Source organism: Longispora fulva (assembly GCF_015751905.1).
Taxonomy (GTDB): Bacteria; Actinomycetota; Actinomycetes; order Mycobacteriales; family Micromonosporaceae; genus Longispora; species Longispora fulva.
Window position 1 is genome coordinate 1,206,727 of sequence record NZ_JADOUF010000001.1, and the last position, 55,217, is coordinate 1,261,943.

The window sequence follows — 55,217 nt, forward strand, 5'->3', positions numbered from 1 at the left end:
GACGGCGAGGTGTCGCTGTACTCCAACGTCACCGCCCTGGGCATCGGCGAGGAACACCAACTGGCCGCCCCGAACGCCACCTGGACGCACGCGGTGGCCCTCACCTCGGTGCACGCCGCCGGCTACGACCTCGCCGACCTGATGGTCCGCTGGACCGACGGCGAACTGACCATGTACGGCGGGGTGAACACCGGCGGCCTCGGCCAGGAGATCCAGGTCCAGGCGCCCAACTCGCTGTGGCAGCACGCCACGGTCATCGCCGGCGGCGCGTTCACCGCCAACGCACTGCCCAACGACTTCGTCGTCCGGTGGAGCGACGGCGAACTGACCCTCTACCAGGGCGTCAACTCCGCGGGCCTGCACAGCGAGACCCAGTGGGTCAACCCGAACGGCTCGGCGTTCCAGATGAACACGCCGCCCACCCCGGCAGCCCCGGCCCCGCAGACGGCGTGGGACACGTCCACCCCGCCGTCCGACACCGCCGACGTGCTCTGTGCCGACGGGGGCACGGCGTCGCGGATGGAGTACAAGGTCTGCCTGTTCCCGAGCGGCGGCACCATGCGCGCCCGCGGCTTCGTCTACTCGCCCGGCCGGCACACCCACTCCGTCACCGTCACCCTCACCTCCCAGCTGGGCGGCAACAAGACGGTCAGCTGCGGGGAGTTCATCAACACCGGCGGCTACATGTCCTGCAACACCGGGGACGTCACCCGGGCCATGGGGCCGGTCAAGGTCACGGCGGACTTCGTCCTCGACGGGGCCGCGGTGCCGACCCTGCAGCTCAACGACCTGCAGGTGATCGGCAAGAAGCAGGAGTCCGACGCCAACTACTGCGGCCCGGCGAGCATCCAGACCGCCCTGGCCACGATGCGCTACACCCCGCCCAGCCAGGCGGTCCTGGCCGGTCAGGCCGGTACCGGCGGCTGGGGCACCCTGCCGTGGGACATGGCCAGCACGATCAACCGGAACATGACCTCCCCGCCGGCCGGCTTCACCCAGTACGCCTGGGCCGGCTACGACGAGCAGGGCGTCGGCCTGATGAAGGGCATGGAACACGTCCAGCAGCGGATCGCGGCCGGCCAGCCCGCCGTGCTTCTGATCAAGGCGGGGCTGCGGCCCTGGGCGCCGTCGTCGGACGGGGCGACCCGGCACTACATCGTCCTGTACGCCGCCGCGTCCAACCACACGCCCGGCGAGCCGACCGAGTGGTCGACCACCTCGTTCATGGCATGGGACCCGGCGATCGACCCGGCGACGTCCAGCCCGTTCCACAAGATCACGGTGCCGCAGCTGGTGGCGGCCTCGCAGATGGCCGGCACCCCCGACCAGGTCACGGTGATCAGCGCGCAGTGACCCTGGTGCGGTGACGGGTGGGGCGCCGGGCCGGGCGCCCCACCCGTCAGCGTGCGGCGACCGCGCGCGCCTCCCGTCAGCGTGCGGCGACCGCGCGCGCCTCCCGTCAGCGTGCGGCGACCGGCCGCGGGCCCTTCCCACCCAGGGCCTGTGTTTGTCGGTTCACCCCTGAACCCTCTTTCCGAATACGGCGACACCTCACCCGGCATCCGTCGGTCGTTCGCGGCCGGCCGGCACGGGCGTCAGCCACATGTGGCCCAGGAGGGCACTGTCAGGCCGACGCGTAGCCCAGTAGGGCGGCGAGTGCCGGGGCGAGCCGGTCAGGGGTGTCGCCGGCGCGCCAGCCCACGAACCCGTCCGGTCGGACCAGCAGCGCGCCCCGTGCCGGGATCTGCGGCAGGTCGACGGCGTGCGCGGCGACCCCGGCCCGGTCGGCGGCGTCGAGCCACGCGTCGTCGGCGGTCAGGACCGTGAACCGGGACCCGACCAGGTCGAGCGTGGACACCCCGTCGGCGATCCACGCGTGCGGGACGCGCGAGCCGGGCGCGCCGTCCAGGTCGAGTGCGACGTCCTCGGTGGAGGGCAGCGCCGGCCGCGGGTCGATCACGGCGCCGGACGCGTACCGGTATCCGGCGTGCACGACCGGGGCGTTGAGCGCGCCGACCCGGGCTCGGCCGGCGGCCCCGCCGGGACCGCGGTCCCAGTGCAGGGCGGGGTCGGCCAAGCGGAGGACCGCTTGCTCCAGTGTGACCAGCGCGACGGGTCGGCGCTCGGCGTCGTAGCTGTCCAGCAGCGCCGGTGCCGCCTCCCCGCGCAGGACCAGGGCGAGCTTCCACGCGAGGTTGTGCGCGTCGGCCACGCCGGTGTTCATCCCGAAGGCGCCCAGCGGGGGTACGGCGTGCGCCGCGTCCCCTACCAGGAACACCCGCCCGGCCGTGAACCGGTCGGCGACCAGGCCCCGCATCCGCCAGGGCAGGGCGCTGACGATCTCCAGTTCCAGGTCGTCGACGCCGAGCGCGATGCGGATCAGATCGGCCCTGGGCGCGCTGTCCCCGGCGGTGTGCAGGCACCACTCCGTCGCGCCGTCGACCGTGACCAGCATGCCAGTCGCGTCCGGGTGCGTCAGGGTGCACGTGGCGAAGCTGTGGCCGCCGAGCAGCGCCGTGAGATCGGCGCGGAACAGGGTGTTGGTCATCGGCTCGCCGAGCTCGCCGGGGCCGGAGGCTCCGATCCCGAGCGCGGCCCGCACCCCGCTGCGGGCCCCGTCGGCGGCCACCAGGTAGTCGGCCCGCACCGTCCGGCCGTCGGAGAGGACGGCGGTCACCCCGTCGGCGTCCTGCTCGAAGGAGGCCAGCCCCACGCCGTACTCCACGCGTGCGCCCCGGTCGCGGGCGGCGGGGAGTAGGACGGCGTCGAGGCGGCTCTGCGGGCACGTACCCCTCAGGGTCACGGGGGTGTAGGTCATGTCGGCGGTGAGCCGGGCGCGGGTCGGGCCCGGCGGCCGGCCCGGCAGATCCGCCTCGGCCAGGGTCCGGGCGGTGACCTTGCCGAGGTTGCTGCCGGCCATGTCGACGGCCACCGCGTCGACGGCGCCGTCCAGGCCGACCTCGCGGAACAGCTCCATGGTGCGGAAGCCGACCCCCGTGGCCCTGGGGTGCACCTGGGGTCCGGACGCGCACTCCACGAGGTGGACGTCGACCCCGTGGTGGGAGAGGAACACCGCTGCGCTCAGACCGACCGTGCCGCCGCCGACTACCAGAACCGTGCTCATGGTTTCCCCCTCAAATGTGGGAACACTGTTCCCGCGTTTGGGAACACTGTACCCGCACATTACGATGGGCGCCATGGCCGAAGAGGGAACAGTCGTGTGGAACCGCGAACGGCGCGCGCCCCGCCGGCAGTCGCTCGACGTCGACCGGATCGTGGCCGCCTCCGTGGCTCTCGCCGACGCCGAGGGCCTCGACGCCTTGTCGATGCGCCGGGTCGCCGCTGACCTGGGCACGGGCACCACCTCGCTGTACCGGCACGTCGCAGGCCGCGACGAACTCGTCGACCTGATGACCGACGCCGTCCAGGGCGAGGCGCCCCCGGTGGCCCTCACCGGGGACTGGCGTTCCGACCTGCGTGCCGTCGCGCACCGCCAGCGGGCCGCGCTGCTGTGCCACCCCTGGCTCGGCCCGGTCATGGCCACCCGCCCGGCCCTCGGCCCGAACTCCCTGCGCCAGATGGACACGGCACTCGGCGCCGCCGGGGCGCTGACCGACGACATCACACTCGCCTCCGACGTCATGGCGGTCGTCGTCGACTACGTGGTCGGCGCCGTGTCCCGCGAACTCGCCGAACTCCAGGCCCGGCGGCGCACCGGCATCACCGAGCAGGAGTGGCGGGCCAGCGTCGGCCCGTACATCCGGCAGGTGGTCGCCAGCGGTGAGTACCCGAGGTTCGCGCGCCGGGTGGTCGAGGCCGCCGACCACACGGCGGAGGAGCTGTTCGCCTTCGGCCTGTCCTGCGTCCTGGACGGCATCGCCGCCCGCGTCGCTAGCTCCCCTCCGACAGCAGGCCCGTGACCAGCTCGCGGGGCAGGCCGTGGGTGTCGTGCAGGTAGCGGTAGTCCTCCTCGCGCAGCGGCCCGCGTGAGCGCCGCCGGTCCACGATCGGCCGGCCCCGGCGGACCAGGTTCCGGAACCGGCGCTCCTCGTCCCCGAACACCCCGTGCACCTGCTCCACCCCGATGTCCTGCCCGAAGTGGTCGAGGGTGTGCTCGAGCAGCTCGCCGGGCAGGTCGGACAGCGTCCGTGACCCGTCGTGCCGCCACAGCCGGGTGAGGACCCGGCGGACGAGCCGGCGGAGCACGTACCCGGGGCCGGTGTTGGAGGGGCGGACCCCGTCGCCGAGGACGACGATCCCGGAGCGCAGGTGGTCGCAGACGATCCGCAGCGACTCCCCGTCGAGGTCCCACAGCCCCGGGACGTGCCGCAGCCACGGCTCGAACCCGTCGGTGCCGTACACGGAGGAGTGGCCGCCGAGCACGGTCACCATCCGTTCCAGGCCCATGCCCGTGTCGACGTTGCGCTGCTCGAGGGGTTCGAGGCTGCCGTCGGAGTGCCGGCGGTAGCGCATCATCACGTGGTTCCACACCTCCACCCAGCGCGGATCGCCGGTCGGGGTGCCGCTCGGCTCGCCGTCGCCGGTCCACACGAAGATCTCCGAGTCGGGCCCGCACGGCCCCGTCGGCCCGTTGGACCACCAGTTGTCCTCGCGGGTCAGCTCCACGGGCAGGCCCAGCCCGGTCCACGTGTCGAGGGACTCCAGGTCCGGCCCGACCCGCTCGTCGCCGCCGAACACGGTGACGTGCAGCCGGCCGGGATCGACGCCGAAGCCGTCGACGAGCAGGTCGTGGCCCCAGCGCAGGCTCGTCGGGCCGTCGTAGTCGCCGAGGGACCAGGAGCCGAGCATCTCGAAGACCGTCAGGTGGGTGTCGTCGCCGACCTCGTCCAGGTCGGTGGTGCGCAGGCACCGTTGCAGGTTGACGAGCCGTCGGCCGCCGGGATGCCGGCGACCCTCCAGGTACGGCGTCAGCGGATGCATCCCCGACGTCGTGAACAGCACCGGGTCGCCCGGTGGCGGGAGCAGGGAGCTGCCGGTGAGGCGGTGGTGGCCGCGCTCACGGTAGTACGTGATGAAGGTGTCGATGGTTGTCCGGGTGTCCATGGCGGTGGCCTTTCGGGGCATGGCGACCGAAAGGGACCGGCCAGGCGGCCGTGAACAGGTCAGGGGCACACCGGCGAACCGCTTCCGGTCGCCGGGTGGGATGGGTCAGGCAGCGACGACCGAGGAGCTGATAGCTCGCGCGGCTGCGGTGACTGAACTCTTCATCCCCCGACTCTACCCAGCCGCCGGCCCGGCGGCCGAGTGATTTCCGTTCCGCCGGGAGGCCGCCCTCAGCAGGGCCGACCGGGGGCGTCGGGGATTCGCACCGCGCGATGCGCCTGCCGCGGAACGGAATCTGCGCGTGTGTCGTCTCAGGACGGACGACACGCGGAGGAGGCCCGGCGATGCGGCGACGGACAGTGGTGACGGGGGCCTGCGCGGCCCTGACGGTCGGGGGACTCGTCCTCGCCGGCCTGTGGTGGGCCCGACCGGACCCGAGGATCGAGTATCCCGCCGACGCCGCGGACCGCCCGCCCGCCGTCGTGGTCGTCGACACCACGGCGCTGGCCATGCCGGCCTGCCCGTCCACCGGCCCCGCCGCGGCGCCCGCCGCCCCCGGCCGCCCCGGCGTCGACAAGCTCGTGGAGTGGGGCGCCGCGCGCCTCGTCCGCTGCGCCTACGCCCCGGGGGAGCAGGTCCTGGACCGGATCGACCTGGTCGACGACCCGGCGGAGGTCACCGCGGCCGTCCGGGTGCTGCGCCGGATGATCACGGCGGAGCAGTTCGCCGGGTACTTCGACCAGGACACCATGGTGCACAACCTCGCGGCGTTCCCAACATTTCGGTACCTGTTCCAATTTCCCGACGGTCACGTGACCGAGGTGGACGAGCGCGACGGGTACCACCGCGACGGGCTGCTCCGGCTGCGCTGGTCGGTCCGGGGCAGCTCGGTGGAGCCGCTGGCCGTGCCGGGCCGGCGCGGCTGCGGACCCCGCCAGGCCCGGCCGTGCGGGGTGAGCGGCACGTCGGCGACCCTGCCCGACTGACGCCGCCGGGGCCCGCTGGGGCTGCCCGGGCCGCGAGGGCTGTCCGGGCCGAGTCTGTGGGCTGCCCGCGCCGCGCCCGAGGCTGCCCGCGCCGCGCCGCACCGGCAGGGCCGGGGTGCCGGCACGACGACGGCCGGGAGTCGTCGCCGCTCAGGCCGAGGGTGCGACAACTTCCCGGCAGGCGTCGCCGCCCGGACCGGAGGGGTCAGTCCAGGACGTACAGGGTCCAGCGGGTCGGGGACGTGCCGCGCAGCTCGTACTCCGAGCCGGGGCGCAGGGTCACCCGGCCGTGGGGGGCGAGGGGGAGCGCGCCGACGGGCAGCCCGGCGCGGCGCAGCCGGTACGCCCGGCCCGGCGTGAACCACGAGCCACCGGTCACGGCCCAGTCCACCCCGTCGTGGGCGATCCGGTAGGTGTCGCCGGGGGTCATCCAGTACACGAATGCCCCGCCACCATCCAGACGCAGACAACTGATCCGGAACCGATCGGCGGCGCTCAACGTGGCGAGCGTGCCGAGGGCGGTGGCGGTGAGTTGGCCGAGGGACATGGTGAGCCTCCTATGTAATGACTAGGTCAGGGTGCCACTTCCCCTACGTTCTGTGATATCCCGATCGGGTATAACGTTGATCTTATGGAGCTGGATCTTCGGCACCTTCGGGTGTTGTGCCAGGTCGCGGAGTCGGGAAGCGTCTCGCGGGCCGCTGTCGCGCTGGGGGTTTCCCAGCCCGCGCTCACCGCCAAACTGGGCCGGATCGAAACGGCCCTGGGGGGCAGACTCTTCGAGCGCGGGCCACAGGGTGTGGAACCCACAGCACTCGGGCATTTCGTGCTGAGGCGGGCGCGGGGCATCCTGTCGGAGATGGGCGAGCTGGTCGCCGGCGGCCGGACGGAGAACGTCGGCGCGCTGCGGTTCGGGGCCCTGCGCAGTAGCTTCATCGGCGCCCTCCTGGGCCGGCTCCAGCAAGACCTCCCCGCCCGCGACGTCAGCACCCGGGTCGACTCCTCCGGGGTCGTCGTCGCCCAACTGCTCGCCAACGACCTGGTCGACGTCGTGGTGATCGGCGCGCACAAGAGCCACCTGCCGCCGTGCCCGCCCGGCGTCGTCGAGCGGGTGATCGTCGACCCCGAGCCGCTGTACGTGGTCCTGGCCGCCGAGCACCGGATGGCCTGCCTCGACATGATCGACCTGGCCGACCTCGCCAAGGACTGGTGGATCGGGCCGCCCGGCGGGGACGACGGCAGCCTGGCGGTGTTCCGCGAGGCGTGCGAGAGGGCAGGGTTCACCCCCCGGCTGCGGTACACGAACCTGGAGGCCACCGACGCCGAGCAGCTGGTGGCCACGGGGCAGGGCGCGATGATGTGCGTGCCGACGTACCCGGGGCGGCGCGAGGTGGTGGTGCTGCCCCTCGCCGGCCAGCCGATCCTGGGGCACCGGGTGCTCCGCTGGCGGCCGGAGGCGGTGTCGGCCGCCGAGGTGGACGTGATCCACCAGGCGACGATCGACGTGTACGTCGACGCGGTCCGCCGCAACACGGCCACGCTCCCGTGGTGGGACCGGCATCCGGAGACCCACCCGGTGCTGTGGGCCCCGGTCCCGGCCGGCGTGTGACGAACGGGAACGGGGCGGGCACCCGCAGGTGTCCGCCCCGCCCGGGGTTCGACTAGCTGAGCGTGAGCGCGGCGTCGTCGATGACGAAGGACGTCTGGAGGGAGGAGTCCTCCACGCCGGTGAACTTGATGGTCACGGTCTGGCCGGCGAGGGACGACACGTCAAAGGTGCGCAGGACGTATCCGGCGGCGGCGTTGACGTTGCTGTACGTGGCCAGGGTGGTCGAGCCAGCCTGCACGGTGAGCTTGTCGTAGACGGTGCTACCGGTCTCGCCGGTGTCGATGTGCAGGTAGAAGCTCAGGGTGGCGTGACAGCCGGCCTGGATGGCCACGGACTGCGACAGGGTGTCGGTGTGGCTGCTGCCGTACCCGTTGAGCCACGCCTTGTAGGAGCCGGCGTGCGCGGGTTCGCTGGTGCCGTTGTCGATCACGCCGGAGGACGCGGTCCACGACGCGGCACCCGACTCGAAGCCCGGGTTGAGCAGCTTCTGGCCGGTGCACGTGCCGCCGGGCGAGGTGACCGTCCAGGTGAAGGTCGTGGAGCCGGTCGCGTTGGTGGTGTCCTTCGCGGTGACGGTCACGGTGGCGGTCTGGACCGTGGTCGGCGTGCCGGAGATCAGGCCGGTGCTGGCGTTGATCGACAGGCCGGCTGGCAGGCCGGTGGCCGAGTACGTCAGCGTCTGGCCCGGGGCGGAGTCCGACGCGGAGATCTGCACGCTCGCGGCCGTGCCGGTGACGGAGGACTGGTTGCCCGGGTTGGTCACCGTGACGGTGTTGCCCGGGGTGCTGGCGCCGGTGAGCAGGCAGCCGGCGACCGTCAGGTCGAGCATGCGCGAGGAGTTGACGCAGGTGCTGAACCAGTACACCTGCTGGCCGTAGCTCTGGCCCTGGGTCCAGGTCACGTTGCCGGCCGCGTCGACCTCGCACGGGTTGTTCAGCGTGCAGCGCGCGCCGTCGTCGTTACCGGTGTTGTTGACCCCGACGACGGTCCGGCTGGAGTCCAGGATCGGCGAGCCGGAGGTGCCGTGCGTGGTGTTGCAGCCGGTGTTGTAGCGGATGGAGTCCTTCCACGTCCAGGCGTCCTCCTTCAGCTGGTACACGAAGCCGTTGATGTTGCAGGTCCAGGTCTGCTTCCAGTACCCCGACGGGATCGTCATCGCGATCCCGTCGGCCGGGTGGCTGGCGGCGATCGTCATCGGCGAGACGCCGAAGCTGCTCTGGACCTGGGCGATGGTCTGGTTCAACCGGTACAGCGAGACGTCGGTTCCGGTCATCGTCGCGTAGATCAGCAGGTCGGCCCGGACGGTGCCGAGCGAGCCGCCCGAGTCGTTGAGCAGCGTGCCCGAGCGGGTGCTGGCCTTGTTCTGCAGGACGACGCCCGCGCCGGGCATTCCGCCCTCGTAGCAGTGCCCGTTCGTCAGCATCATCGCCCGGTCGGTGCTCGCCGAGGTCGGGAATTTGACCAGGGACGCCGAGCAGTTGTCCAGCGCGATGGTGGCGTTGAGCCCGGTGGCCTGGATGCTCGGGGCGGCGGCCGTCGCCGGGGCGGCGCTCCCGGCGACCACGGCCGCGGCGAGCAGGACCGCACCGAGACCGGTGACGAGTCGTTTGCGCATGGAAACTCCATGTGTTGAGGGGTGACAGTGGACCGCCGCCCGTCGTGCAATAGGCAGCCGTCGATGGCACTGTACTAGTTAATGAGCGTTCAGGGTGCTCGTCTGACACGTCACCCGCCGAGCGCGGCGGCGAGTTCGTCGCGACCGTGGACCCCCGTCTTGCGGTATATGGCCTTCAGATGGTCGTGCACCGTGTACAGCGACAGGTCCAGCCGTCGGGCGATCCCCTTGGCCGGCAACCCGTCGAGCACGTGGCCGAGGACGGCGTTCTCCCTGGCGGTGACGCCGTACCAGGCGACGACGGCCGGCAGCAGCACCCGGCCGGACGCCGGCTGGACCGTGACCGCCACCTCGTCCGGCGCGCCGCCGTCGAGGAGCTGGGCGTGCAGCGCCGTCCAGCCGTGCGCGGCCGGGATCCGGCTGAGCGCGACCCCGGTGCCCCGCCGCGCCGTGTACACGACGTTCCACAGCGTGCCGAACAGGTCCTCGTCGGTCCGCGCGTCGGGCACCAGCGCCCGCAGTGCCGCCCGGGCGGTGGGGGTCGCCCGCACCGTGTCGTCGGCCCCGACGAACACCACGGCCGGCCCGGGCCCGCCGCGACCGGGTGCCAGGGGCCGACCGGCCACGAACCCGCGCAGGGCACGGGCCAGCCCGCCGGCCAGGGCCCCCGCCCGGGTCGCCTCGGCGGCGGAGAACGGCCGGCCGCCCCAGCCGCGCAGCAGCACCAGCTCGCCCCAGGTCACCCCGCCGTGCCGGGCCGCGATCCGCAGCGCGCCACCGAAGCCCTCAGCGGCCATCAGGCGGTGCAGGTCCGCGCTGTACCGGGGCGGCACCCCGGCCCCCAATGCCAGCACCGGAGGGGCGACGCCGGGCTCCTCGATCTCCAGCCACTGGCGCGCCCGGGCGCTGTACGCGCGCTCGTGGGCGACGAAGCAGCCCGCGCCGGTGACGGGGTCGAGCCCGAGGAGCAGGTACCCGTCGTGCGGGATGACCCGGCCCACCCGGTCGGACAGCTCCGCCCCCAGCTCCGCGACGCTCATGGGGCCGAGTGTGCCCCCGCGCCACCCCCGAAGTCTCGGGATTTTCGCCCGGACCCGCCGGACCGAGGATCACCATGGGGAACCGCCCCACGGAGGGAAGGCACCAGTGGAACCGCACGAGTACGCCAGCTACGACGCCCTCGGCCTGCGCGACCTGATCCGGGCCGGCGAGGTGACCGCCGCCGAGGTGGAGGCCGCGGCCCGGGCCGCGCTGGAGACCGTGAACCCGCGGCTCAACGGCCTGGCCCTGCCGCTGTTCGATCCGGCCCTGGCCCACGCCGTGGACGGGCCGCTGGCCGGGGTGCCGTTCCTGGTCAAGGACGGCGGCCCGATGGCGGAGGGCGTGCCGTTCTTCGTCGGCAGCAGGGCGGTGCCCGGCCCGCGCGCGCACCACGACACGGACCTGATGGCCCGGTTCCGCGCGGCGGGGCTGGTCACCCTGGGGCTGACCACGGTCCCGGAGCTGCTGCTCAGCTTCGCCACCGAGTCCGCGCGGTACGGCGTCACCCGCAACCCGTGGGACCCCGCGCGCGGCGCCGGCGGCTCCAGCGGCGGAGCGGCGGCGCTCGTGGCCGCCGGGGCGGTGCCGCTCGCGCACGGCAACGACGGCGCGGGCTCGCTGCGGGTACCGGCCTCGTGCTGCGGGCTCGTCGGGCTCAAACCCAGCCGGGGCCGGGTGCCGTGCGGGCCGGACGCGGGGGAGACGCTGTTCGGGATGTCGGCCGAGTTCGGACTGACCCGGACCGTCCGCGACGCCGCGGCCCTGCTCGACGCGGTTGCCGGCCCTGCCGTCGGCGACCGGTACGCCCTGCCGACCCCGGCCGTCCCGTACGCCGAGGACCTGCGGGCGGACCCGGGGACGCTGCGGGTCGCGGTGACCACGACAGCCTGGTCCGGGGTGGCCGTCGATCCCGAGGTGGCCGCCGTCGCCGAGCGGGTCGGCCGGGTGCTGGAGGGGATGGGACACGTCGTGACCGGTGCCGGCCCCGCCGTGGACTGGGAGGCCGTGATGGCCGCCCACGCCCTGGAAGGCCTCGGCTCCGGAGCGATGATGCTGCTGGCCCCGAGGCGGCCGGATCCGGCCATGATGGAGGCCGTGTCCCGGCGGGTCCTGGCCGACGCGGCCGCGGCGACCGCGCTGGACGTGATGACGGGCCTGGACGCCCAGAACCGGGTGACCCGCGCGGTCGGCATGTTCTTCGCCGGCCAGGACGTCCTCGTCACGCCGACCCTGGGTCAGCCGCCGGCCCCGCACGGCACGCTGCGCTACGACGAGCCCGCCCACACGGTGCGAAGCTGGCTCGACGCGGTGTTCGCGTACGGCCCGTTCACCGGGCTGTTCAACATCACCGGCCAGCCGGCGATCAGCCTGCCGCTCGGGGAGAGCTCCGGCGGACTGCCGATCGGGGTGCAGCTCGTCGCCGGGCCCGGCCGCGAGGACGTCCTGTTCCGGCTCGCGGCCCGACTGGAGGAGGCACTGCCGTGGCGCGACCGGGTGCCGGCCGTCCACGTGGGACGGCGCTGACCGCGCCGAAGCCCGTCGCGGTGTCCCCGCGACGGGCTTCGGAGGGTACTAGAAGCGGAATCCGCTGGTCAGTGCCTTGTCGTGCGCGCGTTGGAACCGGGCCTCGGCGCGCTGGGCCTGGGTGCTGACCGCGTCCGAGCAGCCCTCGCAGAACCGGACCCCGGCGGCGACGGTGGCGGTACGGGCGGCGGACAGGCGGTGGAGAAGCGTGAACATGTGCAAACCCCTTGTTTCGACGTACCTCTAACCTCTGGTGTTGAGACTTCTCTCTAATTAGAGATCCGTCAAGGTATACGTGGCTGCCGTCACAGCACCGGGGCGGGCCGCCGGTCGGCGGGGTGGACGGCGTCTCCCGGCGGGGGCCAGGCGGGGCCGGAGCGGGCGAGACTGCCGGGCGGCGCACGCGGACGTGCGCCGTTCCGCTCATGTCAGGAGGCGGCGACGTGCGACACCTCGCGCTGCTCGCGACCGCGATGCTCACCGGATGGCTCCCGGCCACCCTCCACCAGTCCGGCACCCCCGAACAGGCCGAACACCAGGCCGGTGCCACCGAACAGGCCGAGCGCCGGGCCCCGGGGACCGGTGCCGATCTCGGCGCCGTGGTCGGCGAACACCTTCTCGCCGCCCGGGGCGCACGACACGGCACCCCGCTGGTCGAGATCCGGCGCACGACCGGAGACGCCGGTGGCGCGGAGGCCGGTGCCGGCTGGGCGTTCGGGTCGGCGACCCTGCCGGTACCGGACGGCGTGGACGGCACGCCCGACTCCGCGCTGTTCGTGGCGCACGGCTCCGCTACCCGATGGGAGGTCGGGTTGGAGGGCACCCCGGCCTTCGCCCGCCTCGCCGGCCGGGCGCCCGCGACGGTGCTGCGCCCCGAGGAACGGGCGGTGTTCGCCGCCGGCTCCCCGGCCGGCCCCGTCGACACCGGCCTCGAACTGCCCTGGGCGCGCGGTGACTCCTGGTACATGGGCGGCGGCCCGCACGGTAACGACGGCACCCACCGGCCGTTCAGCTCGGCGGACTTCACCGAGGGCCCCGGCCTCGACGGTCGGGTACTCGCCGCCGGCCCCGGCCTGGTCTACCGCAGCTGCGAGCGCGACGGCGGCGCACTGGTCAAGGTCGTGCACGACAACGGGTACACCACCACCTACTACCACATGCGCGACCTGGGCCCGGCGGCCGACGGGGCGCGGGTCGACGCCGGCGCGTACCTCGGGCACACCGGCACCCAGCTGCCCTGCGGCGGCCAGGCGACCGGGCCGCACGTGCACTTCACCCTGTGGCGGTCGGCGCCCGAGACGGAGCTGCCGCTGGACGGCCGGACGATCGGCGGGTGGACGTTCCACGAGGGACGAAACCCCTACGACGGGTACGCCGAGCGGCGCGGCCTACGGGTCGATCGGACCGGCGGCACCCTGACGAACCACGGCCCGACCCCCGGCACACCTCCCACCACGACGCCGGCCACCCCGCCGGCCACGGTGCCGACGACGCCGCCCACCGTCCCGGGTACCCCGCCCACTGTCCCGGGCACGCCGCCCGCCGTGCCCGGGGTGCCGGCGGAGTCGGGGCTCGTGCGGGTCACGGCCCCCGGGTTCGCGTGGGTGCCGCTGTACCCGTCGGGATTCGTCATGGTCGGGCAGGATGTCCGGGTCGTCTGCGCGACCAGGGGCACCGTCGTCGCCGGGGTCCGGGGCCCCACGGACGTCTGGGTCCGGCTCGACGACACCCGGTGGATCAGCGAGGCGTACCTCGCCGGGACCGCCGTCGACCTCGCCCTGCCGGGGTGCCCGTGATGACGCCGGCCACGTTCGCGCTGGGCCTCGGCACCGGCCTGGCCGCCGGCACCCTGATCGGCGTCGAACGCCAGTGGCGGCAGCGGATGGCGGGGCTGCGCACCCACGCGCTCGTCGCCGCCGGCGCGGCCATGTTCGTCATGCTCTCCGGCGCGTTCGTCGACTCCTCGCCCAGCCGGGTCGCCGCCCAGGTCGTCTCCGGCGTCGGCTTCCTCGGCGCCGGCGTGATCATGCGCGACGGATTCACCGTCACCGGGATCAACACCGCCGCCACCCTGTGGTGCTCGGCGGCCGTCGGCAGCCTGGCCGGCGCCCGCCAGTACGGCTACGCCCTCGCGGCCGGGGCCGCCGTCGTCGCCGTCAACGTGGTGCTCCGCGCCGCCGCCCGCCGGATCGACCGCGAACCCGGCTCCGGGGACGAGGTCGTCACCTCCTGGCGGGTGGAGACCACGCTCGGACCACCCGACGACGGTCACGTCCGCGCCCTGCTGCTCGGCGCGCTGAGAGCCGTCGACGGAGCCCGGCTGCAGGCGGTGGAGACCGTGCGGACGGCCGGCGAGATACGGATCCGCGCCGACCTGACGGGTACGGCGGAGGCCGCCCCGGCGCTCGACGCGGCCCTCGCGGTCCTCGGCGGCGAACCGGCCGTGACGGCGGTGTCCTGGCGCCAGCTCGAGACCCGCCCGTAGCCACCGACGCCCCTGTAGCTCGCCGACCCGTACGTGGCCCGCCGACCCGCACGGCCGGACGGTCAGGCGATGCCGGGCCCGGTGGTGGTGTGCCGATGTGGCGGGTCGGCGGCGTGCCGTCAGAGGACGAGGTTGTCGTCGGAGTCGAAGATCCAGCCGTCCTCGTACAGCACCTCGAACAGGTGGCCGTCCAGGTCGGTGAAGTAGCCGCTGTGCCCCCACGCGTTGGCCCCGGCCGGCCGGGTCACCGTGGCCCCGAGTTCCTCGGTCCTCGCCATGACCCGGTAGACCTCGTCGGCGCTGCGGGCCACGTACGCGAGCGCGAAGCCGGCGAACCCGCCAGCCCCGTGGTCGACGAGCCGGGCGTCGGCGGCGAACGCCTCCCGGGACTGGAACGCGATCGCGACGCCGCCGAGGTCGAACAGCGCGAACTCGTCCGAGCCGGCAGTGGCACGCTTCCAGCCGAGCTCCTGGTAGAACGCCACGGACCGCGCCACGTCGGCCACGCCGAGCAGGATCAGGTTGAGTCGCTGGCGCATGGGTGGTCTCCTGCTCGCGGTACCGGGAGCGTCATCCTGCCACGGTCCGCGAGGGGGAGCACCAGGCGGACGGCGTAGCCACCACCGACGGGTCCCGCCGCAAGCCGGCCGCCGAGCAGGGCCGCCCGCTCCCGCATCCCGAGCAGCCCGTGCCCGCCCCCAGGCAACCTGGGCCCGCCGTCCCCGGGCCGGGGCGGTGGGGTCCCGTTGACCACTTCGGTGCGCAGTTCACCGGCCGTGCGGGACACCGAAACCGTGGTCGCGGTTCCCGGTGCGTGTTTGCGGATGTTGGTCAGGGCCTCCTGCACCGTGCGGTACACGGCGCGTTGCAGTGCCTCGGGCACGGCACCGGTGTCCGGCAGACCCGCGAACACGGCGCCCTCATGTTCGCCGACCAGCGCCGGCAGGTCCGCGAGTCCGGGGTGCCTCCGCCGGTCGGCCACTTCCAGCTCGGGGAACTCCCGGTCACCGGCCAGTTCGAAGGCGTCCCGGCCAGCGCCCACCACCTCGAACCGGGGGACGTTCTCGGGCCGGCTGGTGCCATCCTCGGCTCCATCCTCGGCTCCGGCCTCGGCCCCGGGGGAGGTGGTCGGTGGTCCGGGCGGGCAGGAGCGGAGGATGCCGACCATGTGCCGCAGCTCCTCGAGAGTGAGTGCGGCGCGTCGGCGGATCTCCTCCGCGGCCTGGCGACCGGCGTCGTCGGCGGCCCCGACCCGCCATGCCGCGGCCGTCACCGCGATCAGACTGACCTGGTGCGACACGATGTCGTGCATCTCGCGGGCGAGCCGGGCGCGCTCGGCGGCGAGGACCCGCTGGGTGGTCCACTCCCGCTCGCGGGCCCGGCGTTCGGCGAGTTCCGCGAGGCGGACGACGAGTTCGGCGCGGGTCCGGACGGCCAGGCCGAGGGCTGCGGGTGCGCATGCGGTCAGGACGCCGTAGATCACGGACCGGGCCAGTTCGTCGGGGCGCTGGGTGAGCAGGTCGGCGAGCGGCCAGGGCAGGATCGCGCCGAGGGCGACGACGGCGGTGGCGGCGTACAGCCTCCAGCGCCGGTGTTCGACCGTCGCCACCGCGTACAGGGCGAAGACGGCGGCGAGGACGGCCACGCCGTCGTAAAGGCCGGGGAGTACCAGGAGGAGGGTGGTGCGGGGCCGGCGACGCCGCAGGAGCAGGGCCGCGGCCGACAGCAGCGAGCAGGCGTAGGACGGGTGGCCGGCGGGCGGGGCGGTGAGCTGCACGTCGGCGGCCGCGACCGCGACCAGCGCCACGTCGCCCAGCCTCCGCCGGATCACGGCCCGGACCGGGTCGGAGAACCGGCGCTGCCGGACCCGTCGGGCCGGATCCGCCCACGGGCGGGGGGCCGGGCCCGACGCGGGCCGGGGCGACCAGCGAGGGGTCGGGTCCGGCGATCGGCGACGGATCACGGCCGGTGCCGCACGTCGCGGGTCGGAGCCGGTCGGCGGCCGGGCCTGGCCCGGGTCATGTCGGGCGCTCGGCGGGTCACGCCCCGCCGTGTTCGACGAGCCCCGCCCGGTGTGCGATGCCGGCGGCCTGCACACGGTTGACCGCGCGGAGCTTCACCAGCAGGGCGCTGACGTGGTCCTTGACGGTGCCGGACGCGAGGTACAGCCGGTCGGCGATCTCCGCGTTGGACAGCCCGGTGGCGAGCAGCGCCAGCACGTCGAGCTCCCGGCCGGACAGCTCCGCGACCCGGGCCCGCGCGGTCGGGCACGGCCCTGACCGCAGATACCCGTCGACGACCAGTGTCGCGACCTGCGGGGACAGCACCGTGCCCCCGGCGGCCAGCGCCCGCACGGCGGCGATCAGCTCGGCGGGCTCGGTGTCCTTGAGCAGGAAGCCGGACGCCCCGGACCGCAGCGCCTCGTGCACGTGGGCGTCCATGTCGAACGTCGTCAGCATCGCCACCGCCAGCGGACAGCTCAGGGCGCGCAGCCGGCGGAGCACGGTCAGTCCGTCCACGTCGGGCATCCGGATGTCCACCAGGGCCACCCGGGGCCGGTGCCGCCGGGTCGTCTCCACGGCTTCGGCGCCCGTCGCGGTCAGCACCTCGAAGTCGCCGGCCGACAAGAGGATCGCGCCGAGGCCCGAACGCACCAAAGCCTCGTCGTCGACCACAAGCACTCGCACCACGTGTACCCCCTCAAGACACCCGATCATGCCGAGTCAAGGGGGCCGGGGGCCAGGGTCCGTCATACACAAGAGGTGTGAATCACACCGAACCGGCGGGGCGGCCCCCGCCGCCCAGGGGAAGACACCCATCATTGTGTACACCGGGTAGCCGCGCGGCCACAGATGTCAGGGGAGGCATGAGTGGGTCGCCGCGACGCCTCCCGTCGGCCCCACGGCACCCGGGCGCGGGCCGTGGACCGGAGGCTGACGCCGGTGCCTCGGAGGGGGGACGACCGGAGGAACCCGGGTCGGGCCCCTCCGTAGTCAGATGACGGGTTTGATCTCTAGTCGACGACGAACAGGCGTGCGCCGGTCGTCGTGCTCGACCGGTGCGCCTCGGTGTCGTCTCCCACCTGGTAGCTGCTGCCGGCCTCCAGCGTGACGGTGTCGCCGTTGGCGAGTTCCGTGGTCAGGGTGCCCTCCAGGACGAGCAGGACGTGGCCTTTGTCGCACCAGTGGTCGGCGAGATAGCCGGGGCTGTAGTCGACCATCCGCACCCGCAGGTCGCCGAACCGCCGGGTCCGCCAGGTCGCGGTGCCGGTCGTGCCCGGGTGGTCGGTGGCGGGCACGAGGGCCCAGTCGGTCGTGCCGAACGGCACCGAGTCGATCTTCATGGGGTCACCGTAGCGCGGGGGTAGAGTGCCGGTCGTGGCTCACAAACTCGTCGTCGTCGTGCGCACCGACCTCGCCATGGGCAAGGGCAAGATCGCCGCCCAGGCCGCGCACGCCGCGGTCGGCGCGGTGCTGCGCAATCTCGGCACCCCGGTCCTCGTGGACTGGCTGCGCGACGGCCAGCCGAAGGTCGTGCTGCGGGTGAGCGGCGAGGACCAGTTGGGCGAGGTGTGCGCCGCGGCCGAGGCGGCCGGCCTGCCGGTCGAGGTGATCCACGACGCCGGACGGACCCAGGTGGATCCCGGCACGGCCACGTGCTGCGCCATCGGCCCGGCGCTGATCGCCGACATCGACGCGGTCGCCGGCACCCTGTCGCTGCTCTGACCGCACGCGGCCCCGGGGCCGCCGTGCCGGAGGGCCGTGCCGACCGTGCCGGAGGGCGGCCGGAGGACCGTGCCGGACCGCCCGGGCGTTCCGGCCGTGGGGGCCCTCCCGGGTGCGCCAGGCGGCGCGGCTGGCCCGGTGCGCGCCCACCCGGACTCGGCCGTCCTGGTTCCCAGGCCTCGCGGCGACGGCCTTCCGATCCCCTCGCGTTGTGACACCCCGGGCCCGGTCGGCCTGCCGCGCTCCCGCACGCGTCCACACAGGTTGGTCGGTTGTCCGACCAGTCGGACATCGCTGGTCACGCTCGGTGCCGGCCGGCGCGGAAACGTCGAGAGCGTCGCGACTCTCCGGAGTGGAGGGGCGTCAATGTGTTTCATCAATCTTTACTCAGGTTACAAGCGCTGTTATACATGCCCTCGTGACGCACGTCACGAACCCCTCAGTGAATGGGAGGCTCCGGTGAACAGATCTGTCGCCGCGGTGGGAACCGTGGTCTTGATCGCCGGAATGGCAACAGGGGTCGCATCGCTCGCGAACGCGACGCCCTCGGTACCCAGTCAGAGCACGGCCATCGCGCAGGCCAACGCCGCCCTCGCGGCGCACCGGGACGCGATCCGTGGCGCCGACGGCGACGCGTACGCCGTCAACCGCACGGTCGTCGACAGCAACACGGGCGCGACCCACACCCGCTACACCCGCACCTACAAGGGTCTCGACGTGCTCGGCGGCGACTTCGTCGTGCACAACGCGCCCGGCGGGAGCTTCTCCTCCGCCACGGTCGGGCTGACCGCCCCGCTGCGGATCAGCACCACCGCGGGCATCACGGCGGAGGCGGCCACCAGCGCCGCGGCCACGGTGTTCCAGGGCACCCTCGCCAAGGCCGGGGCCCCGACCCTGGTCGTGGACGCCACCGCCGAGGGCGCGGCCGTCCTCGCGTACGAGGTCACGCTGTCGGGCGTCAAGGCCGACCAGACCCCGAGCGAGCTGCACGTGATCGTCGACGCGAACAGCGGCGCGGTCCGGGGCTCCAGCGACGAGGTCAAGCAGGTCACCGGCACGGGCAAGAGCCTGTACTCGGGCACCGTCTCCATCGACACGACCCCCTCGTACTCGATGGTCGACCCGGTCCGGGGCAACGGCACCACCTGTGACCTGAACAACGGCACCAGCACGTGTACGACGTTCACCGACGCCGACAACACGTGGGGCAGCGGCACCACCGCCGACCGCGCGTCGGCCGGCGTGGACGCCCACTACGGCGCCGCGAAGACGTTCGACTACTTCAAGAACGTGCACGGCCGCAACGGCATCTTCGGCAACGGCACGGGCGTCAAGAGCCGGGTGCACTACGGCAACAACTACGTGAACGCGTTCTGGGACGGCGCCCAGATGACGTACGGCGACGGCAACGGCAAGCCCCTCGTCGCCATCGACGTCGCCGGCCACGAGATGGGCCACGGCATCACGGAGAACATCATCCCGGGCGGCCTGACCTACTCGGGCGAGTCCGGCGGCCTCAACGAGTCGGCGTCAGACATCTGGGGCAACATGGTGGAGTTCTACGCCGCCAGCGCCGCGGACCCGGGTGACTACAACGTCGGCGAGAAGATCGACATCAACGGCAACGGCACCCCGCTGCGCTACATGTACGACCCGAAGAAGGACGGCGCGTCCAAGAACTGCTGGTACAACGGTGTCGGCAACGTGGACGTGCACTACTCCTCGGGCGTCGGCAACCTCGCCTACTTCTTCCTGGCCGAGGGCAGCGGCAACACCGCCTACGGCACCGCCCCGCTGTGCGCGGGCGGCACCACGGTCACCGGTGTCGGCCGGGCCAAGGCCGAGAAGATCTGGTACCGGGCCATGGATGTCTACTTCACCAGCTCCACGAAGTACGTCGCCACCGGCACCAACGACGCGCGTGCCGCGACCCTGTCGGCGGCCACCGACCTGTACGGCCTGTGCTCCGCGGAGTACAAGACCGTCCAGGACGCGTGGAAGGGTGTCGCCGTGACCGGCGAGGACGCCCCGTGCGGCGGTACCCCGACCGCGTCGCCGACCGTCAGCCCGACCGCCGGCACCTGCGGCGCCGTCACCAACGGCACCGACGTCGCGATCCCGGACAACACCACGGTGTCCAGCAGCGTCGTGATCGCCGGCTGCGCCGGCAACGCCTCGGCCACCTCCCAGGTGGAGGTGCACATCGTGCACACCTACATCGGTGACCTGGTCGTCTCCCTGATCGCGCCCGACGGCTCCGCCTACGTCCTGCACAACCGGGCCGGCGGCAGCACGGACAACATCAACCAGACCTACACGGTCAACCTGTCGACCGAGGCCCGCAACGGCACCTGGAAACTCCAGGTCCAGGACGCGGCCGCGCTCGACACCGGCAAGATCGACACCTGGACGCTGACGCTCTAGGTACGCGGACGAGGGGCCGGTCGCCAGTCACCCGGGGCGGCCGGCCCTTCCGTGCGCTCAGGACCGGCCGCGCCGCGTGTCCACAGCCGGGGTCGGGCGGTTCCGGCCCGGATGGTGGGCCGGCCCTTCCGTGTGCGCTCAGGGCCGGGGCCCGTGCGCCCGCCACTCGATGGCCGGGCAGCGGTCCATCACCACGGCGAGACCGGCGGCCCTGGCCCGGGCGGCGGCGGCCTCGTCGATGACGCCCAGCTGCAGCCACACGGCCTTCGCCCCGATCGCGATCGCCTCGTCCACGTGCGCCCCGGCGTCGCTGGAGCGGCGGAAGATGTCGACGACGTCCACCGGCACCGGGATGTCGGCGAGGGTCGGGTAGCCGACCTCGCCGTGCACGGTCGCGCCCGTCGGGTTGACCGGGATCACCTGGCGGCCGTGGTTCATCAGGAAGCGGGCGACGCCGTGGGCCGGCCGGTGCGGGTGGTCGGTCAGGCCGACCACCGCCCATGTCTTCAGCGCGAGAATCTCGGCGATGTCCATCGACCCATTGTGCCCCCGCGCGGGCCGGTGCCCGCCAGGCGTCGGCCCGGTGCCCCGTCGCCCCAGTGCCCCTGCGTCCCCGGAGGCCCGGGCGGCGTGCCCGGGGTCAGACCGGCCACATCACCGCGACGGCGGCGCACACGATCGCCAGCCCCAGCGCGACCAGCAGCGCCCCCTGCGCGCCGAGGACGACGGCGACCACGGGCAGCGTGGCCCACAACAGCAGGAACCCGAGAACCGTGCGGCGCGCCCGCACGCCGGGCGGCCCGAGCCGGCGGGCGAGCACGGGATCGGACCGCTCCAGATCCCGACCGATCTCCCGTAGCCGCCGTTTCTCCTCCCCGGTGAGTCCCACGCTTCGATCAAACCCCTTTTCCGGGTACGCCGGCCACTCCGCCCCCGTCGACCGCGCCCCACCGGACCTCGTCCGCGCGCCTGACAGGGGATGTCAGGGGACCCCGGGCATGCTGGTGCCATGAGCATTCTCGAGATCCGCGTGTACCAGCTGCACCCGGGCGTCCGCCCCGCCTTCGACCAGCTCTTCGCCGACCGGATCCGCCCGCTGTCCGAGGAGTACGGGATCGACGTCGTGCGGGCCGGGCCCTCGCTGGGCGACGACGACTCGTACACCCTGATCCGCTCCTTCGCCTCCCTGGAGGCGCGGACCAAGCAGAAGGACGCCTTCTACGGCGGGCCCGAGTGGCTCGGCGCCCTGGAGGACCGGGTGATGGCGATGATCGTGTCGTTCCAGACGGCCGTGGTCGAGGTGGACTCCGCCGACGACCTGCGCGCCTGACCGCCGGCAGCCCGGGGCCGGCGGGGCCCTGACCTGGGGGTGGTTGAGCGCTCCGCGTCACCTTTGGCCCCGGTGTCTATATTGGCGCCATGCTGACCCTCCCCCTCCTCAGCGCCCCGGACTGGGCTGCCTCCAGCCAGGGCATCGCCGCGGCGGTGTCCACGGTCATCGCACTGGCCTCGCTCGTCCGGCTCCTGTTGCAGCGCAGGGAGGCACGGCTGCTCCGCGAGGAGGGCCGCCGGCTGCGGGACGAGAGCCGCACGTCCGCCCGGCAGCGGGAGGAGGAGCGTGCCCGGACGGCCCGCGAGCAGCTCCAGGCCCAGCAGTCCTTCGAGCTGCGGCTCGAGGAGGAGCGGGCGACGGCCGCGCGGGAGCTGCTCGCGGCCCAGCAGGCGTTCCAGCTCGACATCGAACAGGCCCGCCAGCAGCGCGCCGAGGCCCAGGAGGCCGCCCGGCTGGACCGCGAGCGCGCCGACCGGATCACCCGCGAGGCCGAGGCCCGGCGGGCCAAGCGGCTGGAGCGCGCCCGCCTGGTCGCCGCGAGCTGGGGCAACGACGTGCCCAGCCGCGGCGACGTGACCGACGAGTTCGGCGCGCTGATCCACAACGGCACCGACAGCGTGGTCCGCTACGCGCACGTCACGGTCGAGCACCGCGGGGCCCCGCGCTGGGTCGCCAAGCAGGGCTGGGGGGTGCTCAGCCCGGGCTCGTCCACGAAGTGGGCCGCCCGGAAGGTCTACCGGGTCGCCCACGGTGACCTGCCCGTCGACGAGCCTGGACCGGAGATATGGGAGCGGCCGTCGGCCTACGATGTCGAGGTGACGTTCGTCGACAACGAGGGCTTCTGGCTCAACGGCCGCACCGGGGTCCGCGAGCTGCCGTCGAACCTGGTGCTGTGGTCGGAGGCCACCCGGGCGGCGGCGCTGCGCCGGCACATCGAGGACGGCTTCAGCCCCGACTACGGTGTCCGGGTCAGCTACGTGGAGTTCGCGACGATCGAGGACCTGCAGGTCGGCTTCGACGCGCTGGGCGCCGACCCGGACGCGTCGCCGCGGGAGCGGGTTCCCGACGTCCTCGTCGGTCCGCACGACTGGCTCGGCCGGGTGGTGCACCAGGAGGGCGTGCAGCGGGTCTGGCTCACCGAGTCGCAGCGGCAGAGCTTCCACCCGAAGGCCCTGGCGGCCCTCACCCGGCAGGGCCGGCTGATGGGCATCCCCTACGCGTTCGACAGCGTCGCGCTGATCCGCAACCGGCAGCTCACCGGGCACGGGCCCGGGCCGGCCACGATGGCGGAGCTGTTCGGCGACGGGGAGGCACTGGTCGCGTCGGGCGTCGCGGAGTACCCGTTGGCGCTGCAGGTCGGCGACTCCGGCGATCCCTATCACCTGTGGCCGCTGTTCTCCAGCGTCGGAGGCACGTTCTTCGGGCTGCGCGCGGACGGCCGGTTCGACCCGCCGGAGACCTGGCGGCCCGGTTTCCGGCGCGCGTTCGAGGAGATCGCGGCGCTCGGGGCCGGTGGGCGCGGGGTGCTGCGCCCGGAGGTCGGCCGGCCCGAGGCGCTGGCGATGTTCCTGGCGGGCCGCGCGCCGTACCTGGTGTGCTCCTCGCGGGCACTGACCTCGATCATCGCCGCCGAGATGGACGTCGACGTCGCCCCGGTGCCGCCTCTGGGCGATCTGCCGGCCGTGCCGATGGTGTCGGTCTACGGGTTCTTCATCCACGCCCACGGCGAGAACCGGCGGATCGCCGAGGACCTGGTCACGCACTACCTGGCCAGGACGGACACCGGCGAGCGGCTGGTGGAGATCCAGCCCCGGCCGCCGGTGCAGCTCGACGCGATCCGGCGGGTGGCAGCCAACGACGAGCTGGTGGCGCCGTACATCACGCAGTGCGAGAACGGGCTGGTGATGCCGGCGTACCCGCGGATGCGCGAACTGTGGGACGTCCTCGGCCGGGCCCAGCGCGCCGTGATCGGCGGCGCGGACCCGGCGCCGGTGGCCGAACGGGCCGCCGACGAGGGTTGGGAACTCCTCCGCGACGTGCGCTGAGAGGGGCCGCCACCGACCGGGTGGCGGCCCTTTCCCGGTGTGGCCCGTGTCTAGTGCGGCTTGGCGTACTCGGCGATCTCGCCGAAGTCGAGGAACACGCACTTCTTGTCGCCGAGCACCTCAGCGTCGTGTCCCGGCGGGATCGCGACCACGCTGCCGGGGCCGATGTCGAAGTCGCTGCCGTCGTCCATGTGGATCCGCATCCGACCCTCCAGGACGTAGCCGAGGTGCGACGCCTGACAGGACTCGGTCCCGGCGATCGGTTTGACGTCCTGCGACCACCGCCACCCGGGTTCGAACTCCCCGCACTGCACCATGCGGTCGCCCATCTTGAGGAGGTCCGCGTGTCCGTGTCCCGCGAACGGCCGCACCTCGTCGGGTTTGGTGAAACTCTTCACCATCATCTTCATGGCCCTCACCTCTCTACCCTCTCCCTGAGCGTAGGCAGGCTCCCGCCCCGGGGTCGGCGCTTTGCGCAGCCCGGAGTGTGGACACTCGACGCAGTCGGGCGGCGACGTCGCTCTCCCGGCACGGACGGTCCAGGAAGGGGACCCGCCGGTTCCCCCGGTGGGACCCGGTGGCCGGCCGTAGGATTCGGGACGGACCGGTCGTCACGCGGACGGGGGAAGCCATGTCTTTCGTGCAGATCGTCACGTTCAGCACCGATCGGGTGGATGAGTTCCGCCGGATCGAGGCCGAGTGGTGGGCGGCCACCGAGGGCCGCAGGACCCTGCTGCGCGACGAGCTGTACGCCGACCGCGACGCACCGGGCCGCTACGTCGCGATCACCGAGTTCGCCTCCTACGAGTCGGCGATGGTCAACTCGGCGCTGCCGGAGACGGACGAGGCTGCCCGGCGGTGGGCGGAGCTGGCCACCGGGCCGGTGACGTTCACCAACCTCGACCGGGTCGAGGGCCATCACCGGCCGACGCTGGCCGACCTGACGTTCATGCACGAACTGTTCGACGTGACGGGCCTCGTGGACCAGCTCGTCGCGTTCCTGGAGACCAGCACGCCCCGGACCGGACTGTTCACCGGGGACGTCGTGCTCGACCTGACGCTGCCGCACGCGCGGCACCGGATCGCCGGCGTCCGGGAGGTCACCGACCTGCTGGCCGCGGACGCGCCGGCCGGCCGACGCATGGAGGAGCGGCACTGGACGCCGACGCCCGACGGGTTCGTGCTGCAGTGGGCCTGGCGGACCGCCGACGCGCCGGGCCGGCCGGGCCACCCCGCGCGCGGCGTGCTGCTCGCCGACGTCCGCGACGGCGAGATCGGCCGGCTGACCGTGCACGGCTCCGCCGGCTGGGACGCCGTTTGACCCTCCCACGGTGGGAGGGTGCACGCTGGATCTCGTGACCGACGACCTGGTACCCATCGGAGCGTTCGCCCGGCTCTGCCGGCTGAGCGTGAAGCAGCTCCGGCACTACGACGGCCTCGGCCTGCTCACCCCGGCCCGGGTCGACCGGGACACCGGATACCGCTACTACCGCCCGGACCAGGCCCGCGACGCGCTCGTGATCGGCCTGCTCCGTTCGCTGGACGTGCCGCTCGCCGTGATCGGTCAGGTGCTGTCGGGGGCGGCCACCGAGGCGCTGGGCCGGGTCCGCGACGACCTGGAGTCCGAGCTGGCCCGGCGGCGGCGCGGTCTGGCCACCCTGGAACGCGTCCTCGCCCACGGACTGCCGACCCCGGTGGTGTCCGTGGTGACGGAGCCGGCCCACAGGGTGCTCCTCGCCCGCGACGTCGCCGACGGCCCCGACGACATCGGCCGGGTGACGTCGTCCTGCGTGGCCCGGCTGCTGCCCGGCCTCGACGGCGAGCCCCGGCTGATCGGCCTGTTCCCGCTCGACGTCGCCGACCAGATCCCGGTCGCTGTGGCCGCCGTGCGCGCCGACGGGGACGACCTGCTGCCCGGCGGCACGTTCGCGTCCGCGACGCACGTCGGCCCGTACGACCAGATCACGCTCACCGCGCACGCCCTGCTGTCCTGGTGCGCCGCGCACGGCCACCCGCCGACCGGCCCGATCCGGGAGGTGTACGTCTCCGATCCGGCGACCACCCCGCCCGACCGGCTGGTCACCCATCTCATGATCCCGTTGGAGGAATCGTCATGACGTCCGCCGTCGCCAAGCTCGACCTGGCCCGGGCCGACCGCGACTACTACACCGCCACGGCGGCACCCGAGCTGCGCGAGTTCGGGACCCGCCACTACGCGGCCGTCGACGGCCGGGGCGCGCCGGAGGGCCCCGAGTACGTCGCGGCCCTGGAAGTCCTGTACCCGGCGGCGTACGGCGCGAAGAAGCGCGCCAAGGCGCAGGGCCGCGACTTCGTCGTGGCCAAACTGGAGGGACTGTGGTGGGTGGAGTCCGACCTGCCGCCCCTGGAGGTACCGCGCGAGGAGTGGCACTGGACGCTCCTGATCCGGCTGCCGGACTTCGTCACCCCGGACATGGTCATCGGGGGTGCCCGGTTCGCGCGGCTCACCGAGGGGACCGTGGTGCAGGTGATGCACACCGGGCCGTACGCGAACGAGCCGGAGACCCTGGCCAGGATGGACGCGTTCATGACGGCGCGGGGGCTCGCGCACGCGGGGCGGCACCACGAGATCTACCTGTCGGACCCGCGCCGCACGGCCCCGGAGGCGATGCGCACGATCCTGCGCCAGCCGGTCCTGGCGGCGGCCCGGGGCTGACCCGGACGGCCCGGCCTCACGTCGGGCTGATCACCGAGAACTCCGCGTCCTGCGGATCCAGCAGCACCGCGACCCGCCCCACGCCCGGCACGTCCGCCGGCTCCCGCACGATCTGGCCGCCCGCGCGGACGCACGCCGCGGCCGTGGCGTCCGGGTCGGTGACCGCGAAGTACACCGACCAGCGCGGCGGGCCCGTGACCTGCTGCAACCCGGCGACATGCCGGTCGGCCACGGTGAACACCCGGTAGTCTGACCGGCCGATCATCGGCGGCACGGTGATCCCGAACGCCTCGGCGTAGAACGGGGCCGCCGCCTCGGCGTCGGGGGTGTCGAGCTCGTTCCACGTCCACGCGCCGGGTTCGTTGACGACCTGCGCGCCGAAGAAGTCGTGCGCCTGCCACACGCCGAACACCGCGCCGGTGGGATCGGCGGCCAGCAGGATCCGGCCGACGGGCGGCACGTCCATCGGCGGCATCAGCACCTGGCCGCCGGACGTGCCGATCCGGCCGGCCACGTCGTCGGCCGCGTCGGCGGCGAGGTAGGTGGCCCAGAACGTCGGCGGCTGCTGGGGCATGGTGACGCCGATCCCGGCGACCGGGCGGCCGTCGAGGAGCATCATCGTGTACCCGCCGAACTCGGCCGGTCCGGGTTCGCCCGTCCAGCCGAACACCGCCTTGTAGAACCCGATGGCACCCCGCTGATCGGCGGGGGCCATCAGCTCGACCCAGCAGGGCGTTCCCTGCGCGTACGGCGCGTCGACCTTCACCGCACCATTGTGCCGACCTCAGGACGCCGAAGGGCCGATTCCGGGGTACTCACTCAGCGCCGCGGCCTCCGGGGTCGCCCCCGCCCCGGCCAGGATCGCGTACGCCTCCCGCCAGCACTCCGCCGCCGCCTCCGCCCCGTCGGCGCCCGCCCGGGCGTGTCCGAGGACGACCAGCGCCCGGGCGTGCCCGAGCCGGTAACCCGCCGCCCGGTGCGCCTCGGCGGCCCGTCCGGCGTGCCCGACGGCCTCGGCGTGCCGGCCCAGGCGGACGAGGGCCGCGGCGAGCGCGACCCCGGCCCGGGCGGCCAGCTCGCCGCCCTCCTCGCCGGTGACCAGCACCAGGGCCCGGCGGGCGTCCTCGCGGGCCTGCTCGGCGTGGCCCCGGGCCAGGTGCACGGAGCTCTGCCCGACGAGCGCCGCGCCCTCGGCCGGCCGGTGGCCGTTCTGCCGTGCGAGGCGCAACGCGGTGGCGTACCCGTCGGCGGCCTCGTCGAGCCGGCGGCACCGCAGCGCGACTGCGGCGACGGTGTTGTGCACGTACGCGGCGATGCCCTGCTGCGGGACGTGCGGGGTGAGTTCCAGGGCGGCCCGCGCGTACTCCGTCGCCCGGTCGGTGTCGCCCAGGTCCAGGTAGGCCATTGCCGCGCTGTCCAGCACCGCCCACTCGGCCGTCCGGTCGCCGATCTCGCGGGCCAGGTCGAGGGCCGCCGTGAGGTGCTCCACGGCGGCGGACAGCCGGCCGAGCGCGTGGCAGGTCATGCCGAGCCGGTTGCGGGCGTGCGCCACCCCGGGGCGCAGCCCGGCCCGGTGGAACAGGTCGACGGCGCGGCGCTGGTACTCGACGGCGAGCTCCGGCCGGCCGAGTTCCATGTGGGCCAGGCCCAGCTCGGTGAGGCTCGCGGCCTGGCCCGACAGCCGGCCGACCGACTCGTGCAGGGCCAGTGCCCGCTGGTACAGGTCGATCGCCGCCGGCCAGGCGCCCCGCAGCGCGTGGCTGGCCCCGAGGCTGGTCAGCGCCGTGGCGGCCAGGTCCGGCCAGTCGGCCTTGTCGGCCAGCTCCACGGCGGCGGAGAGGTGGTGCTCGGACTCGTCGCGCCGGCCGACGCAGCTGTGCGCCGCGGCGAGGCTCAGGTGCGCCGAGGCCTGGGCCCGCAGGTCGCCGGTGCTGTTCGCGGCGGCCAGGCCGGCGTCGGCGACCGTGAACCAGTCCAGCGGGTGCGGCCGGGTGGAGAACCAGCCGCGCAGGGCGTCGGCCAGCAGGGCCGCGTCGGCGTGCGCGCCCCGGTCGGCGGCGTCGGTGACCATCGCGACCAGGTTGGCCAGCTCGGCCTCCAACCAGGCGCCGGCCTCCTCCCGGTCGGCGGGCGCGGACCCCGGCGGCCAGGCCGGGACGCCCGCGGCGGGCTCGTAGGGCAGTCGGACCTTGTTCGGGTACAGCAACCGGGCCGCCGCGTCCGCCGTGCCCAGGTAGTGCCGGGTGAGCCGGTCCAGGGCGGCGGCCCGCTCGGCGGGGGAGTCCTCGCCCTCGGCGCGCTCCACGGCGTACAGCCGCAACAGGTCATGGCACCCGAAACGCTCCCCGCCGACGCTCATCAGATGCGCCGCCGCGAGCTGGTCGAGCAACCGGCCGGCCTCCCCGACCCCGACCCCCGCGACAGCGGCGGCCGAGGCGACGCTGATGTCGGTACCCGGGGCCAGGCCGATCAGCCGGAACAGCCGCCGGGCGTCCGGCCCGAGCCGCGCGTACGACAGGTCGAACGTCGCCCGTGCCGCGGCCTGTCCGTCCCCGCTGATCTCCAGCGCGTCGAGCCGGCCGCCGGACAGCTCGGCGACGTACCCGGCCAGGGTCCGTTCCGGGTGGTCGGCGAGCACGGCGGCGGCGACCCGCAGCGCGAGCGGCAGCGCCCCGCACAGCCGGACCAGCGCGTCGGTCTCGGCCGGCTCGGCGGCGAGCCGGTCCGCGCCGAGCACCCGGGCGAGCAGGGCGCGTGCCTCTGCGGGGGTGAGCGCGCCGAGGGTCAGCCGGTGCGCGCCGTCCACGGCGACCAGCCCCGACAGCCGGTCCCGGCTCGTGACCAGGGTCAGGCCGTCCGCTCCGCCCGGCAGCAGGGGGCGGACCTGTTCGGCGCTGGCGGCGTTGTCGAGGAGGACGAGGACCCGGCGGCCGGCCAGCAGCGACCGGTACAGGCTGGCGGCCTCGTCCAGGTCGGTCGGCACCCGCTCGGCGGGCACCCCGAGCGCGCGGAGGAAGCCTGCCAGGGCCTCGGCGGGCCGGAGCGGGCGGGCCGGGGGCGGGGCGTGGCCGCGCAGGTCGACGTGGAGCTGGCCGTCGGGGAAACGGTCGGCGGCGCGCTGGGCCCAGTACACGGAAAGGGTGGTTTTGCCGACCCCGCCGCCGCCGACGATGGCGGCGACCGTGACATCGCGGGGGAGCGCGTCGAGGGTGGCCAGGTGCTCGTCGCGGCCCGTGAACGCCGAGGCGGACGCGGGCAACTGCCGGGGCCGGGGCGCGCCCGGGGGTGCCGGCACGTCCAGGTCGGGGTCGGTGGCCAGGATACGGGCGTGCAGCCTGCGTAGGTCGGCCCCCGGCTCGACCCCGAACTCCGCGGTGATCAGCCGGTAGAACTCCCGGTAGGCGGCCAGGGCCTCGGTCTGGCGGCCCGAGCGGTACAGGGCGAGCATCAGCAGGTTCCACAGCCGTTCGCGCTGCGGGTGCCGGCGGGTGAGGATCCGCAGCTCGGCGGCCGCCTCGTCGTGCCGGCCGAGGCCTAGCTGGGCGGCCATCGCGTCCTCGGCGGCGACCTGGCGCAGGTCGGCCCACCGACCGGCCTCCGGCCAGGCCAGGTCCGGCAGGTCCTCCAGGACGTCGCCGCGCCACAGGTCCAGCGCGGCGGTCAGGTGCGCGGCGGCCTCGGCGTGCCCGCCCCGGTCGAGGGCCTCGCGGCCCCGGGCGTGCAGGGCCGTGAACGTGTGCGTGTCGAGCTCGGCGTCGTCGACCCGCAGCAGGTAGCCGCCGTTGCGGTGCGGCAGCCGGTCGCGGCCGAGGAGCCGGCGCAGGTCGGACACGTAGGACTGTAGGTTGGCCGTCGCGGAGTCGGGCGGGTCACCGGCCCACAGCTCGTCCACGAGCCGCGCGGCCGACACCGGCTGGTTGGGCCGGGTGAGCAGGATCGCGAGGAGGAGGCGTTGCCGGCGGCGCGCCGGTCGGCGCACCGTGCCGTCGTCCGCCCGGATCTCCAGCGGACCCAGGATGCGAAACTCCACCGGGATCCCCTCGTCTCGCCCAAGCCCACACAATACGCACAGTGACCGGAATCTGAAAAGGGACCGTCGCCGGGCGGGGGCGCCCGGCGACGGCACGGCGGACCTAGCAGTACGGGAGCGTCTCCCAGCCGATGGCCCTGATCAGGTTCCCGCTCACCCAGCCCTCGACGCCCGTGGTGGTGTCGGTGATCCGCACCCAGTAGCCACCGGTGGTGCTGGGTCGGCAGTGCGCGCGCACGGCGTGGGCGGCGTAGCACAGCCCGAGGACGGCGCCGGTCTCGGGCGCGAGGCGGATCCGGGTGCCGTCGACGCAGGTGGCGGTGATGGACTGGATGGTCGGCTCGGCGGGTTCCGCGCCGGCCGGTGAGGCCAGGGCGACCGCGGACGACACGATCATGAGAGCCGTGAGTGTACTGGCGAGGTGACGTTGCATGGGTCCGTCCTTTCGTCAGGTCCTGCGAGACCGCGCTCGGTCTCCTGACGCCACCCTGACATTTTGTGTGATCCCGGTCTTGGAAAACCCGCCTTCCGTGCGGTCAGCGGTACTCCGGGTTCGGGAAGTCGAACCGGGCCCCGGCGTCCCAGGCCGAGCGCTGGTTGCCGTGTGCGGGGAAGCCTCCGGCGTCCTTGAGCATCCGCGCCAGGTGCAGCAGGTTCCACGTCATGAACGTCGTGTTCCGGTTCGTGAAGTCGTTCTGCGGGCCGCCGGAGCCGGGGTCCAGATAGGACGGTCCGGGGCCGGCCTCGCCGATCCAGCCCGCGTCGGCCTGCGGGGGGACGCTGTAGCCCAGGTGCTGCAGGCTGTAGAGCACGTTCATCGCGCAGTGCTTGACCCCGTCCTCGTTGCCGGTGATCAGGCAGCCGCCGACCCGGCCGTAGTAGGCGTACTGGCCGGCGTCGTTGAGGAGGCTGGAGCACGCGTACAGCCGCTCGATCACCCGCTTGGTCACGGAACTGTTGTCGCCCAGCCAGATCGGGCCGGCGATCACGAGGATGTCGGCGGCCATCACCCGCTCGTACAGCGCCGGCCACTCGTCGGTCGCCCAGCCGTGCTCGGTCATGTCGGGCCAGACGCCGGTGGCGATGTCGTGATCCACGGCCCGGATCTCGGACACGGCCACGCCCTGGGCCTCCATGATCGAGCGGCTGATCGCGACCAGTCCGCCGGTGTGGCTCAGCTCGGGGGAACGCTTGAGCGTGCAGTTGATGAACAGGGCACTCAGGTCGTCATACATGCCCCCCATCCTGGGGCACGCCGGACCCCGCGCGGGCCGGTTCCGGGCGGTCCGTCACCGTCCGGTAAGAACCCGGAAGATCACAATCCTTTTCCGGTTACGGTGGCGACCGACCCGGCGCGCGGCGGTCCGACGGGCGGGGAAGAGACCCGACGCTATGTCCCGGTGAGAGAGACGGCCACGGCGCCGTCCAGGGTCGCCAGCCGCCGTCGGCTCGTGACCAGGACCAACGACCCCGGGGTCCCCGGCACCAGTGGCCTGACCTGGGCCGCGTCGGCCGCGTCGTCGAGCACCACCAGCACCCGCTGTCCGGCCAGCTCGGTCCGCCACAGCGCGGCCCGTTCGTCGACGTCGGCGGGGATCCGGTGCCCGGGCACCCCGACGGACCGCAACAGCGCGTGGAGTGCCGCGCCAGCGTGGAGCGCCGCGCCCGGGTCCGTCACCGGGGCGCTGCCGCGCAGGTCGCAGAAGATCTGGCCGTCGGGGAACCGGTCGGCCAGGGCGTGCGCGGCCCGTACGGCGAGGGCGGTCTTGCCCACCCCGGCCGGCCCGTCGATCGCCGCGATCACCACCGCCGAGGACGTGCGGTCGGCGAGCGCCACCAGCCGCGCGACCTCCGCGGCCCGCCCGGGGAGGTCGGGGACGTTGTGCGGCAACATGCGCGGCGGGCCGTCTCCGGCCGGGTCGGTGGCCGCCGGCGTCAGATCGGGATCGTCGCGCAGGAGCCGGGCCCGCAGTTCCGCGAGGGCCGGGCCGGGGTCCAGGCCGAGTTCGTCGGCGAGGAGGCGGCGGGCGCGGTCGTACCGGGCCAGGGCCTCCGCGCGCCGGCCGGACCGGTGCAGCGCCACGAGCAGCAGCGCCAGGGGCCGCTCCCGCAGCGGGTACTCCTCGGCGAGCGCCACCAGCGGCCCGAGCGCCTCCCGGTGCCGGCCGGCCAGCAGTTCCCGGTCGAGACGCTCCTCGAGGACGCCGATCCGTTCGTCGACCCAGCCGGAACGCAGCCGCTCCACGGGGCCGGTGTCCGGCAGGCCGGCCAGCGGCTCGCCCCGCCACAGGTCCAGCGCGGCGCGGAGCGGGGCCGTCCCGGAGCCGGCCGCCAGTGCGCGGAACGCGTGCAGGTCCACGGCCCCGGGTTCCAGGTCCAGCACGTACCCCCCTGGGCGGTGGGTGACGGCGAGCCCGGCGGGCCGCAGCACCACCCGGAGCCGGGACACGTAGGACTGGACGAGGCCGGCAGCGCGGTCCGGCGGCTGGCCGTCCCAGAGGGCCGCGACGAGCCGCTCGACGGGCACGGCCCGGCCGGCGTCGACGGCCAGCAGGGCGAGCACCACCCGCTGCATCGGCGGCCCCAACCGCAGCGACGCGCCGGCGTGCCACACCTCCACCGGTCCCAGCAGCCCGATCCTGATCCGACTCAGCTCTTCCCCCACCGGCGAAACGTACTGGCCGGCCCGAGCCGTGGCCATTGAGCCTTGTCACCGGCGCGACGGTTGACAGCGGGCGTACAGCGTGCGTGCAGCGAGTTGATCTAGGTTTTCCCGTGGTGGTGCCAGGGCTGGGCCATCCGTGCGCCGCTGGTCACCCCGTCGACTGGCGGCGCGGCGGGTCCGCCGGTCAGGCGGCGGACCCGGTGCCCCATTCACTGGTCGGGCCACCACATGAGTCAGGTCAGCACCTGGTCCAGGTGGGCGGCGTAGGCCTGGCCCAGGTCGGTCAGGCGGGACTCGCCCAGCGCGAGGGGAACGCCGTAGAACCCGGCGAGAAGTGCGGTCACGGCCGCGTCCACCGGCACCGCGAGCTCCCCGTGCGCCGCGGCCACCGCCAGGTGCCGGGCGAACAGCTCGGCCTGCGGCGTGATCTCGACGTCGAGGGCCGCCGGGGTGCCGAACACCAGCAGCCGCTCGGCCGCCCCGACGTCCAGCACCGCGCACACGCCGCCGCCACGGGCGACCTCCGCGGTGATCTCGAACCACATCCGGGGCCCGGCGAGCACGGACGCCGCCGTGGCGTCGAAGAACCGGCGCAGGAACGCCGCGCCGTCGGGGGCCGACGCCGACGCGAGCACCGTCTCGATCCGCCACAGGCAGATGTGGTACGCCAGCAGCTCCGTCTTCGACCCGAAGTGCGCGAAGAACGTGGGCTCGGAGATCTCCACTGCGGCGGCCAGCTCCCGCACCGTGATGTCCGTGAACGGGGTCCGCTCGATCCGCTCCCGCAACGCCGTCCACAGCCCGACCCGGGTCCGGGCGCGCTTGCGTTCCCGCAATGGCAGAGCCGCCAACGCCGCCGGTTCGGCGGTCACCGGACCCCGGCCAGCACCTCGACCAGCGCGGCGGCCGTGGCGGCCGACGACTGCGGGTTCTGCCCGGTGACCAGGCGGCCGTCGCGCCGGACGTGCTCGGTGAACGGCGCGCCCACCTCGACGTCGGCGCCCAGGTCCGCGAGCCTGCGCTGCAACCAGAAGGGGATCACGGCGTCGGCGCCGACCATGCTCTCCTCCGCGTCGCTGAACCCGGTGACCCGTCGGTCGCGCACCAGCGGGGTGCCGTCTCCGGCGGTCGCGCCGAGCAGGCCGGCGACCCCGTGGCACACGGCGCCGACCGCGCCGGTGGCGTGCACGGCCGTGACGATCCGGGCCAGGTGGGGGTCCTGCGGGAAGTCCCACATCGTGCCGTGTCCGCCGACCAGGAACACCCCGGCGTAGCGGGCCGGGTCGACGGTGTCCAGGGCGGCGGTGGTCGCGAGCAGCTCGTCGAGGTCGGGCACGGCGGCCGTGTCGTACGTGGCGCTGCCCGGGTCGAGCGGCGGCCGGCCGCCCAGCACGGAGGCGAGCTCGACGTCGTGGCCGGCCGTGCGGAACGCGTGCAGGGGGGCGACGAGTTCCTCGAGCCAGAACCCGGTCGGCATGCCGCTGTCGCCGAGGGCGTCGTGGGAGGTGAGAACCATCAGGATGCGCTGTGTCATGCCCCGAGCGTACACAAAAATTTTAGTAGACTCAAATTTCTTGGCTGACCCTCTTGTCGTCTGGTGCTCAGGAGGACGACCGGACGCGGGCGTGCAGGTGCATGTCGTGCCGGCCGTCGGCGTGGACGGCGGCGCTGCGTTGGGTGCCCTCCAGCACGTAGCCGGCCTTGGTCGCGACCCGGCAGGACGCCTCGTTGCGGGTCGAGTGGTCCAGCGCCAGGCGGTGGAAACCGATCCGGTCCATCGCCCAGGTGCTCACGGCGGTGAGCGCCCGGGTGGCCACACCGGCGCCGCGGGCGGCCGGGACCACCCAGTACGCGCAGCCGGCGTTGCCGTCGTCGAGGTTGATGCCGCGCATGGCGAGCCGGCCGAGCACCTCCCCGCCGTCGCGGGTCACGGCCCAGTGCGCGGCCTTCTCCAGCGCCCAGTCGCGGCGGTAGCCGTCGAACCACTCGCGGACGTGGTCCTCGGTCGCCGGATGGTGGGTGTGCCAGCGCTGGATCGCCGGGTCCCGGTAGGCGGCGAGGAACGCCGGGACGTCGGCGGTGTCCCACGGCCGCAGCACCAGGTCGCCGCCGGCGGGGAGAACGGGTTGCGGGGCGGCGACGAGGGTGCCCGCCGGGATGGCCGCCGGCGTCGACAGGACATAGGTCATGCGCCCATCCTGCCTGGGGAGGGGCGCAGCCACCGCCCCCACCCGGGCCTGGATCTGCCGCATGTGGACCTGGCCGGCGACGCCGACGCGCCCGCCCGGCGGCCGCACCGGCCGGTTCACCTGATCTCCCCCCGGGCCGTGTCGATGGAAGTCCGTGCGCCGCGGTCCTGTCGTGTCGTCATGTCCGCCTCCCCCTCGTCGGTGTGACCTGACAAGGGCAGCGTCGGCGCACCCGGTCAAGATCGGCCAAAGGCGGATGTCGGCATCCGGTCAGCGGTTGGATCTTCACGGACAAAACACCATACGATCCTCTTACATAGGTACCTGGGGGGATGTATGGACATGAGGTTCGGGGTGCTCGGCCCCGTCGAGGTGCTGGTCTCCGGGCGGCCGGTGCCGCTCGGCGGTCCCCGGCCCCGCGCGCTGCTGGCGGTGCTGCTCGTCCACACCGGACGGGCGGTGTCCACCGAGCACCTGATCGACCAGATCTGGGGCGAGGACCCGCCGGCCAGCGCGCCGGCGGCGTTGCAGGTGCACGCCTCCACACTGCGCAAGGTGCTCGGCGACCGTCTCGTCACCACCCCGCCGGGCTACCTGCTGGCCGCCCCGCCCGACGAGGTGGACGCCCTGTGCTTCGAGGAGCGGGCCGCTGCCGCCCGCCGGGACCTGGCCGCCCGACCCGCCGCGGCGGCCGGGGAACTGGCCGCGGCGCTCGCCCTGTGGCGGGGCGCGCCGTTCGAGGACTCCCCGGACACCCCGGACGTCGCCGAGGCCCGGCTGCGCCTGGCGGAGCTGCGGCTGTTCGCCCAGGAGGACCACCTGGAGGCCCAGCTCACCCTCGGCCGGCACGACGACGTCCTCGCCGACCTCGCCCGGCTCGCCGGCGACCACCCGACCAGGGAACGCCTCGCGGGCCTGCACCTGCTGGCCCTGCACCGGGGCGGCCGGACGGCCGACGCCCGGGCGGCGTACGAGGCGCACCGCCGGGCGCTCGACGCCGGCCGACAGGCGGAGCCGGGTGCCGGGATCGCCGCCCTGGCCCGGGCCGTCGACCGGTCCGACCCGACCCTCATGCCGCCGTCGACCATCCCGACCCCGGCCAGCCGGTTCGTCGGCCGGGAGGACGAGTTGCGCGCGCTGTCCGGGCAGCTGCGCGAGGTGCGGCTGCTGACCCTGACCGGACCGGGCGGGGCCGGCAAGACCCGGCTCGCCCTGGAACTGGCCCGGGGCGCCGCGCCCGGGCACCCCGACGGGGCGCACGTGGTGGAACTCGCCGCCACCCAGGCCCCGCCCCCGGCAGCCACCGGTCCGGCTCCCGTGTCCAGCCGGGTCTCCGACCGGTTCGCGGCCTCCCCTGGAAGTCCGGTCACCGACCGGGTCGCCGCCGCCGTCGGGGTCCGGGAGGCGGCCGGCGAGCCGCTCCTGGACCGCCTCGCCGCGCACCTGGCCGATACCAGCGTCCTGTTCGTCCTCGACAACTGTGAACACCTCCTCGACGCCGTCGCGACCGTGTCCGCGGCCCTGCTCGACCGCTGTCCGGGCGTCCGGATCGTCGCCACCAGCCGCGAGCCGCTCGGCGTGCCAGGCGAGGCGGTCTGGCCCCTGGCCGGCCTGGGCACTCCCGCCGACGGCGACCCCGACCAGGTGGCCGTGCGCACCGGGGCGGTCCGGCTGCTCGTCGACCGGGCCGGGTCCGCCCGGCCGGACTTCGCCCTGGCCGGCGACGACGTCGGCACGGCCGGCCGGTTGTGCCGCCGGCTGGACGGCCTGCCGCTCGCCATCGAGCTGGCGGCGGCCCAGCTGCGCACCCTGTCGCTGGCCGAGGTCGCCGACCGGCTCGGCCGCCGGCTCGACCTGGCCGACCGGCGCGCGCGGACCACCCCCGACCGGCACCGCACCATGCGGGCCGCGATCGACTGGTCCTACCAGCTGCTCGGCCCCGAGGAGCAGGCGGCGGCGCGGGCGCTGGCGGCGTTCGCCGACGGCTGCCGCGTGGACGCCGCCGAACAGGTCACCGGCCACGGCGTCGAGGTCCTCGACCGGCTCGTGGACCGGTCGGTGCTCACCGCGGAGGTCCGGCCCGACGGCACCCGGTATCGGATGCTCGAACTCGTGCACGAGTACGCCACCGGGCGGCTCGTCGACGCCGGGGAGTCCGACGCGACCCGCCGCCGGCACGCGGCCTGGTACGTGGACCTGGCCGCCGCCACGGCCGCGTACGGCGGCGCCGACCACGCGGACCTGACCCACCGGCTCGACAGCGAGGAGGCCAACCTCCGCACCGCCCTGAACTGGTGCCTCGGCGAGGGCGCCGACCCGGAGTCCGCGGTGCGGATCGCGGCACCCCTGTGGTGGTACTGGTGGGCCCGCGGCCTGATGTCCGAGGGCCGCGACTGGCTGCACCGCGCGCTCGTGGCACTCGGCCCGGAGCCGGGCAGGTACCGGGGCGCCGCCCTGCGCGGGGCCGCGTCGCTGGCCCGCAACAACGGCGATCTCGCCGAGGCCCGCGCGCTCGGCGAGGACCTGCTCGCCAACTACCGGGCGATCGACATGCCGGTCGGGGTCATCGTGGCCCTCAACAGCCTGTGCGTGACGGCCACCGGGCAGGGCGACTTCGACGCGGCGCTCGCGTGCGGCGAGGAGAGCCGGGATCTCGCCGTGAAGCTCGGGGACGAACAGCTGCGGGCCACCGCGCTGAACAACATCGGGCTCGCGTTGCGCAACCTGGGCCGGCACGCCGACGCCACGGCGGCCCTGGAGGAGGCGGTCCGGGTGTGGCGGGTGCTGGACGACCGGCGCGGGGAGGCCGCGACGCTGTGCAACGTGGGCTTCGCCGCCCGGCAGTCCGGTGACCTGGCCCGGTCCCGGGAGCTGTACATGACGAGCCTGGCGCTCTACCGGGAGCTCGACATCGCCGAGGGGATCGTCGACATCCTCGACGCGCTGGCCGTGCTGGCGACTGCCGAGGGCCGGCCGGCCGAGGGCCTGCGGCTGCTCACGGTCGCCGACCGCGAGCGGTCGCGGCTCGGGTCGGCGCTGTTCGTGCCGGACGAGCTCGACGAGCGGACCCGGACCCTGGCCGCCGCCCGGGCGGCGCTCGGTGACCGGGCGGCGGCGGTCGCGGCGGAGGCCCGCGAGGTGCCGCTCACCGGCCTGGTCGCCGAGCTGACTGCCTGATCCTCTCCGGACGATCCGTACGTCGTCCACCGCGGCCCGCACGAGGGAGGTCCGCGGCCCGGACGGTAGTCCGCACTGTCGTGGCGTCGCGGGGAACCTTTTCGCCCCGCGACGGCGTCTGGGAGGGAGCGGGCCGGACCGGCCGACCCGCACGGCCGGCACGGGAGCCCAGATGACCGAATCGACGACGTTGTCCCGGGACCGGGACGCCGATCCCGGGGGCGGCTTCGACGAGTTCGTGAGGACCCGGTACCAGGCGCTGCTGCGCTCGGCCTACCTGCTCACCGGCGACCGGCACCTCGCGGAGGACCTGGTCCAGGACGCGCTGGCCCGCACCTACGGGGCGTGGCGGCGGCTGGACAGCGGCGGGAACGCCGAGGCGTACACCCGCAAGATCCTCTACAACCTGCAGGTCAGCTGGTGGCGGCGGAGACGGGTCGCCGAGGTGCTGCCCGGCGAGCTGTCCGACACCGCCGTCCGCGGCGACCACGCCGACGGTTCGGCGCTGCGGATCACCCTGCACCGCGCGCTGCTGCGGCTGCCGGCCCGGATGCTGGCGGTCGTCGTCCTGCGGTACTTCGAGGACCGCTCCGAGGTGGAGACCGCCCAGATCCTGGACTGCGCCGTGGGCACGGTCAAGAGCACGGCGTCCAAGGCGCTCGCCCGGCTGCGGGACACGGCGCCGGAGCTGGCCGAGCTGATCACTTCCGAGGGGGACGCGCGATGAACGACCGACTGAGCAGGGAGCTCGACGGCATCGCCGACGACATGCCCGGCGGGGAGATCGACCTCGGGGCGGTGCGGACCACGGTCCGGGCGGCGTCGCGCCGGCTGCGGCTGCGCCGCGCGGTCCTGGCCACCGTCGCCGCCGCCGTGGCCGTCGTCGCGGTCGGATTCGTCGCCCAGGCCGTGCCCCGGCACGACTCCGCCCCCCTGCCGGGTACGAGCCAGAGCCCGACCCCGGCCCCGCGGCCCACGGGCGCCACGGCGTACGCCGGCATCCGGCTCTACTTCCCCGACGGCACCGACCTCGACCTCGGCCGGCCGGACAGCTTCATCGAGTCGGCGTACCAGACGACGGCCGGGTCGTGGCTCGTGACCACGTTCGACGTGGCGGCCTCGCAGTACACATTCGTCCTCGTCCGGCCGGACCACTCGACCAGGGTCCTGATCGAACACGCGACCAGCCGGATCGCCGTGGCCCCGGACGGCGCCCGGCTCGCCTGGCGCACCGCCGGCCGGATGACCGTCGGTGTCCTCGCCGGGGACCGGGTCACCGCGGGCCGGTCGACGCCGGTGGCCGATCCGCGCGGCGGTCCGTGGCTGTACACCGGCACCGCCGTGATCCTGGGCCGGGGCTCGGGCAGCGGCGTCGCGGAGTTCGACGTCTGGCTGCCCGACCAGGGCGACTACCGGCCGACCTGGGACCGGACCGGCCATGTCCGGGGGATCTACGGCCAGGTGCCGGGCGGCACCGACCTGATCGGGACGGTGGCCGGCCCGGAGGGCAAACAGGTCTGCCTGGGCGTCCTCGACCCGAAGAGGGACCTGCGGGCGACCCGGACGGCGTGCGGCGTCACTCCCGGCCTGGACAACGCCGGCCGGGTCTCACCGGACGGCCGTTGGCTGGCACTGCCGGCCGCCGATCCGGCGACCGGCCGGCCCCGCGTCGGCCTGGTGGACCTGAACACGGTGTTCGACCAGCCCGTGCTCATGGCGACCTGGGCGGCCGAGCGGCCCGGAGCGTGGCTGGACCCGACGCACATGGTCGCCAGGGACAGCGCCGGCCGGTTGTGGCAGTGGTCGACGGACGGCACCCCGCCGGCCCGGGTCACCCACCCCGCACTCCCGGCCGACGCCCCGGGGGCACAGGGGTTCGTCCTCCCGTTGTGGTGAGAGCGAAGCCGGCACATTCCTTACCGGGCCGGCCGCCCACAAGGCGGCCGGCCCGCTACGGTCCCGACCGGGCGCGCCGGCCTTTCGCCACCGTCGGCCGATCACTCGGTAGGCTGCCGGCATGGCGGACGAGCTGGGGCTGAACGAGCTGCTCACACTGGGTCTGACCCGGTACGAGGCCCGGGTCTACCTCGCCCTGGTCCGCCGGGACCGCTTCACGCCCACCGAGGCGGCCCGCGAGGCCGGCATCCCCCGGCAGCGGATCTACGACGTGCTGGAGAGCCTGGCCGACCGGGGCCTGGTCCGGTTGCGTCCCGGGCAGACCGCGCACTACTCGGCGATCGACCCGGTCGTCGCCCTGGAGCACCTGGTGTCCGCGCACCGCGCGTCCCTGTCCCGGCTCGAACACCAGGCGCACCAGTTGGGCCAAGAACTGGGCAAGGTGTGGTCCTCCGGCGCGGAGCAGACCGACCCGCTCGACTACGTGGAGGTGGTCCGCGACCCCTCGGCCGTGGTGGAGCGGTTCGCGGGGTTGCAGGCCAGCGCCCGCCGCCAGATCCTGACTCTGGCCAAGCTCCCGTACGTGACAGGCACCAACCCGCCCGGCGTGGACGACATCCGCCGGCTCGTGGCCGCCGGCGGCGAGGCCCGGTGCGTGTACGAGCGCGCGTCCCTGGCCGACCCGGCGAACGTGGCCAACGCGCACCGGTTCATGGCGGCGGGGGAGCGGGCCCGGGTGCTCGACGAGGTGCCGATGAAACTGTGCGTGGTCGACGGCGCGCAGGTGCTGATGTCACTGCTGGACCCGGTTGCCGGGTACGCGTCGAGCACCTCGATCATGATCGAGCACCCGGCGCTGGGGTTCTGCCTGGTGGAGGCGTTCGAGGCGCTGTGGTCGCGCGCGGAGGACTACCCGGAGGCGTGAGACGCCGGGGGCGTGCCGCAGGGCCCCGGGGGGACCACTCCCCGGGGCCCTGCGGATTCGCGGCTAGCCGAGCTTGTGGTCGTTCAACCGGTCGGCGTAGCGGTCGTGTACCTGCTTCTGGTAGTCGGCCAGGGACAGCCCCTCGCCGACGGCCTCCCGCGCGGACGCGTTGAGCGGCAGCACCCGCCCGTCGGTGACCTTGTAGTACGCGTGTCGCTGCGGCTCGAGGAACACCGGCGAACCCTCGCCGGCCTTGATGTAGCTGAGTTCCTCGACCCCGTCGCCGACGCCGCGCACGTCGTACTTGTCGCCGTTCTTCACGAGCTGCAGGGTCGCCTGCTGGCCGGTCGCCGAACGGGTCTCCACCGCCAGGTACACCAGCCGGCCGACCGGGGCTGTGACGCCCTGGGTGACGAAGTCGGGGTTCAGCGAGTACACCGGCACGGGTTGCCCGACGACCTGCGGAGCCTTCGCCGCAGCCTCCGCGTCGATGTTGTCCTGCGCGGCGGTGACCGGCTTGCCGTCCGTGCGCTGGTCGACGTGCACGAAGAACCGGGAGGCGACCTCGGCGGCCTTGTCGCTCGTCGCGGCCCGCTCGGCGGCCGCGAGCTCCACGGCGGCCGAGGACGCCACCGGCGGTGGCGGTGCGTGGTGACCCCCGAGGGCCACGAACACCCCGGCAGCCGAGCCGGCGGCCAGCAGCCCGGCCCCGATCAGGAGCTTGCGGGCGGCCATCACGCGCCGATCTGGTAGACGGAGCCGCCCCAACGGAACTCGGAGTTGGAGACGTAGGAGTTATAGGTCATCTCCTGGTAGCGCTGGCTGGAGCCCCACGGGTCGCTGAAGAAGATCGAGCTGTTCGCGGTGTCGTAGCCGTAGATGACGCGGGCGTGGCCGCCGCCGGCGGTCCAGTACACCCCGGTCTCGATCGGGCGGTTGCCGTTGATCTCGGTCTTGACCTGCGCGAAGCTGATCGACCCGTCGACCTCGGTGCCCGAGGACACGCCGAGCCGGCTCAGGCCCTGCTGGACGACCGACAGTTCGGCCGGCTGGTTGGGGCAGGTGCCGGAGGCCTGGCCGCGCCCGTACAGGCAGAACTGGTTCTGGGACACGTTCGCGCCCTTGCCCAGGTACTGCGCGATCGACAGGCCGGTGGCGGCCCAGCACCACTGGTTCTGTTCCTGCACCAGCTCCGAGAACTGCAACTTGGAGTTCCCACCCGGGTTCGCGGTCGGGGAGGTGGAGGGCTTCGGCGTGGCGCTCTGACTCGGCCGGGGGGTGGCCGTCTGGCTCGGCGTCTGGCTGGGCGTGGGGTCCGCGGTCGGCCAGGGCCAGTTCGGCCACGGCCACGGGTCCCAGCCGGTCGATCCGGAGCCGACGGTGGCCCCGGGGGACGGGGCGGGCTCGGCCGACGCGCCGGTCGGCAGCGCCGTGACCACGGCGAGCGCCACGAGGCCGCTGGCCAGCAGACCGGCCGCACGTCGTCGGGCGGAGGAGTCTCGCATCGAGATGTCCTTTCTCGGAAGCGTCCACGGCACAGCCAGGGCCAGGGGACGCGGAGGGGTGATAGCCGCTGGTCAGGGGCCTGGGATATGTGACACCCCGCCCAGTGGTGGCGTGTGTCGAACAGTAGACATGCGTCTTTCAAGCGGTCAATACGTGTTAATCAATAAAGAAGCTTGTCATTCCATACGTACGGTGACGATGACGGACCGTCAGGGAACACGAGGGAAAACCCTTTGACGGCCCTTGCCGCCGGGGACACAATCGGCACGCCAACGCCGGGTGGCCGCAGCCGGCACCGGCCACGGGCACCCTTCGAGATCACGGAGCGCAGTCGTGGCCACCCCTCTGCGGTACCCGAAGTTCCGGCTGCTCCTCGCCGGCCGGTTCACCAACACCCTCGGCGGCGCCGTCGCGCCGGTCGCGCTCGCGTTCGCCGTCCTCGACCTCACCGGCTCCGTCACCGATCTGGGCCTGGTCGTCGGGGCCCGCTCCGTCGCGAACGTGCTGTTCCTGCTGTTCGGCGGGGTGCTCGCCGACCGGCTGCCCCGGTCGGCGATCCTGATCGGCTCCAGCACGCTCAGCGCGCTCAGCCAGGGCGCGATCGCCATGCTGTTCCTCACCGGACACGCCACGGTCCCGGTCCTGGTCGCGCTCGCCGCGGTCAACGGAACGGTCAGCGCGTTCGCGTACCCGGCGTCGGCGGCGATCCTGCCGCAGACCGTGCCCGACGGGGAGCGCCAGTCCGCCAACGCGTTCAGCCGGCTCGCCACGAACGGGGCCATGATCGTGGGAGCTCCGCTCGGCGGCGTGCTGATCGCCGCGACCAGTCCCGGCTGGGGCCTCGTCGTCGACGCCGCGTCGTTCCTGATCTCCGGCGTGCTGTTCGCCCTGCTCCGGGTGCCGTCGGTGGCCCGGGGCGGCACACGCGACAGCATCCTGCACGACCTGCGGACCGGCTGGCGGGAGTTCTCGTCGCGGACCTGGTTGTGGGCCGTCGTGCTCGGCTTCATGTTCCTCAACGCCGCCGTCGTGGCCGCCGGGACCGTGCTGGGCCCCGGGATCGCGAAGGCGACCATCGGGGCCGGCGGCTGGGGCGCGGTCCTCGGCGCGCAGACGTTCGGCATGGTGCTCGGCGCGCTGCTGGCGATGCGGCTGCGGGTGCGCCGGCTGCTGCGGCTCGGCGTCGTCAGCGTCGGCGCGTTGTGCCTGCTGCCCCTCGCGCTGGCGTTCGCGCCGAACCTACCGGCCCTGGCCGCCGCCGGCTTCCTCTCGGGGATCTGTGTCGAACAGTTCTCCGTGGCGTGGGAGACGTCGATGCAGCAGGAGGTGCCCCCCGACCTGCTCGCCCGGGTGTACTCCTACGACATGCTCGGCTCCTTCGTCGCGATCCCGATCGGCCAGATGGCCGCCGGCCCGGTCAGCAAGCTGATCGGGGTCGGGCCGACCCTCGTCGGGTGCGCGGCCGTCGTGCTGCTGGCCACCGCCGGGATGCTGGTCGTGCGCGGGGTGCGGACGCTGGAGGCGGCCCGGGTGACCGCCGAGCCGGTACCCGTGTCATGACCGGTCCGCGCCGGCACTCTCCGCGGCGCACGGTCGCGGCCTCGGCGGCCGGACAGCGAGGGGTGGCCGGGCGTCATTGAAAGTCACGAGTTTGGCGAACTTTGACGTTGTGTAGCCGGGGTCCCATCCGGAGCGACCCCGGCGTCGAATCCCGGGCAGCCGCCGTCCGCGCCCCCCGTCGCGGGCGGCGGCCCTCGGGATCCGGAAAGCCTTTCGGGGCCCCGGAATCCGGGGTGGTCCCGGGGTGCCGGACTAGCCCGCCGTCAGGATCCGCACGCTGGGCGGTCCGGCCAGGAGTTCCGCGCCCCGAGCGAGGGCCTCCGCCAGGTGCGGGCTCGCGAGGTGCGCCTCGAACGCGCCCCGGTCCGCCCACTCCTCGACGACGATCCACGATCCGGGATCCTCGGGATCCACATAGGTCCGGTACGACAGGCAGCCCGGTTCGGCGAGCGTGGGCGCGATCATCGACTGGGCCTGGGCCCGCATCGGGGCCTCCTGGCCGGGCTGGGCACGCAGCCGCGCGAGGACGGTGACGGTGTTCGACATGCCAAGATCATATCCAGGGTTGGCGGCGGCCCGTTCCGTGTGTTACATAGTTACAGACTTACATTGAAAACACTGTGTACAGACGGAGTTCCATGATCATCGAATACATCCGGTACCGGATCGCCGAACCCGACCGCGAGGCCTTCGAGGCGGCGTACGCGCGCGCGGCCGTCCCACTGGCCGCGGCCCCCGAGTGCGTCGACTTCGAACTCGCCGGGTGCGCGGAGGACCCGGGCGCCTACATCCTGCGCATCACCTGGACCTCGCAGAAGGCTCACCTGGAGGGCTTCCGGGGCGGCCCCCACTTCCCGGGATTCCTCGCCGAGATCACGCCCTACGTCAACGCGATCGAGGAGATGCGGCACTACCGACGCACCCCGGTCGTCGGCGCGGGCTCGGCCGTCCCGACCCTCTACGACTGGGCCGGCGGCGCCGAGGCCTTCGACCGGCTCACGGTCGCCTTCTACGCGAAGGTGCTCGCCGACGACGTGGTCGGCCCGCTGTTCGCCGGGATGGACCCGGAGCACCCGGCGCACGTCGCACTGTGGCTCGCGGAGGTCTTCGGCGGCCCAAACCGCTACTCCACCGAGCGCGGCGGCTACCATCACATGGTCGGCCAGCACGTCGGCAAGTCCATCACGGAACCGCAGCGCCGCCGCTGGATCAACCTGCTCCTCGACGCCGCCGACGAGGTCGAGCTGCCGGCGGACCCGGAGTTCCGCGCGGCGTTCGTGAGCTATGTGGAGTGGGGCACCCGGCTCGCGCTGGCCAACTCCCAGCCGGGCGCGCGGCCCCCGCTGCACGCGCCGATGCCGCACTGGGGCTGGGGCGTGGCCCCGCCCTACCGCCCGGCGTCCTGAAGATCCTTTGAGGGTTACGGAGAGGCCCGACCCGGCAGCGCCGGCCGTCCGGGCCCCTCCGTTCCGCGGTGTCCCCGTCAGGTGCCGGAGTCGCGGTTCAGGGCCGCGAACCAGCGGCCAGCCTCCGTCCACGCCTCCGTGATCCCCAGGCCGGCCCGGTACGCCAGCCCCGGCACGTCGGCGAACGACACGAACGCCCACGGGAACGGCGCGCTCACCCGCGCGTCCACCCGCAACCGCAGCTCGGCCACCGCCGTGGCCACGCCGGGCGTCTCCAGTTCCACGACCACGGCCCCGCCGGGAGCCAGCAGTTCCCGGCACCGGGCGAGCAGCCGCACCGGATCCCCGCCGATCCCGATGTTCCCGTCGGCGAGCAGGGCCGTGGCCCACCGCCCCTCGCGCGGCACCCGGCGGAACACGTCGCCGCGCACCGCCCGGCCGCCCCGGGCCCGGGTGAGCCGGACGGCGACGGGAGAGATGTCCAGGCCGAGCGCGGACACCCCGCGCCCGGCGAGCGCCGCGACCAGCCGGCCCGGCCCGCACCCGATGTCGAGGGTCGGCGCGCCGCACCGGTCGAGCATCCCGCCGTCCCCGGGCGTGGACGCGCTCGTCCACCTGGCCAGCCCGGCCTGCAGGACCTCGCCGGCCAGCACGTAGTCCAGGCGGGCGTCCGCGTCGAGCGCCGCGTCGTAGAGCTCCAACGCCGTCGTCACGCCGCACCCCGCCGCAGGGTCGGGGCCGAGGCGTCGGTGTCGCCGGCCGGGCCGCCGGGCGCGCCGGCCGGGAGCGCGAGCGCGGCGACCGCGTGGGCGAAGCGGGTGTCCGGGGCCAGGGCCGCGACCGCGTGCGCGTCAGCCATCGTGTCCACGTCGCGGAGCACCGGCAGGGGGAGTACCCGCAGTCCGGCGGCCCGCAGCGCCCGCGCGGTCAGCTCCCCGGTGTCGGGCGTGGACATCGGCACGTCCCGCAGCAGCGCGCCGTACGCCGGGTCGCGCAGCCCGAGGGCCCACCAGCCGCCGTCCTCGGCGCGGCCGAGCACCGCGTCGGCCTGCCCCAGCCACGCGCACGCCGCCCCGAGGAGGTCGGCGGTGACCTGCGGGGTGTCCATCCCGATCAGCAGGGTCGGCCCGTCCATCGCGGCGAACCCGTGCGCGAGCCGGGCGGCCAGCCCGTCGCCGCACTGGTCGACGGTGTCGAACCCTTCGGCCTCCAGGAGCCCGTCGCGGAGCAGGGTGCGCGACACCCCGAGGTGGCGGACCGCGTCGAGGGTGTCGCGCAGCGCGGCGGCGGCCAGGTCGGCGGCCTGCCGCGGCGTACACGGTGGACAGAGTCGGGTTTTGACCCTGCCGGGCACGGGCTGTTTGGCGACGACAGTGATCCTCACCCGGACAGCACCCGGCTCATGTCCCGCACGGCGCGCACCGTGCCGAGCCAGGTGCCGGTGACCTTGGACCGGCTGCCCTCGGCGCGGGGCAGGTAGTCGACGTCGATCTCCTCGACCCGCCAGCCGGCCGTGGCCGCCGCGACGACCATCTCCAGGGGGTACCCGAACCGGCGGTCAGCGAGGCCCAGCCCGAGCAGGTCGACCCGCCGGGCCGCGCGCATCGGCCCGAGATCGCGCAGGGACACGCCGCACCGCCGCCGCAACCGGTGCGCCAGCACGGCGTTGCCCCACCGCGCGTGCAGGGGCCACGCCGCGGCGCTGACCGGGCGACGCCGCCCGAGCACGAGGTCCGAGGTGCCGGCGAGGACCGGGTTGACCACCCTGGGCAGTTGGCGCGGGTCGAGGGTCGCGTCGGCGTCCAGGAAGCACACCACGTCGGCGGACGACGCCTCCAGTCCGGCGTGCGCGGCGGCCCCGAAGCCGCGCCGGGGCACGGTGACGACCCGCGCGCCGTACTCCGCGGCGATCAGCGCCGAGCCGTCCGTCGAGCCGTTGTCGGCGACGATCGCGCGATAGCCGGCGGGCAGCCGGGACAGTACCCACGGGAGAGCCTCGGCCTCGTTGAGACAGGGCAGGATCACATCCACCATGGGGAGACCGTACGGCCGTGACCAGCGCCGAGACCTTACGAACCGAGGACGCCGCGCCCACATTACGAGGTGCTGACGCCCCTTGACGGCCCGGGCGTTGTGTGTACTTCCGCCCGGATCTTACGAATCGCTCACGGTGGGTCGGAAACGGCCGGGACGGGTCGCCGGCGGTCCTACGCTCACCGGAGAATCCGACCTCCCAGGTGGTGACCATGCACGTGCTCGTAACCGGCGGCGCCGGCTTCATCGGCTCCCATGTGGCCGCCGCGCTGCGATCCGACGGCCACGACGTGACCGTGCTCGACAACTTCCACCCGGCCGCCCACGGCCCCGCCCCGACCGGGTCCGGTGCCGCCCCCGTGCGGGACGGCGTCCTCGTCGGTGACGTCCGCGACCCCGACGCGGTCCGCGCGGCCCTGCGCGACGTGGACGTCGTCGTCCACCAGGCCGCCATGGTCGGCCTGGGCCTCGACCTCGGCGACCTGCCCGAATACGTGTCCTGCAACGACCTCGGCACCGCCGTGCTCCTCGCCGGGATGGCCGACGCCGGGATCCGCCGCCTCGTCCTGGCCAGCTCCATGGTCGTCTACGGCGAGGGCCGCTACACCTGCCCGACCCACGGCCCCACCCGCCCCGGTCCGCGCGCCGTGCCGGATCTGGACGCCGGCCACTTCGAACCCCCGTGCCCGACGTGCGGCGCGGCCCTGGACACCGCCCTCGTCCCGGAGGACGCGCCCCTCGACCCGCGCAGCGTCTACGCCGCCACCAAACTCGCCCAGGAACACCTCGCCTCGGCCTGGGCCCGGGGCGTCGACGGCACGGTCACAGCGCTGCGCTACCACAACGTGTACGGCCCCGGCATGCCCCGCGACACCCCCTACTCCGGGGTGGCCGCGATCTTCCGGTCCGCCCTGGAGCGCGGCGTCGCGCCCCGGGTGTTCGAGGACGGCGGCCAGCTGCGGGACTTCGTGCACGTGTCCGACGTCGCGGCGGCCAATGTGGCGGCGTGCGCGCGGGACGGGGTCGGGGTCGCGGCGTACAACATCTGCTCGGGGCAGCCGCGCACGGTGGGGGAGGCGGCGACGGCGCTGGCGGAGGCGTTCGGCGGCCCGGCCCCGGTCGTGACGGGGGAGTACCGCCTCGGGGACGTCCGGCACGTCGTCGCCTCCCCGAACCGGGCCGCCGCCGAGCTGGGCTACACGGCGCGGGTCGACTTCGCCACGGGCATGCGGGAGTTCGCCTCGGCTCCGCTCAGAGCGTCCACGGCACCCGGCACTGCGGCTCCGCTCCCGGCGTCGGTGGCGTGATGCTGCGCAGACCGTTCCCGACCCCGCCGGCGGCCCTGCGCCGGGGGCCGTTCCGCCGGGGCGCGTTCACCTCCGCCCTGCGCTCGCCCCGCTTGACCAGCCACCTCGGCCTGCTGCTCGCCGTCGCGTTCGGCGTGTGCTTCCTGACCGGTCTGCTCAGCCACGCGATCCAGCACCCGCCGGACTGGTTCTGGTGGCCGGCGCGTCCCGTGTGGCTGTACCGGGTCACCCAGGGCCTGCACGTCGCCACCGGACTGGCCAGTGTGCCGCTGCTCGGCGCGAAACTGTGGTCGGTGTACCCGAAACTGTTCGCCTGGCCGCCGTTCCGCGACCTCGCGCACGCCCTCGAACGCTGCTCCGTCCTCCTCCTGGCCTCCACGGCGATCTTCCAGCTCGTGACCGGGATCCTCAACATCGCCCGCTGGTACGCGCCGATGCCGTTCGGGTTCGTCGCCGCGCACCACTGGACGGCGTGGCTGGCCGTCGGCGCGCTGCTCGTGCACGTCGCGGTCAAGCTGCCGATCGTCCGCCGGGCCCTGAGCCGCACGCCCCGGGCCGTCCCGACGGACGGGCTCAGCCGGCGCGACCTGCTCGCCGCCGTCGGGGCCACGGCCGCCGTGGTCACGGTCGCCACGGTCGGCCAGACCGTCCGGCCCCTGCGGGACCTGTCGGTACTCGCGCCGCGCCGACCCGACACCGGACCGCAGGGTCTGCCCGTGAACACGTCGGCCGCCGCGGCCCGGATCACGGTGCCCGCCGACTTCCGGGTCACGGTGACCGGGCCCGCCGGCCGGCACGCGTTCACCGTGGCCGATCTGGCCGCGCTGCCCCAGCACACCGTGTCGCTGCCGATCACGTGCGTGGAGGGCTGGAGCGCCGACGCCCGCTGGACCGGGGTCCGGGTCCGGGACCTGATGGCCATGGTCGGGTTCGTCGACGGGTCGGTGCTGGTGGAGTCGTTGCAGCAGGACAGCCCGTACCGGTCGTCGGTGCTCGCGCCGCCGCACGCCCACGACGACCTCACACTGCTCGCCCTGCGGCTCAACGGCGAGATCCTGCACCCCGACCACGGCTACCCGTGCCGGCTGATCGCCCCGAACCGGCCCGGCGTGCTGCAGACCAAGTGGGTCACCGCGCTGACCGTGGTGCCGTCATGAGGGCCGTCCGCGTCTCCCTGGCCGTCGTGGGCCTCCTCTTCATCGGGTACGCCGTCCTCGGCACCGCCACCGACCCCGGCAGCCGCCCGGTCGGCCAGCTCGTGTTCCTCGGCGCGGTCCTGCTCGGCCACGACCTGGTCGTCCTGCCGCTGGCGATCGGGGTGGGCTGGCTGGCCGCCCGGCTGCTGCCCGGCTGGGCGAGGGGGCCGGCCCACGCCGCCCTGTTCGCGTCGGCGGTGCTCACCCTGATCGCGACGCCGTTCATCGTCGGCGACGGCCACCCGCCCGACAACCCGTCGGCCCTGCCCCTCGACTACGGCCGGGGCCTGCTGACCGTGCTGGCCGTGGTGTGGACGGCAGCGGCCGTCTGGGCCGCCCTGGCCCGGCGCTCCCGCCGCCCGGCCGGCCCGGGACGCGAGGACTCCCGCACGCGGCGGACGGAACGCGATGGGTGAGACCGCCGTCGGTTCCGGGCCCCAGGAGGCTCCGGCGGGCGGCGCGGCATGGGCGCGCACGCTCGGCACCGCAGGGGCCGTCGGGGTCCTCTGCGTCCTCACCGCCCTCGTCACGTCCTCGCCCCGCTGGGTCGACCAGACCGGGCTCGTCGCCCTCACCGGCGGGTCCTGGCTGGTGTTCGGCCTCGCGGCGTGGCTGGTACGCGGGGTGCCGACCCGGCCGGCCGTCGCGCTGATCCTGTTGTCCGGCCTCGTGCTGCCCGTGCTCGCCGCGCTCGGCCCGCCCCGCAGCAGCGACGACCTGTACCGCTACGTGTGGGACGGCCGGGTGCAGGCGGCCGGTGTGGACCCGTACCGGTACCCGCCCGCCGACCCCGCGCTCGCCGGCCTGCGGGACGGGTTCCTGTGGCCGGCCACCGGGCCATGGTGCGTACCGGGCGGCTGCACCCTGATCAACCGGCCCGCCGTGCACACGATCTACCCGCCGGCCGCCGAGGCGTACTTCCTCGCCGTGCACGCGCTGGCCCCCGCCGGCAGCCGCACCCGGCCGATCCAGCTCGCCGGGGCCCTGGCCGCGTTCGCCACCACGGTCCTGCTCGTGTCCGCCCTGCCCACGGTCCGCCGCACCCGGGCGGGACCCGGGCCGGACCTCAGGCTCGCGGCGCTGTGGGCCTGGTGTCCGACCGTGGTGCTGGAGGCCGGCAACAACGCCCACGTGGACGTCGTCGCGGCGTTCGTCGCCGGGGCCGCCCTGCTCGTTCTCGCCCGGGCGCGCACCCGGCGCGGGTCGTTCTGGGGCGGGGTGCTGCTCGGGCTGGCCGTCGCGGTCAAGCTCACCCCGGCGCTGCTCGGCCCGACCGTGCTCCGCCGCCGGCCGGTGCTCGTGGCGGTCGGCGCGGCCGGGGCGGTCGCGGCCGTGTACCTGCCGCACGTCCTCGCGGTCGGCGCCGGCGTCCTCGGCTACATCCCGGGCTACCTCACCGAGGAGGGCTACGCGAACGGCTCCCGGTTCGCGCTGCTCACGACCGTGCTGCCCGGGTCGTGGGCGACGCCGGTCGCGGCGTTGCTGCTGGCCGGGGCGGCGGTGTGGACGATGTCGCGGTCCGACCCCGACCGGCCGTGGGACGCGGCGGTCCGGCTCGTCGGGGCGGCGCTGCTGGTCACGACGCCGGGGTACTCGTGGTACGCGATCCTGCTCGTTCTGCTCGTCGCCCTGTCGGGCCGGGCGGAATGGCTGGCCGTGGCCCTCGCCGGCCAGCTGGCCCTGCACGCCCCGGACCTGCACCTGGCCCCGGCCCCCGCCCAACGCCTCGGCTACGGGGCCGCGCTGCTGACGGTCCTGGCCGTGGGCGTCGCGCGCCGGCGGGGCTTGGGGCGGGCGCCGCGACCGGCACCGGAACGCGACCGGGCGACCGGCGGACCGCCGCCGGAGGAGGCGCCCGGCGGTGCGGAGCACGGGAAGGACCGACGCGTGCCGGGGGAGGTGTCGCCGTAACCGGAAAAGGCTATTGATCTTCGGGGGTGAACAGCTCCGCGAGGTGGTGGGTGAGGATCGCCAGGGCCGCCTCGCCCGTGCGCTGCCCGCCGAGCACGCTGGACCCGAGGCCGTTGGTCATCGCGAGCAGCCCGGCGGCGGCCAGCACCGGATCGCGGCCCGGCGCGACGTCGCCGGCCTCCTGCGCGGCCCGGATCTGCTTCGCCAGGAACGACTCCAGCAGGTCCGCGTGCGCCGTGCCGTGCCGTTCGGCGAGCGCCGGCTCGGTGAGCACCAGCGTGTAGTACGCCGACCAGGTCCGGGTGATCCGCCGGCTCTCCGCGTCGGTGGGCAGCACGCTGGACAGGATCGCGGTCACGGTGCCGCGCGGGGTGGGCGGCGAGCCGGCCGCCGCGATCCACGCGCTCATCCGGGCCTGCAACTGGACGCCGAGCCGGGCGAGCCCGTCCATCAGCAGCTCTTCCTTGGTGTGGAAGTAGTACTGCACCAGGCGCAGCGACACCCCCGCCTCGGCGGCCACCACCCGCATGCTCGCCGCCTGCAGGCCCTGGCTGTCGGCGATCCGCAGCAGCGCCTCGGCGATCTGGGTCCGTCGTTCCTCGTGGTCCACCTTGGACACCGCGCCACCTCTCAAGTTGTGATACAACTGTATCATGAGAATCGGACAGTTCAGGAACGACGCCGCCCGGACCAAGTTCATCACCGCCTACGACCGGGTGTTCACCGCGGTCTGGCCCCTGCCGCGCTGGGCCGTCGATGTGCCCACGGCGTTCGGCACCACCCGGGTCTACCGGGGCGGCCCCAGCGAGGGCCCCCCGGTCGTGTTGCTCCCGGGTGCCGGCGGCAACGCCCTCTCCTGGTACGGCTACGCCGCCGCCCTCGCCGCCCACCACCCGGTCATCGTCGTCGACCCGGTCGGCGAGCCGGGCGCGAGCGTCCAGACCGCCCCGGTCGCCGACGGCCCCGACGCCGGCCGCTGGCTCGACCAGCTCCTCGCCGGCCTCGACGTCACCGACGCGCACGTCGTCGGCTGCTCCTACGGCGGCTGGACCGCCCTGCACGCAGTACTCGCCGCCCCTGGCCGGGTCGCACGACTGACCCTGGTCGAGCCCGCCGGGTTCGCCGAGGTCGGCGCGCGGTTCATCGGCTGGATCATCGCCGGTGGCCTGGCAGGGCTCGCCCCGCGCGCGCTCCGGCCCCGCCTGGCCCGGCTCGTCGGCAACAGCACGATCCTGGAGACCGAGCTGATGAGCCTGGCGCTGCCGTCGGCCGGGTTCCGCCGCAAGCTGCCGCCGGCGACGGTGTTCACGGACGAGGAGCTGCGCGCGGTGGGGGTGCCGGTGTCGGTGCTGCTCGGCGCGCGCAGCACCCTGCACCGCTCCGCCCAGGTGGCCGCCCGGCTCGCCGACGTCGCCCCGGGGATCCGGGTCGAGGTCGTGCCGGGGGCGGGGCACGCGTTGCAGCTCGACCGGTCGGAGCTGGTGATCGACCGGATCCTGGGGAACGTGGCGGCGGGGCGTTGAGACCGCCGCCCCGCCCCTGGTCGGGTCGCGGCCCGACGGGCCCGGGGGCGGCCCGGGCGCCGCCCGTGTGGGTTTTGTCGGCGCCGGCCGACCGCAGCGCCAAAGGTAGCCGAACAATCAGTGTCGGACCTGGCAATAGCCCCACTGTGGCCGGTAGAACACAGGCATGCCCCCACTGCATAGACGAACGTTCATCCTCGGTGGTCTCGCCGGTGCCGGCGCGACCTTCCTGACCTCCGGCGCCGCCGGTGCGGCCCTCGGTTACCCGTTCACGCTCGGCGTCGCGTCCGGCGATCCCGCCCCGGACGGCGTGGTGCTGTGGACCCGGCTCGCCCCGTCGCCTCTGAACGCCGACGGCCAGGGCGGCATGTCCACGGCCGCCGTGTCCGTCGAGTGGCAGGTGGCCTCCGACGAGTACTTCACCCAGCTCGTCCGGACCGGCACCGTCACCGCCGCGTACGCGTCCGCGCACACCGTGCACGTGGAGGTGACCGGTCTGCAGGCGGGCGCGGAGTACTTCTACCGGTTCCGCGCCGCCGGGTACATCTCCCCGGTCGGCCGGACCCGGACCACCCCGGCCGTCGGGTCGAACTCGCCGTTCACGATGCTGTTCACGTCGTGCTCGCACTACGAGTCGGGCTACTTCACCGCGTACCGGCGGATGGCCGAGGAGCAGCCCGACGTGATGCTGCACCTCGGCGACTACCTCTACGAGGGCACGGCGTCCACCACCGCCGTCCGCAAGCACGCCCCGACCAGCGAGATCACCTCGCTGGCGAATTACCGGGTGCGGCACGCGCAGTACAAGACGGACCCGGATCTGCAGGCCGCGCACGCCGCCGCCCCGTGGCTGGTGATCTGGGACGACCACGAGGTGGAGAACAACTACGCCAACCTGACGCGGGCCGACAACTCCCCGGCCGGCGACGTGACCTGGTTCAAGGCGCGTCGGGCTGCCGCCTACAAGGCGTACTACGAGCACATGCCGCTGCGGGCCTCCTCAGTCCCGGTGAACGAGAACATGCAGCTCTACCGGCGGCTGCGCTGGGGGAGCCTGGCCACGTTCCACCTGCTGGACACCCGGCAGTACCGCGACGACCAGGCCTGCGGCGACGGCACCAAGGTGTGCGCCGACGCGAAGCTGCCCAACCGCACCCTGACCGGCGCCGCCCAGGAGTCCTGGCTGCTCGACGGCCTCGGCCAGCACCTCGGCACCTGGGACATCATCGGCCAGCAGGTGTTCTTCGCCCAGAAGCTCGCCGACGCCGCCGGCGCGACCTCGATGGACGCCTGGGACGGCTACGTGGCCAACCGCGACCGGCTCCAGCAGGGCTGGGACGCGCGCG

Annotated in this window: 54 protein-coding genes (2 of these 54 only partly in view); 26 read left to right on the forward strand and 28 right to left on the reverse strand. The window is 74.2% G+C overall.

Features of this window, described 5'->3' with window-relative positions; genetic code table 11:
• Positions 1-1,353, forward strand: partial view of a C39 family peptidase gene (locus IW245_RS05290; protein WP_197002073.1) — the 3' portion only. 1,230 nt of this gene lie to the left of the window's left edge; only the last 1,353 of its 2,583 coding nucleotides appear in the window; the start codon falls outside the window, past its left edge; it ends in the stop codon at positions 1,351-1,353.
• A 271-nt stretch (positions 1,354-1,624) separates the two neighbouring features.
• Here IW245_RS05290 and IW245_RS05295 read toward each other — a convergent pair whose 3' ends face one another.
• Complete coding sequence (locus IW245_RS05295; protein WP_197002074.1) at positions 1,625-3,124, reverse strand: FAD-dependent monooxygenase; 1,500 nt, start codon at positions 3,122-3,124, stop codon at positions 1,625-1,627.
• Between the two features lie 73 nt (positions 3,125-3,197).
• On the opposite strand from IW245_RS05295, the gene IW245_RS05300 reads away from it, so the two are divergent.
• Positions 3,198-3,920: a TetR/AcrR family transcriptional regulator gene (locus tag IW245_RS05300; RefSeq protein ID WP_197002075.1), complete on the forward strand. Its 723-nt coding sequence runs from the start codon at positions 3,198-3,200 to the stop codon at positions 3,918-3,920.
• On the opposite strand, the gene IW245_RS05305 is transcribed toward IW245_RS05300, so the two are convergent.
• Positions 3,892-5,064, reverse strand: coding sequence for an alanine--tRNA ligase-related protein (locus IW245_RS05305; RefSeq protein ID WP_197002076.1), 1,173 nt, complete (start codon positions 5,062-5,064; stop codon positions 3,892-3,894). The two genes, IW245_RS05300 and IW245_RS05305, sit on opposite strands and share 29 nt — an antisense overlap.
• A gap of 344 nt (positions 5,065-5,408) precedes the next feature.
• Here IW245_RS05305 and IW245_RS05310 point away from each other — a divergent pair, with 344 nt between their 5' ends.
• Positions 5,409-6,050 (forward strand): hypothetical protein, encoded by a 642-nt coding sequence (locus tag IW245_RS05310; protein WP_197002077.1) that lies wholly within the window; start codon positions 5,409-5,411, stop codon positions 6,048-6,050.
• A gap of 205 nt (positions 6,051-6,255) precedes the next feature.
• Here the strand turns inward: IW245_RS05310 and IW245_RS05315 are convergent, their stop codons facing one another.
• Positions 6,256-6,597, reverse strand: coding sequence for a hypothetical protein (locus tag IW245_RS05315; protein WP_197002078.1), 342 nt, complete (start codon positions 6,595-6,597; stop codon positions 6,256-6,258).
• Positions 6,598-6,681: 84 nt separating this feature from the next.
• On the opposite strand from IW245_RS05315, the gene IW245_RS05320 reads away from it, so the two are divergent.
• Positions 6,682-7,659, forward strand: coding sequence for a LysR family transcriptional regulator (locus tag IW245_RS05320; RefSeq protein ID WP_197002079.1), 978 nt, complete (start codon positions 6,682-6,684; stop codon positions 7,657-7,659).
• Positions 7,660-7,711: 52 nt separating this feature from the next.
• Here the strand turns inward: IW245_RS05320 and IW245_RS05325 are convergent, their stop codons facing one another.
• Together IW245_RS05325 and IW245_RS05330 are read right to left on the reverse strand one after the other, a co-directional pair.
• Complete coding sequence (locus IW245_RS05325; protein WP_197002080.1) at positions 7,712-9,274, reverse strand: putative Ig domain-containing protein; 1,563 nt, start codon at positions 9,272-9,274, stop codon at positions 7,712-7,714.
• 110 nt (positions 9,275-9,384) lie between these two features.
• Positions 9,385-10,314, reverse strand: a complete 930-nt coding sequence (locus IW245_RS05330) for a helix-turn-helix transcriptional regulator (RefSeq protein WP_197002081.1) — start codon at positions 10,312-10,314, stop codon at positions 9,385-9,387.
• 106 nt (positions 10,315-10,420) lie between these two features.
• Here IW245_RS05330 and IW245_RS05335 point away from each other — a divergent pair, with 106 nt between their 5' ends.
• Entirely contained in the window at positions 10,421-11,839 is a 1,419-nt protein-coding gene (locus IW245_RS05335; RefSeq protein WP_197002082.1) for an amidase, read from the forward strand.
• Positions 11,840-11,887: 48 nt separating this feature from the next.
• Here IW245_RS05335 and IW245_RS05340 read toward each other — a convergent pair whose 3' ends face one another.
• Positions 11,888-12,055: a hypothetical protein gene (locus tag IW245_RS05340; RefSeq protein WP_197002083.1), complete on the reverse strand. Its 168-nt coding sequence runs from the start codon at positions 12,053-12,055 to the stop codon at positions 11,888-11,890.
• Positions 12,056-12,282: 227 nt separating this feature from the next.
• Here IW245_RS05340 and IW245_RS42060 point away from each other — a divergent pair, with 227 nt between their 5' ends.
• Both IW245_RS42060 and IW245_RS05350 read left to right on the forward strand, forming a co-directional pair.
• On the forward strand, positions 12,283-13,635 hold the full coding sequence (locus IW245_RS42060; RefSeq protein WP_197002084.1) for a M23 family metallopeptidase: 1,353 nt from the start codon (positions 12,283-12,285) through the stop codon (positions 13,633-13,635).
• Entirely contained in the window at positions 13,635-14,324 is a 690-nt protein-coding gene (locus IW245_RS05350; RefSeq protein ID WP_197002085.1) for an MgtC/SapB family protein, read from the forward strand. Before IW245_RS42060 ends, IW245_RS05350 begins: the two co-directional genes overlap by 1 nt.
• Positions 14,325-14,443: 119 nt before the next feature.
• On the opposite strand, the gene IW245_RS05355 is transcribed toward IW245_RS05350, so the two are convergent.
• The 4 genes from IW245_RS05355 to IW245_RS05370 all read right to left on the reverse strand — a co-directional run bounded on the left by IW245_RS05355 (position 14,444) and on the right by IW245_RS05370 (position 17,667).
• The gene (locus IW245_RS05355; protein WP_197002086.1) at positions 14,444-14,863 is read right to left on the reverse strand and encodes a VOC family protein; all 420 of its coding nucleotides are present in this window, start codon (positions 14,861-14,863) and stop codon (positions 14,444-14,446) included.
• Positions 14,842-16,287 (reverse strand): sensor histidine kinase, encoded by a 1,446-nt coding sequence (locus IW245_RS42065; protein ID WP_197002087.1) that lies wholly within the window; start codon positions 16,285-16,287, stop codon positions 14,842-14,844. The genes IW245_RS05355 and IW245_RS42065 overlap by 22 nt, the downstream gene beginning before the upstream one ends.
• A gap of 76 nt (positions 16,288-16,363) precedes the next feature.
• Positions 16,364-17,014, reverse strand: a complete 651-nt coding sequence (locus IW245_RS05365) for a response regulator (protein WP_197002088.1) — start codon at positions 17,012-17,014, stop codon at positions 16,364-16,366.
• Between the two features lie 323 nt (positions 17,015-17,337).
• Positions 17,338-17,667: a DHCW motif cupin fold protein gene (locus tag IW245_RS05370; protein ID WP_197002089.1), complete on the reverse strand. Its 330-nt coding sequence runs from the start codon at positions 17,665-17,667 to the stop codon at positions 17,338-17,340.
• Positions 17,668-17,701: 34 nt separating this feature from the next.
• Here IW245_RS05370 and pth2 point away from each other — a divergent pair, with 34 nt between their 5' ends.
• Positions 17,702-18,049 (forward strand): peptidyl-tRNA hydrolase Pth2, encoded by a 348-nt coding sequence (gene pth2 / locus IW245_RS05375; protein ID WP_233472657.1) that lies wholly within the window; start codon positions 17,702-17,704, stop codon positions 18,047-18,049.
• 459 nt (positions 18,050-18,508) lie between these two features.
• On the forward strand, positions 18,509-20,473 hold the full coding sequence (locus tag IW245_RS05380) for a M4 family metallopeptidase (protein WP_233472647.1): 1,965 nt from the start codon (positions 18,509-18,511) through the stop codon (positions 20,471-20,473).
• Positions 20,474-20,611: 138 nt separating this feature from the next.
• Here the strand turns inward: IW245_RS05380 and IW245_RS05385 are convergent, their stop codons facing one another.
• Positions 20,612-21,007 carry a CoA-binding protein gene (locus IW245_RS05385; protein WP_197002090.1) on the reverse strand — a complete coding sequence of 132 codons (396 nt, stop codon included), beginning with the start codon at positions 21,005-21,007 and terminating at the stop codon, positions 20,612-20,614.
• Between the two features lie 106 nt (positions 21,008-21,113).
• A complete protein-coding gene (locus IW245_RS41480) occupies positions 21,114-21,362 on the reverse strand; it encodes a DUF3040 domain-containing protein (protein ID WP_197002091.1) in 249 nt (82 codons plus the stop codon).
• 120 nt (positions 21,363-21,482) lie between these two features.
• On the opposite strand from IW245_RS41480, the gene IW245_RS05395 reads away from it, so the two are divergent.
• Both IW245_RS05395 and IW245_RS05400 read left to right on the forward strand, forming a co-directional pair.
• Positions 21,483-21,803, forward strand: a complete 321-nt coding sequence (locus IW245_RS05395; protein ID WP_197002092.1) for an NIPSNAP family protein — start codon at positions 21,483-21,485, stop codon at positions 21,801-21,803.
• Positions 21,804-21,892: 89 nt separating this feature from the next.
• The gene (locus IW245_RS05400; RefSeq protein WP_197002093.1) at positions 21,893-23,851 is read left to right on the forward strand and encodes an extracellular solute-binding protein; all 1,959 of its coding nucleotides are present in this window, start codon (positions 21,893-21,895) and stop codon (positions 23,849-23,851) included.
• 50 nt (positions 23,852-23,901) lie between these two features.
• On the opposite strand, the gene IW245_RS05405 is transcribed toward IW245_RS05400, so the two are convergent.
• On the reverse strand, positions 23,902-24,261 hold the full coding sequence (locus IW245_RS05405; RefSeq protein WP_197002094.1) for a cupin domain-containing protein: 360 nt from the start codon (positions 24,259-24,261) through the stop codon (positions 23,902-23,904).
• Positions 24,262-24,482: 221 nt separating this feature from the next.
• Between IW245_RS05405 and IW245_RS05410 the strand changes: the two genes are divergently transcribed.
• Genes IW245_RS05410 through IW245_RS05420 form a run of 3 tightly spaced genes read left to right on the forward strand, consistent with a single transcriptional unit; the run spans position 24,483 to position 26,546 of the window.
• Positions 24,483-25,172 carry a hypothetical protein gene (locus IW245_RS05410; RefSeq protein ID WP_197002095.1) on the forward strand — a complete coding sequence of 230 codons (690 nt, stop codon included), beginning with the start codon at positions 24,483-24,485 and terminating at the stop codon, positions 25,170-25,172.
• Positions 25,173-25,206: 34 nt separating this feature from the next.
• Positions 25,207-25,968, forward strand: a complete 762-nt coding sequence (locus IW245_RS05415; protein ID WP_197002096.1) for a MerR family transcriptional regulator — start codon at positions 25,207-25,209, stop codon at positions 25,966-25,968.
• Positions 25,965-26,546, forward strand: a complete 582-nt coding sequence (locus IW245_RS05420) for a GyrI-like domain-containing protein (protein ID WP_197002097.1) — start codon at positions 25,965-25,967, stop codon at positions 26,544-26,546. The genes IW245_RS05415 and IW245_RS05420 overlap by 4 nt, the downstream gene beginning before the upstream one ends.
• A 16-nt stretch (positions 26,547-26,562) precedes the next feature.
• Here IW245_RS05420 and IW245_RS05425 read toward each other — a convergent pair whose 3' ends face one another.
• From IW245_RS05425 to IW245_RS05460, 8 genes are all read right to left on the reverse strand, one after another.
• A complete protein-coding gene (locus IW245_RS05425; protein WP_197002098.1) occupies positions 26,563-27,312 on the reverse strand; it encodes a VOC family protein in 750 nt (249 codons plus the stop codon).
• An 18-nt stretch (positions 27,313-27,330) separates the two neighbouring features.
• Positions 27,331-30,576 (reverse strand): AfsR/SARP family transcriptional regulator, encoded by a 3,246-nt coding sequence (locus IW245_RS05430; RefSeq protein ID WP_197002099.1) that lies wholly within the window; start codon positions 30,574-30,576, stop codon positions 27,331-27,333.
• A gap of 103 nt (positions 30,577-30,679) precedes the next feature.
• Positions 30,680-30,973, reverse strand: coding sequence for an SH3 domain-containing protein (locus IW245_RS05435; RefSeq protein WP_197002100.1), 294 nt, complete (start codon positions 30,971-30,973; stop codon positions 30,680-30,682).
• A gap of 139 nt (positions 30,974-31,112) precedes the next feature.
• On the reverse strand, positions 31,113-31,811 hold the full coding sequence (locus tag IW245_RS05440) for a flavodoxin family protein (RefSeq protein ID WP_231398677.1): 699 nt from the start codon (positions 31,809-31,811) through the stop codon (positions 31,113-31,115).
• Positions 31,812-31,966: 155 nt separating this feature from the next.
• Positions 31,967-33,241 carry an AfsR/SARP family transcriptional regulator gene (locus tag IW245_RS05445; protein ID WP_197002102.1) on the reverse strand — a complete coding sequence of 425 codons (1,275 nt, stop codon included), beginning with the start codon at positions 33,239-33,241 and terminating at the stop codon, positions 31,967-31,969.
• 233 nt (positions 33,242-33,474) lie between these two features.
• Positions 33,475-34,113 (reverse strand): TetR/AcrR family transcriptional regulator, encoded by a 639-nt coding sequence (locus tag IW245_RS05450; RefSeq protein WP_197002103.1) that lies wholly within the window; start codon positions 34,111-34,113, stop codon positions 33,475-33,477.
• The gene (locus IW245_RS05455) at positions 34,110-34,775 is read right to left on the reverse strand and encodes a type 1 glutamine amidotransferase domain-containing protein (RefSeq protein WP_197002104.1); all 666 of its coding nucleotides are present in this window, start codon (positions 34,773-34,775) and stop codon (positions 34,110-34,112) included. Before IW245_RS05455 ends, IW245_RS05450 begins: the two co-directional genes overlap by 4 nt.
• Before the next feature lie 67 nt (positions 34,776-34,842).
• Positions 34,843-35,430: a GNAT family N-acetyltransferase gene (locus IW245_RS05460; RefSeq protein WP_197002105.1), complete on the reverse strand. Its 588-nt coding sequence runs from the start codon at positions 35,428-35,430 to the stop codon at positions 34,843-34,845.
• 336 nt (positions 35,431-35,766) lie between these two features.
• On the opposite strand from IW245_RS05460, the gene IW245_RS05465 reads away from it, so the two are divergent.
• The 4 genes from IW245_RS05465 to IW245_RS05480 all read left to right on the forward strand — a co-directional run bounded on the left by IW245_RS05465 (position 35,767) and on the right by IW245_RS05480 (position 41,428).
• Positions 35,767-38,607, forward strand: a complete 2,841-nt coding sequence (locus tag IW245_RS05465) for an AfsR/SARP family transcriptional regulator (protein ID WP_197002106.1) — start codon at positions 35,767-35,769, stop codon at positions 38,605-38,607.
• Between the two features lie 172 nt (positions 38,608-38,779).
• On the forward strand, positions 38,780-39,334 hold the full coding sequence (locus IW245_RS05470; RefSeq protein WP_197002107.1) for a SigE family RNA polymerase sigma factor: 555 nt from the start codon (positions 38,780-38,782) through the stop codon (positions 39,332-39,334).
• Entirely contained in the window at positions 39,331-40,503 is a 1,173-nt protein-coding gene (locus IW245_RS05475; protein WP_197002108.1) for a hypothetical protein, read from the forward strand. The genes IW245_RS05470 and IW245_RS05475 overlap by 4 nt, the downstream gene beginning before the upstream one ends.
• A 121-nt stretch (positions 40,504-40,624) precedes the next feature.
• Positions 40,625-41,428 (forward strand): TrmB family transcriptional regulator, encoded by an 804-nt coding sequence (locus IW245_RS05480; protein WP_197002109.1) that lies wholly within the window; start codon positions 40,625-40,627, stop codon positions 41,426-41,428.
• 63 nt (positions 41,429-41,491) lie between these two features.
• Here IW245_RS05480 and IW245_RS05485 read toward each other — a convergent pair whose 3' ends face one another.
• Entirely contained in the window at positions 41,492-42,166 is a 675-nt protein-coding gene (locus IW245_RS05485) for a hypothetical protein (protein WP_197002110.1), read from the reverse strand.
• A complete protein-coding gene (locus tag IW245_RS05490) occupies positions 42,163-42,933 on the reverse strand; it encodes a papain-like cysteine protease family protein (RefSeq protein ID WP_197002111.1) in 771 nt (256 codons plus the stop codon). Before IW245_RS05490 ends, IW245_RS05485 begins: the two co-directional genes overlap by 4 nt.
• 334 nt (positions 42,934-43,267) lie before the next feature.
• Between IW245_RS05490 and IW245_RS05495 the strand changes: the two genes are divergently transcribed.
• Complete coding sequence (locus IW245_RS05495; protein WP_197002112.1) at positions 43,268-44,494, forward strand: MFS transporter; 1,227 nt, start codon at positions 43,268-43,270, stop codon at positions 44,492-44,494.
• Positions 44,495-44,746: 252 nt separating this feature from the next.
• Here IW245_RS05495 and IW245_RS05500 read toward each other — a convergent pair whose 3' ends face one another.
• Positions 44,747-45,040, reverse strand: a complete 294-nt coding sequence (locus tag IW245_RS05500) for a putative quinol monooxygenase (RefSeq protein WP_197002113.1) — start codon at positions 45,038-45,040, stop codon at positions 44,747-44,749.
• 92 nt (positions 45,041-45,132) lie between these two features.
• On the opposite strand from IW245_RS05500, the gene IW245_RS05505 reads away from it, so the two are divergent.
• Positions 45,133-45,900, forward strand: coding sequence for a group II truncated hemoglobin (locus IW245_RS05505; protein ID WP_197002114.1), 768 nt, complete (start codon positions 45,133-45,135; stop codon positions 45,898-45,900).
• A 77-nt stretch (positions 45,901-45,977) separates the two neighbouring features.
• On the opposite strand, the gene IW245_RS05510 is transcribed toward IW245_RS05505, so the two are convergent.
• From IW245_RS05510 to IW245_RS05520, 3 genes are read right to left on the reverse strand one after another with little or no spacing between them, the layout of a single operon-like run.
• Positions 45,978-46,613 (reverse strand): class I SAM-dependent methyltransferase, encoded by a 636-nt coding sequence (locus IW245_RS05510; RefSeq protein ID WP_233472645.1) that lies wholly within the window; start codon positions 46,611-46,613, stop codon positions 45,978-45,980.
• The gene (locus IW245_RS05515) at positions 46,610-47,284 is read right to left on the reverse strand and encodes a TIGR04282 family arsenosugar biosynthesis glycosyltransferase (protein ID WP_197002115.1); all 675 of its coding nucleotides are present in this window, start codon (positions 47,282-47,284) and stop codon (positions 46,610-46,612) included. Before IW245_RS05515 ends, IW245_RS05510 begins: the two co-directional genes overlap by 4 nt.
• Positions 47,281-47,934, reverse strand: coding sequence for a glycosyltransferase family 2 protein (locus tag IW245_RS05520; RefSeq protein WP_197002116.1), 654 nt, complete (start codon positions 47,932-47,934; stop codon positions 47,281-47,283). The genes IW245_RS05515 and IW245_RS05520 overlap by 4 nt, the downstream gene beginning before the upstream one ends.
• Before the next feature lie 212 nt (positions 47,935-48,146).
• On the opposite strand from IW245_RS05520, the gene IW245_RS05525 reads away from it, so the two are divergent.
• The 4 genes from IW245_RS05525 to IW245_RS05540 are packed head-to-tail and all read left to right on the forward strand — an operon-like array spanning position 48,147 to position 52,348.
• A complete protein-coding gene (locus IW245_RS05525) occupies positions 48,147-49,241 on the forward strand; it encodes an NAD-dependent epimerase/dehydratase family protein (protein WP_197002117.1) in 1,095 nt (364 codons plus the stop codon).
• Positions 49,241-50,398, forward strand: a complete 1,158-nt coding sequence (locus IW245_RS05530; RefSeq protein ID WP_197002118.1) for a molybdopterin-dependent oxidoreductase — start codon at positions 49,241-49,243, stop codon at positions 50,396-50,398. Before IW245_RS05525 ends, IW245_RS05530 begins: the two co-directional genes overlap by 1 nt.
• The gene (locus tag IW245_RS05535; RefSeq protein ID WP_197002119.1) at positions 50,395-50,853 is read left to right on the forward strand and encodes a hypothetical protein; all 459 of its coding nucleotides are present in this window, start codon (positions 50,395-50,397) and stop codon (positions 50,851-50,853) included. The genes IW245_RS05530 and IW245_RS05535 overlap by 4 nt, the downstream gene beginning before the upstream one ends.
• Positions 50,846-52,348, forward strand: a complete 1,503-nt coding sequence (locus IW245_RS05540; protein ID WP_197002120.1) for a glycosyltransferase 87 family protein — start codon at positions 50,846-50,848, stop codon at positions 52,346-52,348. The genes IW245_RS05535 and IW245_RS05540 overlap by 8 nt, the downstream gene beginning before the upstream one ends.
• A 10-nt stretch (positions 52,349-52,358) precedes the next feature.
• Here IW245_RS05540 and IW245_RS05545 read toward each other — a convergent pair whose 3' ends face one another.
• Positions 52,359-52,967 carry a TetR/AcrR family transcriptional regulator gene (locus IW245_RS05545; protein ID WP_197002121.1) on the reverse strand — a complete coding sequence of 203 codons (609 nt, stop codon included), beginning with the start codon at positions 52,965-52,967 and terminating at the stop codon, positions 52,359-52,361.
• A 34-nt stretch (positions 52,968-53,001) separates the two neighbouring features.
• Here IW245_RS05545 and IW245_RS05550 point away from each other — a divergent pair, with 34 nt between their 5' ends.
• Together IW245_RS05550 and IW245_RS05555 are read left to right on the forward strand one after the other, a co-directional pair.
• Positions 53,002-53,871, forward strand: a complete 870-nt coding sequence (locus tag IW245_RS05550; RefSeq protein ID WP_197002122.1) for an alpha/beta fold hydrolase — start codon at positions 53,002-53,004, stop codon at positions 53,869-53,871.
• Positions 53,872-54,037: 166 nt separating this feature from the next.
• Positions 54,038-55,217: the 5' portion of an alkaline phosphatase D family protein gene (locus IW245_RS05555; RefSeq protein ID WP_197002123.1), read on the forward strand. It continues 344 nt past the right edge of the window; 1,180 of the gene's 1,524 nt are visible here — the first part of the coding sequence; the start codon lies at positions 54,038-54,040; its stop codon lies off the right edge, out of view.

Excerpts from the sequence above, each read along its gene's own strand:
- IW245_RS05475 (WP_197002108.1), top strand. The coding sequence starts at position 39,331 with ATGAACGACCGACTGAGCAGGGAGCTCGACGGCATCGCCGACGACATG.
- IW245_RS05300 (WP_197002075.1), top strand. The coding sequence starts at position 3,198 with ATGGCCGAAGAGGGAACAGTCGTGTGGAACCGCGAACGGCGCGCGCCC.
- IW245_RS05395 (WP_197002092.1), top strand. The coding sequence starts at position 21,483 with ATGAGCATTCTCGAGATCCGCGTGTACCAGCTGCACCCGGGCGTCCGC.
- IW245_RS05420 (WP_197002097.1), top strand. The coding sequence starts at position 25,965 with ATGACGTCCGCCGTCGCCAAGCTCGACCTGGCCCGGGCCGACCGCGAC.
- IW245_RS05440 (WP_231398677.1), bottom strand. The coding sequence starts at position 31,811 with ATGTATGACGACCTGAGTGCCCTGTTCATCAACTGCACGCTCAAGCGT.
- IW245_RS05315 (WP_197002078.1), bottom strand. The coding sequence starts at position 6,597 with ATGTCCCTCGGCCAACTCACCGCCACCGCCCTCGGCACGCTCGCCACG.
- IW245_RS05305 (WP_197002076.1), bottom strand. The coding sequence starts at position 5,064 with ATGGACACCCGGACAACCATCGACACCTTCATCACGTACTACCGTGAG.
- IW245_RS05535 (WP_197002119.1), top strand. The coding sequence starts at position 50,395 with ATGAGGGCCGTCCGCGTCTCCCTGGCCGTCGTGGGCCTCCTCTTCATC.
- IW245_RS05500 (WP_197002113.1), bottom strand. The coding sequence starts at position 45,040 with ATGTCGAACACCGTCACCGTCCTCGCGCGGCTGCGTGCCCAGCCCGGC.
- IW245_RS05525 (WP_197002117.1), top strand. The coding sequence starts at position 48,147 with ATGCACGTGCTCGTAACCGGCGGCGCCGGCTTCATCGGCTCCCATGTG.
- IW245_RS05470 (WP_197002107.1), top strand. The coding sequence starts at position 38,780 with ATGACCGAATCGACGACGTTGTCCCGGGACCGGGACGCCGATCCCGGG.
- IW245_RS05405 (WP_197002094.1), bottom strand. The coding sequence starts at position 24,261 with ATGAAGATGATGGTGAAGAGTTTCACCAAACCCGACGAGGTGCGGCCG.
- IW245_RS05520 (WP_197002116.1), bottom strand. The coding sequence starts at position 47,934 with ATGGTGGATGTGATCCTGCCCTGTCTCAACGAGGCCGAGGCTCTCCCG.
- IW245_RS05330 (WP_197002081.1), bottom strand. The coding sequence starts at position 10,314 with ATGAGCGTCGCGGAGCTGGGGGCGGAGCTGTCCGACCGGGTGGGCCGG.
- IW245_RS05505 (WP_197002114.1), top strand. The coding sequence starts at position 45,133 with ATGATCATCGAATACATCCGGTACCGGATCGCCGAACCCGACCGCGAG.
- IW245_RS05410 (WP_197002095.1), top strand. The coding sequence starts at position 24,483 with ATGTCTTTCGTGCAGATCGTCACGTTCAGCACCGATCGGGTGGATGAG.
- IW245_RS05325 (WP_197002080.1), bottom strand. The coding sequence starts at position 9,274 with ATGCGCAAACGACTCGTCACCGGTCTCGGTGCGGTCCTGCTCGCCGCG.
- IW245_RS05480 (WP_197002109.1), top strand. The coding sequence starts at position 40,625 with ATGGCGGACGAGCTGGGGCTGAACGAGCTGCTCACACTGGGTCTGACC.
- IW245_RS05530 (WP_197002118.1), top strand. The coding sequence starts at position 49,241 with ATGCTGCGCAGACCGTTCCCGACCCCGCCGGCGGCCCTGCGCCGGGGG.
- IW245_RS05370 (WP_197002089.1), bottom strand. The coding sequence starts at position 17,667 with ATGAAGATCGACTCGGTGCCGTTCGGCACGACCGACTGGGCCCTCGTG.
- IW245_RS05400 (WP_197002093.1), top strand. The coding sequence starts at position 21,893 with ATGCTGACCCTCCCCCTCCTCAGCGCCCCGGACTGGGCTGCCTCCAGC.
- IW245_RS05295 (WP_197002074.1), bottom strand. The coding sequence starts at position 3,124 with ATGAGCACGGTTCTGGTAGTCGGCGGCGGCACGGTCGGTCTGAGCGCA.
- IW245_RS05490 (WP_197002111.1), bottom strand. The coding sequence starts at position 42,933 with ATGCGAGACTCCTCCGCCCGACGACGTGCGGCCGGTCTGCTGGCCAGC.
- IW245_RS05435 (WP_197002100.1), bottom strand. The coding sequence starts at position 30,973 with ATGATCGTGTCGTCCGCGGTCGCCCTGGCCTCACCGGCCGGCGCGGAA.
- IW245_RS05385 (WP_197002090.1), bottom strand. The coding sequence starts at position 21,007 with ATGGACATCGCCGAGATTCTCGCGCTGAAGACATGGGCGGTGGTCGGC.
- IW245_RS05350 (WP_197002085.1), top strand. The coding sequence starts at position 13,635 with ATGACGCCGGCCACGTTCGCGCTGGGCCTCGGCACCGGCCTGGCCGCC.
- IW245_RS05455 (WP_197002104.1), bottom strand. The coding sequence starts at position 34,775 with ATGACACAGCGCATCCTGATGGTTCTCACCTCCCACGACGCCCTCGGC.
- IW245_RS05340 (WP_197002083.1), bottom strand. The coding sequence starts at position 12,055 with ATGTTCACGCTTCTCCACCGCCTGTCCGCCGCCCGTACCGCCACCGTC.
- IW245_RS05465 (WP_197002106.1), top strand. The coding sequence starts at position 35,767 with ATGGACATGAGGTTCGGGGTGCTCGGCCCCGTCGAGGTGCTGGTCTCC.
- IW245_RS05550 (WP_197002122.1), top strand. The coding sequence starts at position 53,002 with ATGAGAATCGGACAGTTCAGGAACGACGCCGCCCGGACCAAGTTCATC.
- IW245_RS05355 (WP_197002086.1), bottom strand. The coding sequence starts at position 14,863 with ATGCGCCAGCGACTCAACCTGATCCTGCTCGGCGTGGCCGACGTGGCG.
- IW245_RS05460 (WP_197002105.1), bottom strand. The coding sequence starts at position 35,430 with ATGACCTATGTCCTGTCGACGCCGGCGGCCATCCCGGCGGGCACCCTC.
- IW245_RS05540 (WP_197002120.1), top strand. The coding sequence starts at position 50,846 with ATGGGTGAGACCGCCGTCGGTTCCGGGCCCCAGGAGGCTCCGGCGGGC.
- IW245_RS05310 (WP_197002077.1), top strand. The coding sequence starts at position 5,409 with ATGCGGCGACGGACAGTGGTGACGGGGGCCTGCGCGGCCCTGACGGTC.
- IW245_RS05320 (WP_197002079.1), top strand. The coding sequence starts at position 6,682 with ATGGAGCTGGATCTTCGGCACCTTCGGGTGTTGTGCCAGGTCGCGGAG.